Annotated in this window: 44 protein-coding genes and 1 pseudogene; 13 read left to right on the plus strand and 32 right to left on the minus strand. The window is 72.9% G+C overall.

All coding sequences use genetic code 11. From position 1 onward, the window contains the following. Window positions 1–640: fatty acid--CoA ligase family protein (locus MUE36_15250; protein ID MCU0312288.1), on the plus strand; the 640-nt coding region annotated here is incomplete at its 5' end. A 16-nt stretch (window positions 641–656) separates the two neighbouring features. Here MUE36_15250 and MUE36_15255 read toward each other — a convergent pair. Then, a complete protein-coding gene (locus MUE36_15255) occupies window positions 657–1,403 on the minus strand; it encodes an SDR family oxidoreductase (protein ID MCU0312289.1) in 747 nt (248 codons plus the stop codon). Window positions 1,404–1,463: 60 nt separating this feature from the next. Between MUE36_15255 and MUE36_15260 the strand changes: the two genes are divergently transcribed. Both MUE36_15260 and MUE36_15265 read left to right on the plus strand, forming a co-directional pair. Beyond that, window positions 1,464–2,294 carry an enoyl-CoA hydratase-related protein gene (locus tag MUE36_15260; GenBank protein MCU0312290.1) on the plus strand — a complete coding sequence of 277 codons (831 nt, stop codon included), beginning with the start codon at window positions 1,464–1,466 and terminating at the stop codon, window positions 2,292–2,294. A gap of 2 nt (window positions 2,295–2,296) precedes the next feature. Further along, complete coding sequence (locus MUE36_15265) at window positions 2,297–2,914, plus strand: DJ-1/PfpI family protein (protein MCU0312291.1); 618 nt, start codon at window positions 2,297–2,299, stop codon at window positions 2,912–2,914. Here MUE36_15265 and MUE36_15270 read toward each other — a convergent pair. Continuing rightward, the gene (locus MUE36_15270; protein MCU0312292.1) at window positions 2,907–3,737 is read right to left on the minus strand and encodes an aldo/keto reductase; all 831 of its coding nucleotides are present in this window, start codon (window positions 3,735–3,737) and stop codon (window positions 2,907–2,909) included. The two genes, MUE36_15265 and MUE36_15270, sit on opposite strands and share 8 nt — an antisense overlap. Between MUE36_15270 and MUE36_15275 the strand changes: the two genes are divergently transcribed. Together MUE36_15275 and MUE36_15280 are read left to right on the plus strand one after the other, a co-directional pair. Then, entirely contained in the window at window positions 3,727–3,933 is a 207-nt protein-coding gene (locus MUE36_15275) for a hypothetical protein (GenBank protein ID MCU0312293.1), read from the plus strand. The genes MUE36_15270 and MUE36_15275 overlap by 11 nt on opposite strands. A gap of 43 nt (window positions 3,934–3,976) precedes the next feature. Then, window positions 3,977–5,995 (plus strand): thioredoxin domain-containing protein, encoded by a 2,019-nt coding sequence (locus tag MUE36_15280; GenBank protein ID MCU0312294.1) that lies wholly within the window; start codon window positions 3,977–3,979, stop codon window positions 5,993–5,995. 97 nt (window positions 5,996–6,092) lie between these two features. Here the strand turns inward: MUE36_15280 and MUE36_15285 are convergent, their stop codons facing one another. The 5 genes from MUE36_15285 to dnaE form a co-directional block, all read right to left on the minus strand. Next, a complete protein-coding gene (locus tag MUE36_15285; protein MCU0312295.1) occupies window positions 6,093–7,295 on the minus strand; it encodes a thiolase family protein in 1,203 nt (400 codons plus the stop codon). 3 nt (window positions 7,296–7,298) lie between these two features. Further along, window positions 7,299–7,700, minus strand: a complete 402-nt coding sequence (locus MUE36_15290) for a zinc ribbon domain-containing protein (protein MCU0312296.1) — start codon at window positions 7,698–7,700, stop codon at window positions 7,299–7,301. Window positions 7,701–7,740: 40 nt separating this feature from the next. Beyond that, a complete protein-coding gene (locus MUE36_15295; GenBank protein ID MCU0312297.1) occupies window positions 7,741–8,343 on the minus strand; it encodes a nitroreductase family protein in 603 nt (200 codons plus the stop codon). Between the two features lie 35 nt (window positions 8,344–8,378). Beyond that, window positions 8,379–9,047: a hypothetical protein gene (locus tag MUE36_15300; protein MCU0312298.1), complete on the minus strand. Its 669-nt coding sequence runs from the start codon at window positions 9,045–9,047 to the stop codon at window positions 8,379–8,381. A 128-nt stretch (window positions 9,048–9,175) separates the two neighbouring features. Next, entirely contained in the window at window positions 9,176–12,712 is a 3,537-nt protein-coding gene (gene dnaE, locus MUE36_15305) for a DNA polymerase III subunit alpha (protein ID MCU0312299.1), read from the minus strand. Window positions 12,713–12,940: 228 nt separating this feature from the next. Here dnaE and MUE36_15310 point away from each other — a divergent pair, with 228 nt between their 5' ends. Both MUE36_15310 and MUE36_15315 read left to right on the plus strand, forming a co-directional pair. Further along, entirely contained in the window at window positions 12,941–13,504 is a 564-nt protein-coding gene (locus MUE36_15310; protein MCU0312300.1) for a DUF308 domain-containing protein, read from the plus strand. A 121-nt stretch (window positions 13,505–13,625) separates the two neighbouring features. Further along, window positions 13,626–14,045 carry a hypothetical protein gene (locus tag MUE36_15315; GenBank protein ID MCU0312301.1) on the plus strand — a complete coding sequence of 140 codons (420 nt, stop codon included), beginning with the start codon at window positions 13,626–13,628 and terminating at the stop codon, window positions 14,043–14,045. Here MUE36_15315 and MUE36_15320 read toward each other — a convergent pair. From MUE36_15320 to MUE36_15330, 3 genes and pseudogenes are all read right to left on the minus strand, one after another. Further along, window positions 14,036–14,443, minus strand: a pseudogene (locus tag MUE36_15320) (bacterial proteasome activator family protein). The gene MUE36_15315 and the pseudogene MUE36_15320 overlap by 10 nt on opposite strands. 183 nt (window positions 14,444–14,626) lie before the next feature. Next, window positions 14,627–14,974, minus strand: coding sequence for a DUF2203 domain-containing protein (locus MUE36_15325; protein ID MCU0312302.1), 348 nt, complete (start codon window positions 14,972–14,974; stop codon window positions 14,627–14,629). Between the two features lie 19 nt (window positions 14,975–14,993). After that, the gene (locus MUE36_15330; protein MCU0312303.1) at window positions 14,994–16,097 is read right to left on the minus strand and encodes an alkaline phosphatase family protein; all 1,104 of its coding nucleotides are present in this window, start codon (window positions 16,095–16,097) and stop codon (window positions 14,994–14,996) included. 122 nt (window positions 16,098–16,219) lie between these two features. Here MUE36_15330 and MUE36_15335 point away from each other — a divergent pair, with 122 nt between their 5' ends. Then, window positions 16,220–16,708, plus strand: coding sequence for an Rrf2 family transcriptional regulator (locus MUE36_15335; GenBank protein MCU0312304.1), 489 nt, complete (start codon window positions 16,220–16,222; stop codon window positions 16,706–16,708). A gap of 4 nt (window positions 16,709–16,712) precedes the next feature. On the opposite strand, the gene MUE36_15340 is transcribed toward MUE36_15335, so the two are convergent. From MUE36_15340 to MUE36_15350, 3 genes are read right to left on the minus strand one after another with little or no spacing between them, the layout of a single operon-like run. Next, window positions 16,713–17,633, minus strand: coding sequence for an RluA family pseudouridine synthase (locus MUE36_15340; protein ID MCU0312305.1), 921 nt, complete (start codon window positions 17,631–17,633; stop codon window positions 16,713–16,715). Between the two features lie 3 nt (window positions 17,634–17,636). Next, window positions 17,637–18,230, minus strand: a complete 594-nt coding sequence (gene lspA, locus MUE36_15345) for a signal peptidase II (GenBank protein MCU0312306.1) — start codon at window positions 18,228–18,230, stop codon at window positions 17,637–17,639. Between the two features lie 10 nt (window positions 18,231–18,240). Further along, on the minus strand, window positions 18,241–18,663 hold the full coding sequence (locus MUE36_15350) for a TraR/DksA C4-type zinc finger protein (GenBank protein MCU0312307.1): 423 nt from the start codon (window positions 18,661–18,663) through the stop codon (window positions 18,241–18,243). On the opposite strand from MUE36_15350, the gene MUE36_15355 reads away from it, so the two are divergent. Both MUE36_15355 and ileS read left to right on the plus strand, forming a co-directional pair. After that, on the plus strand, window positions 18,650–18,802 hold the full coding sequence (locus tag MUE36_15355; GenBank protein MCU0312308.1) for a hypothetical protein: 153 nt from the start codon (window positions 18,650–18,652) through the stop codon (window positions 18,800–18,802). The two genes, MUE36_15350 and MUE36_15355, sit on opposite strands and share 14 nt — an antisense overlap. Window positions 18,803–19,216: 414 nt before the next feature. After that, window positions 19,217–22,330, plus strand: a complete 3,114-nt coding sequence (gene ileS, locus MUE36_15360; GenBank protein MCU0312309.1) for an isoleucine--tRNA ligase — start codon at window positions 19,217–19,219, stop codon at window positions 22,328–22,330. Between the two features lie 3 nt (window positions 22,331–22,333). Here ileS and MUE36_15365 read toward each other — a convergent pair whose 3' ends face one another. From MUE36_15365 to MUE36_15450, 18 genes are all read right to left on the minus strand, one after another. Further along, the gene (locus MUE36_15365; GenBank protein ID MCU0312310.1) at window positions 22,334–23,344 is read right to left on the minus strand and encodes a DivIVA domain-containing protein; all 1,011 of its coding nucleotides are present in this window, start codon (window positions 23,342–23,344) and stop codon (window positions 22,334–22,336) included. A 61-nt stretch (window positions 23,345–23,405) separates the two neighbouring features. Next, window positions 23,406–23,663 carry a YggT family protein gene (locus tag MUE36_15370; protein MCU0312311.1) on the minus strand — a complete coding sequence of 86 codons (258 nt, stop codon included), beginning with the start codon at window positions 23,661–23,663 and terminating at the stop codon, window positions 23,406–23,408. A gap of 8 nt (window positions 23,664–23,671) precedes the next feature. Then, window positions 23,672–24,253 (minus strand): cell division protein SepF, encoded by a 582-nt coding sequence (locus MUE36_15375; GenBank protein MCU0312312.1) that lies wholly within the window; start codon window positions 24,251–24,253, stop codon window positions 23,672–23,674. 126 nt (window positions 24,254–24,379) lie between these two features. Beyond that, complete coding sequence (locus MUE36_15380) at window positions 24,380–25,045, minus strand: YggS family pyridoxal phosphate enzyme (GenBank protein MCU0312313.1); 666 nt, start codon at window positions 25,043–25,045, stop codon at window positions 24,380–24,382. Further along, complete coding sequence (locus MUE36_15385) at window positions 25,042–25,728, minus strand: polyphenol oxidase family protein (protein MCU0312314.1); 687 nt, start codon at window positions 25,726–25,728, stop codon at window positions 25,042–25,044. The genes MUE36_15380 and MUE36_15385 overlap by 4 nt, the downstream gene beginning before the upstream one ends. Window positions 25,729–25,787: 59 nt before the next feature. Further along, window positions 25,788–26,864 (minus strand): cell division protein FtsZ, encoded by a 1,077-nt coding sequence (ftsZ, locus tag MUE36_15390; protein ID MCU0312315.1) that lies wholly within the window; start codon window positions 26,862–26,864, stop codon window positions 25,788–25,790. 190 nt (window positions 26,865–27,054) lie between these two features. Next, on the minus strand, window positions 27,055–27,855 hold the full coding sequence (locus MUE36_15395; protein MCU0312316.1) for an FtsQ-type POTRA domain-containing protein: 801 nt from the start codon (window positions 27,853–27,855) through the stop codon (window positions 27,055–27,057). Next, window positions 27,852–28,835 (minus strand): UDP-N-acetylmuramate dehydrogenase, encoded by a 984-nt coding sequence (murB, locus tag MUE36_15400; GenBank protein ID MCU0312317.1) that lies wholly within the window; start codon window positions 28,833–28,835, stop codon window positions 27,852–27,854. The genes MUE36_15395 and murB overlap by 4 nt, the downstream gene beginning before the upstream one ends. A 19-nt stretch (window positions 28,836–28,854) precedes the next feature. After that, window positions 28,855–30,336, minus strand: a complete 1,482-nt coding sequence (gene murC / locus MUE36_15405) for a UDP-N-acetylmuramate--L-alanine ligase (protein MCU0312318.1) — start codon at window positions 30,334–30,336, stop codon at window positions 28,855–28,857. Then, complete coding sequence (locus tag MUE36_15410; GenBank protein MCU0312319.1) at window positions 30,326–31,453, minus strand: UDP-N-acetylglucosamine--N-acetylmuramyl-(pentapeptide) pyrophosphoryl-undecaprenol N-acetylglucosamine transferase; 1,128 nt, start codon at window positions 31,451–31,453, stop codon at window positions 30,326–30,328. The genes murC and MUE36_15410 overlap by 11 nt, the downstream gene beginning before the upstream one ends. Beyond that, window positions 31,453–32,622 carry a putative lipid II flippase FtsW gene (ftsW, locus tag MUE36_15415; protein ID MCU0312320.1) on the minus strand — a complete coding sequence of 390 codons (1,170 nt, stop codon included), beginning with the start codon at window positions 32,620–32,622 and terminating at the stop codon, window positions 31,453–31,455. Before ftsW ends, MUE36_15410 begins: the two co-directional genes overlap by 1 nt. Beyond that, entirely contained in the window at window positions 32,619–34,013 is a 1,395-nt protein-coding gene (gene murD / locus MUE36_15420; protein ID MCU0312321.1) for a UDP-N-acetylmuramoyl-L-alanine--D-glutamate ligase, read from the minus strand. The genes ftsW and murD overlap by 4 nt, the downstream gene beginning before the upstream one ends. After that, entirely contained in the window at window positions 34,013–35,047 is a 1,035-nt protein-coding gene (mraY, locus tag MUE36_15425; protein ID MCU0312322.1) for a phospho-N-acetylmuramoyl-pentapeptide-transferase, read from the minus strand. Before mraY ends, murD begins: the two co-directional genes overlap by 1 nt. Next, window positions 35,044–36,474: a UDP-N-acetylmuramoyl-L-alanyl-D-glutamate--2,6-diaminopimelate ligase gene (locus tag MUE36_15430; GenBank protein ID MCU0312323.1), complete on the minus strand. Its 1,431-nt coding sequence runs from the start codon at window positions 36,472–36,474 to the stop codon at window positions 35,044–35,046. Before MUE36_15430 ends, mraY begins: the two co-directional genes overlap by 4 nt. Before the next feature lie 2 nt (window positions 36,475–36,476). Further along, window positions 36,477–38,423, minus strand: coding sequence for a penicillin-binding protein 2 (locus MUE36_15435; GenBank protein MCU0312324.1), 1,947 nt, complete (start codon window positions 38,421–38,423; stop codon window positions 36,477–36,479). 353 nt (window positions 38,424–38,776) lie between these two features. Next, on the minus strand, window positions 38,777–39,352 hold the full coding sequence (locus MUE36_15440; protein ID MCU0312325.1) for a cell division protein FtsL: 576 nt from the start codon (window positions 39,350–39,352) through the stop codon (window positions 38,777–38,779). Then, window positions 39,349–40,302, minus strand: a complete 954-nt coding sequence (gene rsmH, locus MUE36_15445) for a 16S rRNA (cytosine(1402)-N(4))-methyltransferase RsmH (GenBank protein ID MCU0312326.1) — start codon at window positions 40,300–40,302, stop codon at window positions 39,349–39,351. The genes MUE36_15440 and rsmH overlap by 4 nt, the downstream gene beginning before the upstream one ends. Window positions 40,303–40,553: 251 nt before the next feature. Next, a complete protein-coding gene (locus MUE36_15450) occupies window positions 40,554–40,976 on the minus strand; it encodes a hypothetical protein (GenBank protein MCU0312327.1) in 423 nt (140 codons plus the stop codon). A 182-nt stretch (window positions 40,977–41,158) separates the two neighbouring features. Here MUE36_15450 and MUE36_15455 point away from each other — a divergent pair, with 182 nt between their 5' ends. Genes MUE36_15455 through MUE36_15465 form a run of 3 tightly spaced genes read left to right on the plus strand, consistent with a single transcriptional unit; the run spans window position 41,159 to window position 43,658 of the window. Continuing rightward, window positions 41,159–42,496: a TrkH family potassium uptake protein gene (locus MUE36_15455; protein ID MCU0312328.1), complete on the plus strand. Its 1,338-nt coding sequence runs from the start codon at window positions 41,159–41,161 to the stop codon at window positions 42,494–42,496. After that, window positions 42,489–43,196, plus strand: a complete 708-nt coding sequence (locus MUE36_15460; GenBank protein ID MCU0312329.1) for a TrkA family potassium uptake protein — start codon at window positions 42,489–42,491, stop codon at window positions 43,194–43,196. The genes MUE36_15455 and MUE36_15460 overlap by 8 nt, the downstream gene beginning before the upstream one ends. 45 nt (window positions 43,197–43,241) lie before the next feature. After that, on the plus strand, window positions 43,242–43,658 hold the full coding sequence (locus tag MUE36_15465) for a hypothetical protein (protein ID MCU0312330.1): 417 nt from the start codon (window positions 43,242–43,244) through the stop codon (window positions 43,656–43,658). On the opposite strand, the gene MUE36_15470 is transcribed toward MUE36_15465, so the two are convergent. Continuing rightward, window positions 43,655–44,257: hypothetical protein (locus MUE36_15470; protein ID MCU0312331.1), on the minus strand; the 603-nt coding region annotated here is incomplete at its 5' end. The genes MUE36_15465 and MUE36_15470 overlap by 4 nt on opposite strands.

Below are 44,257 nucleotides of genomic sequence, written 5' to 3' on the forward strand. Positions count from 1 at the left end.
AACCCTCACCACCGTCGTCCCCACTGCGCTGGCCCGCTTCGATCCCACCGCGTTCCGGGCCATCGTCGTCGGCGGCTCCGCCCCCCCGGCGGTGATCCCGCCGAACTGCCGCATCAGCTACGGGCTCACCGAGACCGGCAGCGCCGTGGCCTACGACGGCCACGCCCTGCCCGGGGTGGAACTGCGAGCCGTCGACGGGGAGATCCAGGTGCGGGGCCCGATGCTGCTCCGCGGGTACCGCGACGGCACCACGCCCATCGACGCCGAGGGGTGGCTTCACACCGACGACGCCGGCGCGGTGCACCCCGACGGCCGGCTCGAGGTCCACGGCCGACGCGGCGACCTCATCATCACCGGCGGCGAGAACGTCTGGCCCAGCCCGGTCGAGCGGGTGCTGCACGAGCATCCCGGCGTGGCGGAGGTGGCGGTGGTGGGCCGACCCGACGGCGAATGGGGTCAGGTCGTGACCGCCGTGGTGGTGCCCGCCGACCCGGCCTCGCCCCCGACCCTGGACGAGCTGCGCGACCACGTGAAGGCCACCCTGCCCGCCTACTGCGCGCCACGGCGCATCGAGCTCGTCGATGCGCTCCCCCGCACCCTCCTCGGCAAGGTGCAGCGCCGCTCCCTGGGGGGCGGGTGAGCGCAGCCCTCTGATCTCAGGCGCCGCGGAGCAACGCTCCGCCGTCCACGACCAGCGTCTGGCCGGTGATCCACGACGCGGCGTCGCTCACCAGGAACACGATCGTGTCGGCGATGTCGGCCGGCTCACCGAGGCGTCGCAGCGGCAGGCGCGACGCGATGGCCTCCTCGTCGGACTCCCAGATCGCCCGGGCCATGTCCGTCTTGACCAGTCCGGGTGCGACCCCGTTGACCCGCACGCCCGGGGCCAGCTCGGCGGCGAGAGTCCGCGTGAGGTGGATGAGCGCCGCCTTGGTGCCGTTGTAGACCCCGATGGACGGCTCGACCGAGAGCCCGCCCACCGACGAGACGTTCACGATCGAACCACCGCGATCCCGCATCGAGGCCTCCCACGCCAGACGCGACCAGACCAGCGGACCCTTCCAGTTGACCTGCACGGTCTTGTCGAACTGGCTCTCGGAGATGTCGAGGGTGGGCCCGTGGTAGGGGTTGGTGGCGGCGTTGTTGACGAGGACGTCGATCGCCCCGAACCGCTCGATCGTCTCGGCCACGCACGCCTCGGCGGCCTCGGGGTCACCCGCGTTGGCCGCGAACACCGCCGTCTCCCCGTCGATCGTCGCCGCGGTGGCCTCGAGCAGCTCGAGCTTGCGCGACGACAACATGACGCGAGCCCCGCTGGCCGCGAGGGCGGCGGCCGTGGCCGCGCCGATGCCCTTCGATGCGCCGGTCACGAGGGCCACCTTGCCGTCCAGTCGCAGGTCCATGGGCGCAACGTAGCCGTGCCGTGACAACCTGCCCCGAGCCCACACCGTCCGAGGAGGACCATGACCGACGCATCGACGACCCCGCCCGGGCCCACGCTGCTGGTGGAGCGTGACGGGCCCGTGCTCGTCCTCACCATGAACCGACCGGAGCGCCGCAACGCCCTGGTACCCGACATGCTCGTCCGCTTCGCCGACGCCTGGCGCCTGGCCGACGAGGACGACTCGATCCGCTGCGTCATCCTCACCGGGGCCGGCGACGTGGCCTACTGCGCCGGAGGCGACCTGAACGACGGATGGATGTCGGGCGAGGTCACCGAGGAGGCCCGCCGCATCCAGGATCGGCTGAAGGAGGACCCGGGCATCACGGGTCGGGGTCTGCTGCTGACCGACTGGTGCCGCAAGCCGATCATCGCCGCGGTGAACGGCCAGTGCCTGGGCGGGGGCTGCGAGATGCTCCAACAGACCGACATCCGCATCGCCGAGGCCCACGCCACCTTCGGCGTTCCCGAGGCGAAGCGCGGCCTGATCGCCGGTGCCGGGTCGACGATGCGGCTGAAGCGCCAGATCCCCTACGCGGTGGCGATGGACATGTTGCTCACCGGTCGCATCCTCGATGCCGAGGAGGCGCTGCGCTGGGGGCTGGTCACCCACCTCGTCCCGTCCGGCGGGTCGATGGCCAAGGCCCGCGAGGTGGCCGAGGTGATCTGCGCCAACGGGCCCCTGGCGGTCGCCGCCGCCAAGGCGTCGGTGATCGAGACCGGCTGGCTCCCCGAGGCGGAGGCCCAGCCCATCGAGATCTCCCACGTGATCCCGGTCATGCGCTCGGCCGACGCCCGGGAGGGCATGAAGGCCTTCGCCGAGAAGCGCACCCCCCGCTTCGAGGGCCGCTGAGCGTGGATCCGACCCGCGTCGACATCGTGGTCTACGACGGCATCGACGAGCTCGACGCCGTCGGTCCGCTCGAGGTGCTGCGCAGCGCCGTGGCCGACGGAGCCGACCTCGACGTGCGCCTCGTCACCCGGCTCCCCTCCCGTCAGGTCACGGGTACGTTCGGCCTGCGCATCGAGCCCGACGGCATGTTCGAGCCCGGTGCGGCGGGCGTGGTCGTCGTGCCCGGCGGCGGGTGGGCAACCCGCGCCGACCGGGGCACGTGGGGCGAGGTGAGGCGGGGGGACCTCGGCCCGATGCTCGCCAGGTGCGCCGAGGACGGTGCCCTGATGGCCAGCGTCTGCACCGGCGCCATGCTGCTGGCCCACGCCGGCATCATCGGCGAGCGCCCGGCCACCACCCACCACGCCGCCCGAGCGGCGTTGTTCGACACCGGCGCCCAGGTCCTCGACGAACGGGTGGTCGACGACGGGGACCTGATCACCGCGGCCGGGGTGACGAGCGGCATCGACCTCGGGCTGCACCTCGTGGAGCGCCTCGTCGGCCCGGCGGCGGCCGAGAAGGCGGCCGTGCGCCTGGAGCACACACGGGTGCCGACCCACCGGACGTGGACGATCAGCTGAAGGTGTCGGGGTCGGGCCCCATGCGCCCGGCGTCGCCCCGGTCGAGACCGTCCATCACGGCCATCTCCTCGTCCGACAGCTCGAAGTCGAACAGGGCCAGGTTCGAGGCGATGCGCTCCGGGGTGACGGACTTCGGGACCACGGCGATCCCGTGCTGGACCTCCCAGCGCAAGGTCACCTGGGCAGGGGTGCGACCGTGGGCCTCGGCGATCCCCTGGATCACCGGGTCGTCGGCGACGCGTCCTCGCGCGATCGGGCTCCAGGCCTCGGTGACGATGCCGTGCAGGTCGTGGAAGTCGCGCAGGGTCCGCTGCGGGAAATAGGGGTGGAGCTCGACCTGGTTGAGCGCGGGCACCACCCCCGTGGCCTCGATGACACGGTGGATGTGCTCGGGCTGGAAGTTCGACACGCCGATCGACCGCACCCGACCCTGGTCGCGGAGCTCGACGAAGGTCTCCCACGTCTCGACGTACAGGTCGTTGGCCGGGGCGGGCCAGTGGATGAGCAACAGGTCGAGGACGTCGAGCCCGAGCGCCGCCATGCTCGTCTCGAACGACTCGAGGGTCTTGTCCCGCCCCTGGTAGGAGTTCCACACCTTGGTCGTGACGGCGACCTCCTCGCCGGCGTCGCGGCGGACGGCGACGGCCTCGCCCACGCCGGCCTCGTTCATGTACCCCCAGGCGGTGTCGACCCGCGGGTACCCGGCGTCGAGGGCCGTCCCGACGATGCGGGCGGTCTCCTCGGCCGGGACCTGGAACACGCCGAAGCCGACCTGGGCGATCGCGGCGCCGTCGTTGAGGGGCAGGCGGGGGATGTCGGACACGGAGCACTCCGGGGTCGGCGGGACGAGCCGCATCTTGGCCCATGTCCGCCTGCGCCGTCACCCAGGGCGGCGCCACGATGCCCGAGCCGGCCCGTCACCATCGGCGACGGCGGCGGTGTTCCTCGCCGCCGACGCCTCCACGTACCGCACGGGAGGACTGCTGCTCGCCGACGGCGGTCGCGGCCACCTCCGGTGAACAGCCGGGCCGCACCGGACAGGGACGCGGCCACACTGGACCCATGCCGCTGATCCGTGACGTCGAGCCCGCACGGCTCTCGCCCTACCTGGCCCAGCACACCGACAACCCCGTGCGGTGGTGGACCTGGTCCGACGAGGCGTTCGCCGAAGCGGCCCGACGCGACGTCCCGGTCTTCATCTCCGTGGGCTACTCGGCCTGCCACTGGTGCCACGTGATGGCTCACGAGTCCTTCGAGGACCCCGACACCGCCGCCCTCGTCAACGAGCTGTTCGTGAGCATCAAGGTCGATCGGGAGGAGCGACCGGACGTCGACGCCGTCTACATGCAGGCCACCCAGGCCCTCACCGGCCGGGGCGGCTGGCCCATGACGGTCTTCGCGCTCCCCGACGGCCGACCCTTCTTCGCGGGGACGTACTTCCCCAAGGACGGGCGCAGCGGCCAGATGAGCTTCACCGACCTGTGCCGCCGGGTCGGCGAAGCATGGAGAGAGCAGCGCCCGACGCTCGAGGAGCAGGCCGAGGGCCTCACCGAGGCCATCGCCGCCGGCGACCGCCTGACGCCCGCCGAGCAGCCCCCGGGCGCGGCTCTCGTCGACGAGGCGGTGGAGGCGCTGCTGTCCCAGGTCGACCCGCGTCACGGCGGGTTCGGGAGGGCCCCGAAGTTCCCCCAGACGATGTCGATCGACCTGCTGCTCGCCGACCACGTCCGCACCGGCCGACCCGAGCCGCTCGAGGCGGCGGTGCTGTCGCTCGACGCGATGGCCGCCGGTGGCATCTACGACCACCTCGGCGGTGGCTTCGCCCGCTACTCGACCGACGACCGGTGGCTGGTCCCCCACTTCGAGAAGATGCTCTACGACCAGGCGCTGTTGGTCCGGGCCTACCTGCACGCCTGGCAGGTCACCGGCGAGGCCCGGCACCTGCAGGTGGTGCGCGAGACGATCGACTACGTCCGTCGCGACCTCGCCCACCCCGCCGGGGCGTTCTACGCCGCCGAGGACGCCGACAGCGAGGGCGTGGAGGGGCGGTTCTACGTCTGGTCGCTCGCCGAGGTCCGTGCGGTGTGCGGCGACGACGCCGACGACGCGGTGGCCTGGTACGGGGTGACGGAGCACGGCAACTGGGAAGGGACGAACATCCTCGAGCGCCCGGTGCGCGGCGACCTGGCGCGCCCTGCGCCGGTCGAACGGGCCCGGGTGGCGCTGTCGGCGGCCCGCGACCGGCGGGTGCGACCGGGTCTCGATCACAAGGTGCTGCTCGAGTGGAACGCGCTGATGTTGTCCTCGCTGGCCGAGGCCGCCGCCGTGACCGGCGACGCCGACTGGCTGGCGGCCGCGCTGGCCAACGCCGAGTTCCTCCTCGCCCGTCTGCGCCGAGACGACGGGCGCTGGCTGCGGTCCTGGCAGGGCCCTGCCGACGACCCCGACGCGGGCGCGGCGCAGCACCTCGCCTACGCCGCCGACCACGCCGCCCTCCTCGACGCCTTCACCCGCCTCGCCGAGGCCACGGGGGACCCCCGCTGGCTGGACGAGGCGGCGTCGGTGGCCGACGCCCTCGTCGATCTGTTCTGGGACGACACCGAGGGCGGGGTGTTCACCACCGGTGTCGACGGTGACGTGCTCGTCACGCGGCCGAAGGACCTCATGGACAACGCCACCCCGTCGGCCAACAGCATGGCCGCAGTGGGACTGCTGCGCCTCGCCGCCCTCACGGGCGAGGACGCCCACCGCGAACGGGCCGAGCGCATCGTGACCCTCCTCGGCGGGGTCGCCGGACGGCACCCGACCGCGTTCGCCCACCTGCTCCGCGCCGTCGACCTCGCTGCCCGGGGCACGGTCGAGGTGGTGGTCACCGGCGAGCGACCCGACCTGGTCGCCGAGGTCCGCCGTCGGTGGCGCCCCGACACCGTGCTGCTCTGGGGCGAGCGCCGTGACACGCCGCTGTGGGAGGGGCGCACGGAGGAGGGTCCGGCCGGTCGGGCCTACGTGTGCCGCGGCACGGTGTGCGACGCCCCGGCCGGCACCGTCGAGGAGCTGCGCGCCCGCCTCGACGGGTCCTGACCGACACCCACCCCGCAGCATCCGGGACGCGGAACGAGACCCCGAAGGGGCCCCGTTCCGGACGTCGCTGGCGAGCGGAGCCCGAGGGCAGGGCCCGTCAGGCGGCGGCCTTCTCCAGGATGTGCACGCCGCACGCCGAGCCCAGGCCGATCACATGGGCCAGGCCCACCTTCGCGCCCTCGATCTGGCGGTCACCGGCCTCGCCGCGGAGGTGGTGGGCCACCTCCCACACGTTGGCGATGCCGGTGGCAGCGATGGGGTGCCCCTTCGACTCAAGCCCACCTGACACGTTGACCGGCGTCGAGCCGTCGCGCCACGTGGCCCCCGATTGGAAGAAGTCGACTGCCCCGCCCTCGTCGCAGAGCATCAGGTTGTCGTAGTGGACCAGCTCGGCGGTGGCGAAGCAGTCGTGCAGCTCGACGAGGTCGAGATCCTCCGGACCGATGCCGGCCTGCTCGTAGGCGATGGTGGCGGCGTTGCGGGTGAGGGTGTTCACGTTCGGGAGGATCTGGCAGGCCTCCTCCCACGGGTCGGACGTGAGCACGCTGGCCGACACCTTCACGGCCCGACGCTGCTGCTCGAGCGACAGCGTCCTCAGCTTGGAATCGCTGACCAGCACCGCCGCGGCGGCGCCGTCGCAGTTGGCCGAGCACATGGCCCGCGTGTTGGGGTAGGCGATCATCGGCTCGGACATGATCTGCTCGAGCGACATCTTCTTGGTGTAGGCGGCGAGCGGGTTGAGCGTCGAGTGGGCGTGGTTCTTCTCGGCGATACGGGCGAAGAGCTCGAAGCTCGTCCCGCCGTACTTGTGCCCGTACTCCATGCCCACCTGCGCGAAGACGCCCGGCATGATGTCGGTGCCCACGCGACCGTCCATCGCGGTCACGGCGCCGTACCGGCCCGAGGGGGTCCACTCGTCGGCGGCCGGCTTCGGGGCACCCACGCCGAGCATGCCCGCGCCGGAGAGCTTCTCGACGCCCACGGCGAGGCCCATGTCGCACTCGCCGGCCTTGATCGCCATGATGACGGTGCGCAGCGCCGTCGCACCGGTGGCGCAGGCGTTGGCCACGTTGAACACCGGGATGCCGGTCTGGCCGATCTGCTTCTGGAGCTGCTGGCCGATGCCGGCCGCGGCCCCCATCAGATTGCCGGCGGCGAGCACGCCCATGTCCTTCATCGTCACCCCGCCGTCGGCCAGCGCGGCGAGCGCGGCCTCCGAGGCCAGGTCGACAGGGTCGAGGTCGGGGTGCTTGCCGAACTTGGTCATGTTGATCCCGAGGATCCAGACGTCGTCTGCCATTGCTCAGTCCCCTTCGATCGGTTCGAACCCGAAGCCGATGGCCTCGGTGCCGACGCTATCGGTGCCGATCGGGAAGGTGGTCAGGCGCACCTTCATCCCCAGCGTGATGTGCTCGGGGTCGGCCGGCGTGTTGACGATGTTGGCCTTGACGCTCGTGCCGTCGCAGTCGACGACCGAGGCGACGTAGGGCACGGGGATCCCCGGTGCCGCCCACCCCACGATGGTGAAGGCCCGCACCTCGCCCTCCGTGGCCACCGGCGCCTTCACGAACTCGGCGCCGCCGCAGCTCGCGCAGGCGTTGCGCCGGTCGAAGTAGCGGGCCCCGCACGCGGTGCACTCGTTGACGACGAGCCGGGGCTCGTCGCCGAGCTCCAGGTAGTCGACCATCGGGACGCTGGTCCCCATCTGGGTTCTCCCCCTCCGACGCGGACTCGGTGGCGTCGGGTCACCAGCCGTCCCGGTGGACGACCTCGTCGAGGCTACGCCGCGGGCGCCGGGCCGAGAAACTCCGCCGGTGCCCCGTGGCGCTCGGGTAGCCGAGGGCGATGGTGCCGATGCAACGCCGGCCGGGAGGGATGCCGAGCGCCGCCTTCACGGCCCCCTCGTGCTCGAACTGCCCGAAGAAGCACGCCCCGAGACCCTCGTCGACCGCGGCCAGCAGGGCCACCATGGCCGAGAACGCACTGTCGACGTGCCAGTACGGCACCGGCCACGCCTCGACGCCCGCCCCCAGCCCCGAGCGGGCCTTGTCGACCTCGCCGTAGCGGCGGACGTAGGCCGCCGGGTCGGCGACGGGGACGACGAGCACCGGGGCGGCGAGCAGCCCCGGCCAGGCGAAGGCGGAGCGCCGGACCTCGGGGAGCGTGACGTCCCAGTACCGGGCCGTGGCGGGGCCCTCCAGCACGACCAGGTCGAGGCCCTGGGTGTTGCCCGCCCCCGGGACCCTGGTCGCGAGGTCGAGGAGCCGGTCGAGCACGTCGGCGGGCACCGGGCGCGGGTCGAAGGACCGCACCATCCGGCGGGATCTCACGACGTCTGCGAACTGCACCGGAGCCTCGGCGGTCGGCCGGTGGAGAGACGGGTTCAGCGCAGCTTGGCCAGGTCCTCGGCCATCGCCCACCCGAAGGCGATCAGCGAGTCACCACGCTCGGCGTCGACCTCGACGAAGAGCTCCTCGAAGGCGGGATCGAGCTTCTCGGGCTTGAGCGCCTCGTGGTCGAGGGCCAGCGGGAAGGTGCCGTCGCCGCGGGCCACGAAGGTGCGGTCGGCGTAGGTGCTCGAGTCGATGCCGAAGCGCTTCGCCAGACGGCGGCCCCAGGCCCGCTCCTCGCCCGAGGCGCGGTGATCGGGGCGGGGGACGATGTCGTCGAGGGACTTGAACGCCTCGTAGCCGCTCGGCCCGGCGAACCGGGTGCCGACCAGGACGTCCTCGTCGGGGAAGGCGAGCACGGCGCGGCGGAACTGGTCGGTCATGATCGCCCGCAGCACCGAGTCCCGGCGGGACGTGCGCTTGATGGAGGCCAGCCCCACGAGCACGCTCGGGGTCCCGCCGATCCGCTCGAGCGTGCAGAACGAGAAGCCCTTGAGCGCAGCCCCTTCACGAGCCAGCGACACGAGCACCCAGGCCTCCACCTGCTTGGAGAGCAGGCCGACCTCGAATCGGCTCGGTCCGTCGGCGCACATGTCGGCCATCTCGGCGAGCTCGGCGTCGCTGAGCTGCGTGCAGTCCTTGGTCGTGACCTCGATTGCCATGGTTCTGTGACGCCCCCAGGAATGCCGAATCCGGACCCACAGTCCAGCCGCGATCGGACGACGGCGCAAACCGACGAGCCCGCCCCGGGGCCGATGGCATCCCGTCCGGGAGCTCGTGGCGCGGCGGCTCAGCCGGCCAGGGCGCCGGGGCCGAGGAGCACCCGCAGCTCGGCCATGAGGCCGCTGCGCACCTCCACGCAGAACGCGTCGGGGAGGCGCACCACCTGCCGTTCGCCGAGGTGGAGGAAGACCTGGGACTCGCCGGGGTGCTCGGCCAGCAGGGCCTTGAGCGAGGCGAGGAGCGCTTCGCTGAGCGCGCCCGGCGAGAGGTTGACGTGCAGCGGCGGCGCCCCGTCGGTGACGGGCTCGAAGCGCTCGATCTCGGTGGCCATGAGCTTGGGCTGGTCGTCGCGCTTGTCGACCCGGCCCTTGACGAGCACGACGGCGTCGTCGTCGAGGAGGTGGCCGTAGGCGGTCATCGTCTTCGGGAAGACCATGACCTCGACGGACGACTTGAGGTCCTCGAGCACGAGGACGGCCATGAGGTCACCCTTGCGGGTCCATTTGCGCTGGAGGTTGGTCACCAACCCGCCGACGAGGCGGATCGACCCCTCCTCGACCTCCTCGAGCTCGTCGAGCGTGACCTCGGTGCGGCGGCGCAACGACGCCTCGGCGCCCATGAGGGGGTGGTCGCTGACGTAGAGGCCGAGCATCTCGCGCTCGAAGGCCAGCCGTTGGCGCTTGTCGAAGTCCTCGTCGGGGATCACGTAGCGGTTGGCGGCGGGACCGTCGCCCGGTTCGGGGTCGACGGCCGAGAACAGGTCGAACTGGCCCTCGGCCTCCTTGCGCCGTCGGGCCACCGTCTCGTCGATGATCCGCTCGAAGTAGCCGAGCAGCCCCTTGCGGCTGTACCCCATGGAGTCGAAGCCGCCGGCCTTGACGAGCGACTCGATGGTCCGCTTGTTGAGCACCCCGAGGTCGACCCGGTCGACGAAGTCGTAGAAGTCGGCGAACGGGCCGCCGGCGTCGCGCTCGGCGAGGATCTGGGCGACGAGGCCCTCCCCGACGTTGCGGACGGCCGAGAGCCCGAAGGCGATGGCCCGCCCGGCGCCGGGACGATCGACGGCGACGAAGTCGCTCGCCGACACGTTCACGTCGGGCACGAGCACGTCCACGCCCATCTGGCGACACTCGGCGAGGTACACGGCGGCCTTGTCGAGGTTGGTCCGCACGCTGGTCAGCAGCGCCGCGAAGTACTCGACCGGGTAGTGGGCCTTCAGGTAGGCGGTCTGGTAGGCGACGTAGCCGTAGCCGTAGCTGTGGCTCTTGTTGAAGGCGTAGTCGGCGAACGGTTCGATGATGTCGAAGAGCGCCGTGCCGATGTCCGACCCGTAGCCGGTCGTCTCGGTGCCGGCGACGAACTTCTCACGCTCCTTGGCGATGAGCGCGCGGTCCTTCTTGCCGCAGGCCTTGCGGAGGTTGTCGGCGTCGGCAAGTGTGTAGCCGGCGAACTTCTGGGCGACCCGCATGACCGACTCCTGGTAGATCATCAGCCCGTAGGTGTCGGCCAGGATCTCCTCGAGGTCGGGGTGGAGGTACTCGATCGGCTTGCGGCCGTTCTTGTGGTCGGCGTAGTCGTTGTGCATGTTGGCCGACATGGGCCCGGGTCGGTAGAGGGCCACGAGCGCGGCCACGTCCTCGAACGACGTCGGGGCGAGCGATCGCATGAGCGCCCGCATGGGTCCGCCCTCGAGCTGGAACACCCCGATGGAGTCCCCGTCGCGGAGGAGCTGGAGGGTCTTGTCGTCGTCGAGGGGGATGTCGTCGATGTCGAGCGCGACGCCCTGGGTGCGCGACACCATCTCGACGGTGTCGGTGATGACGTCGAGGTTGCGCAACCCGAGGAAGTCCATCTTGAGGAGGCCCAGCTCCTCGACGCCGTGCATCTCGTACTGGGTGACGACCGGGGCGGCCTCCGGGTCGCTGCCCGCCTCCGGCTTGCGCTGGATGGGCAGGTACTCGGTGAGCGGCTCCTTCGTGATCACCACCGCCGCGGCGTGGATCCCGTCCTGGCGGCGGAGGCCCTCGAGGCCGGTGGCCACCTCGACCACCTTTCGGGCGTCGGGATCGGTGGCGCACATCTCGCGCAGCTCGGCGGCCATCTTGTAGCCGTCGGCGTACTTCGGGTGCTCCTCGAGGCAGGCGTGCAGCGGGGTGTCACGCCCCATCACCAGAGGCGGCATGGCCTTGGCGACCTTGTCGCCGAGGGCGTAGGGGTAGCCGAGCACCCGGGCGGCGTCGCGGACCGCGGCCCGGGCCTTGATGGTGGAGAAGGTGACGATCTGGGCGACGTGGTCGCGTCCGTAGCGCTCGGCGGCGTAGCGGATCATCTCGTCCCGGAACCGCGAGTCGAAGTCCATGTCGATGTCGGGCATCGAGATGCGGCTCGGGTTGAGGAAGCGCTCGAACAGCAGGTCGTAGCGGATGGGGTCGAGATCGGTGATGCGCAGGGTGTAGGCCACTGCGCACCCGGCCGCCGAGCCGCGCCCCGGCCCGACGCGGACCCCGAGCTCGCGGGCGTGGCGGATCAGGTCCCACACGATGAGGAAGTACGAGCTGAACCCCATGTCGCCGATGACCTTGAGCTCGTAGGCCAGGCGCTCGACGACGTGGTCCGGCAGCGGGTCGCCCCACCGCTCGACCGCGCCGGCGAAGGTGAGGTGGTGCAGGTAGTCGGCGGTGTCGGTGAAGCCCTCCGGGATGGCGAAGTCCGGGAGCTGGGGCTTGCCGAACTCGATCTCCACCTCGCAGCGCTCGGCGATCCAGAGGGTGTTGTCGCACGCCTCGGGGACCTCGGCGAACAGCGAGCGCATCTCCGCCGCGCTCTTCAGGTAGTGCTGGTCGCCGTGGAACTTGAACCGGTCCGGGTCGCTCATCAGCGATCCGGTCTGCACGCACAGCAGCGCGTCGTGGGCGACCGCGTCGTGCTGGTGGGTGTAGTGGCTGTCGTTGGTGGCGACGAGCGGGGCACCGATCCGCCGGGCGATGGCGAGCAGCTGCGGGTTGGTGGTGCGCTGCTCGGGGATGCCGTGGTCCTGGAGCTCGACGAAGAGGTTGTCCCTGCCGAAGATGTCCTGGAGCCGGGCCGCCTTCTCGACCGCCGCCTGCTCGTCGCCCTGCAGGAGCGACTGGAGCACCTGGCCGCCCAGGCAGCCCGTGGTGGCGATGATGCCCTCGTGGTGGGCCTCGAGGAGCTCCCAGTCCACCTTGGGCTTCATGTAGTAGCCCTCGAGGTACGCCCGGCTCGAGAGCTGGATGAGGTTCTTGTAGCCCACGGCGTTCTCGGCCACCGTCGTCAGGTGGTAGTAGGCCTTGCGCCCGCCCTCGGAGTCGCCCCCGCTGTCGTCCATGCGGCCCCGCCGGGCCGGTCGCTCCGTCCGGTGGTCGTAGGCCTGGTAGAGCTCGGTGCCGATGATCGGCTTCACGCCCTGGGCCTTGGCCGCTTTGTAGAAGTCGAGGACCCCGTACATGTTGCCGTGGTCGGTGATGCCGACCGCCGGCTGGCCGTCGGCCGCCGCCGCCGCCACGACGTCACCGACGCGCGCCGCGCCGTCGAGCATCGAGAACTCGGTGTGCAGATGCAGGTGGGTGAACGACTCCGACACCCGAGACTCCTCGGTCCGACCGCTGGCGTGGGGTGCCGAGGCGCCCCACGAGGCCCGTCACCGCACCGGCGGATCATTCGTCCACAGGCAGCTGTGGACGAATTACACCGGTGTGATGCTCCGGCGGCGACTGTAGCGGAGGTCCCCGGGCGGTGCGCGCGCCGGCATCCCCGCCTGGCCCGCAGGGCGCCCCTACGCTCGTTCCGACACCGCACCGAGGGGGCCAACATGGGCATGGACGACCGTTCCTCGATGGATCTGCTGCGCGGCTCGCGCATCATCGCCTACACGATCGGCGCGTTGGCGCTCATCGCCGGGATCGTGCTGCTGTTCTGGCCCGACCGGACGATCACCGTCGTGGCCCGGGTCGTGGGCATCCTCATCCTCGTGGTCGGCTTCGGCCAGGCCATCGAGGCGGTCACCACCCACCGCAAGGGGTCCTACTGGGGCCTGCTGCTGCTGCGCGGCGTCGTGAACCTCGTGGCCGGCGCCCTCCTGCTCTTCTGGCCGAGCATCACCGTGACGGTCATCGTGTGGCTCCTCGGCATCGAGCTCGTGCTCAGCGGGATCCTCGGTCTGATCGCCTCGACCCAGGTGCCCAAGGACATGGGCAAGAGCGGGATCGTCGTCCAGGCCCTCGTGGCCATCGTGCTCGGGATCATCATCATGGTCTGGCCGAGCGCCACCCTCACCGTGATGGCGGTGCTGGGAGCGATCGTGCTCATCGTGCTGGGAGTGATGTTCCTGGTCTCCGGGTTCCAGCTCTCCAAGACCCGCGTCGAGGTCGTCTGACACCGCAACGACCTCACGCCGGAACGACCTCACCCCCGACTCACCGGGCGACCGGCGGGTCGGCTGTCGCACCCTCGCGTGAGGATGGGTCCATGACCACGCGAACCTCCGGGCCGGCCCGATGAGCTTCGGGCGCCAGTCCGGCCCCCCGGCGTCGGCCAAGCAACTCCGCTACCTCGAGTCCCTGGTCCAGCAGGCCGGGTTCGACGGCTTCCGCGACGCCCGCCACCCGCTCGGCCTCACCCAACGACAGGCCGGCGGGAAGTTCACGAAGCAGGAGGCCTCGGCACTCATCGACCAGCTTCTCGCCGGCGACGACGAGGGTGGGGGGCCGGCTGCGGACGGCGGCGAGCCCGGACGCCACGACGGCGGACCGGCAGGCGGTGACGTGGGGGCGCGTCGTCGGGCCGAGGCCGCGTCGGCCCGGCTGGAGGCCGCGCAGGCCGACGCCGTACGGGGGATGCCCGCGGTCGTGTTGGCCACCGAACTCGAACGACGGGGGTGGGCCGTCAATCCGCCCCCGGAGGCTCCTCAGAGATAGGTGCCGGGCCGGTCGGCGCCCGGGCCCGCGGGACCGGCCCCGGGCGGCAGCTGCTGACGCATGTTCTCGAGCTGTTGACGCGCCTCCATCTGCTGGGCGAACAGCGTGGCCTGGATGCCGTGGAACAAGCCCTCGAGCCAGCCCACCAGCTGGGCCTGGGCGACGCGCAGCTCGATCTCGGTCGGGATCTCGTCGCCCTGGAAGGGGAAGGCCAGCCGGTCGAGCTCGTCCTTCAGGTCGGGAGAGACCGCCGAGCCGAGCTCGGTGATCGTGGTGTCGTAGATCGCCCGCAGGCGCTGACGCGAGGGTTCGTCGAGCGAGGTCGACCGGACCTCGTCGAGGAGCTGCTTGATCATCGACCCGACCCGCATGACCTTGGCCGGCTCGGCGACGAACTCCTTGCCCCTCCCCCCGTCACCCGGGTCCCCGTCCTCACCGGGACCCCGCCCGTCGGGGGTCGGTACGACGAGATCGGGGTGCTCCACCGGGGCGTCAGACATGCCGGCCATCCTTTCCCACGTCGGCGCCGCCCCACAACCACGAGGGCCCGGACCCCTCCCCCGATCCCGTCGCGTGCCCCGTCACGGCTCGAGGTCCGTGAGCGGCCGGCGCCCGGCGAATCCGTGGTCGGGGTCGTGGTACCACGCCAGCGCCCGGTCGCCCTCGAGCCAGCAGTAGAGGACCTCGCGGCCGTCGACCGAGACGGGGACGTCGACGAGGAGCGGCGCCCACCCCTTGAGCTGCACACCGAGGCCGACCACGCGGTCGAGCAGGTCGGCGAAGGCGGCCTCGAGAGCTTTCCGGTCGGCGGGGGCCACGGGCGCGCCGGCCCGCGCCGCGGTCAGCTCGGCCCGAACCTCCACGGCCCGGTCGGTCAACGCCAACAGCTCGGGCACCAACGCGTGGGCCTGAGTCGGGGTGAAGGTCACAGACGGGCCTCGGCCCGCGTCACCGGCCGCTCACCAGGAGGGGCACCAGCATCTCCGCGGTGGTGAGCGAGCCGTGACGGGCGATCAGCTCGAAGGGGCCGCTGTCGGCCGGATCGACGAAGCTCACCGCCTCACGAGCGACGAGAGCCACGTCGCCGAGACGGCGACGAGCCGCATCGGTGACACGGGGGCCGAGCCACCCGGCGTCGACCACCTCGTCCACCCCGACCACCCAGGCGACGTCGTCATGGTGCGCCGCCGCCGCGGCCAGGAGCTGGCCGGCGTGGCCCGGACGGGCGTGCAGCCACCGGAAGCGACCTTCACCGGACTGGCCGCGCACGTGGGCCATCACCTCGGGTGCCGGGCTCACGAGGTTGTCGCCCACGTCGACCTGGCCGTGATCGGCGATCACGACGAGCACGGCACCGTCGGGCAACCCGGACCGGATGTCGGCCACCATGCGGTCGACGGCGTGCAGCTCGGCGTCGTAGTGGGCGCCCAGGCCGTACTCGTGGGCGACCTTGTCGATGCCCTCGTAGTACGCGTAGACGAACGGCTCGTTGGCGGCGAGGAGCCGCTGGACCTCGGTGACGAGGGTCGACGGCATCCGCCACCCCACCAGCCGGGTGCGGTCGAGGTGGGCGGTCGTGAAGCCGGTGGTACGGAACTCCGCCCGGGTGACCACCGGGGGGCGCTGCCCGCCGAAGGCCTCGTGGAACTGGATCTTCTCGGGCGGGACCGAGTCGCGGGCGTCACGACCGCCGATCTGCCAGCGCAGGACGTTGAGCACCTCACCGTCGATGCCCATCCGATAGCCGACGACGCCGTGCTCACCGGGGGCGAGACCGGTGGTGATCGACGTCAGCGCCGTCGCCGTCGTCGACGGCGCGACCGCGGAGATCGCCCCGCCCGACATCGCGCACAGCGCCGGCGCCAGGGACCTCCGGTCCTGGAGCTGCTCCCACCCCAGCCCGTCGAGGACGAGCAGCACGATCTGGTCGGCGTCGGCGGCCTCGACCGGGAACCATGCCGGCCACGCCGAGCGGGGCTCGAGGATGGCGGGAACGACGTTGGAGATGCACGGCCCGGCATAGTCGGGTACGTGGGGGGAGATCTCGGCCACCGGGCGTCCTCCAGAGGATCGACGACACGCTAGCGCCGTGCGATACCGATGATCCCCTCGGGGCCTGCGCCCCTCGGCCCCGTCCGGCCACGGGATCAGGACGGCCGCCCTACGATGCGAACGTGAAGGTCTCCACCCGCGGTGACTACGCCAGTCGTGCCCTGCTGTCGCTGGCGTTGCACGGCGAGGAGGCGGGGCCCACCTCGGTGCGCGACATCGCCGAGCGCACCGGCCTCCCCCAGCCGTACCTCGAGCAGATCCTCCTCGCCCTGAAGGGCGCCGGCCTCGTCCGGTCGAAGCGGGGCGTCGGCGGCGGTTACGTGTTGGCCCGCACCCCCGCCGAGATCAGCCTCTCGGACATCGTGAGCGCCGTCGACGGGCCGATCGTGGCCGGCGACTTCGGCGAGCCCCACACCGACGGCGCGTGCGACCACGAGGGCCAGTGCGTGCTGCTGGCGGTGTGGGCCGACGTGGGCGAGCACATGCGCCGCTACCTCGAGGCCGCCACCCTGGCCGACCTGGTGAAGATGACCCTGGGTGCGGCGCCGTGGCCGGCCGAGGCCGCCGAGACGCCGGCGGTGACGCCGCCCTGGGCGGGCACCCGGTCCTGAGCCGTCAGCTGAGTCGGGCCAGCACCTCGGCGAGGTCCGGTGGGAGCGGTGACGTGACGCTGACGACCTCGTCGGGTCGGGTGGGATGGGCGAGCTCGAGCGACGCCGCGTGGAGGAACATGCGCGGGACGACCAGCCGGCCCCGTCGGCCCCGGTAGCGGTCGTCGCCGACGACCGGGTGGCCGATCGCGGAGAGGTGCACGCGGATCTGGTGGGTCCGCCCGGTCTCCAGTCGACACTCGAGCAGCGCCACCTCGGCCGGGTCCTCGAACACCTGCTGCACCTCGTAGCGCGTCCGCGCCTCCTTGCCCCTCGCGTTCACCGCCATGCGGGTGGGCTCCCGCGGTGACCGACCGATCGGGGCGTCGACGAGACCGGTGGTGGCCTCCGGGCGACCCCAGACCAGCGCCAGGTAGCGACGCTGCACCTCCCGGGCGGCGAGCATGGAGGTGAGGGCTCGGTGGGCCTCGGCCGAGCGGGCCACCAGCAACAGCCCCGACGTGTCCTTGTCGAGGCGGTGGACGATCCCCGGACGGGCCGGGTCCCCCACGTCGGCGATCTCGGGGAACCGGGCGAGGAGGCCCTGGACGAGGGTGCCGGTGGCGTGGCCGGCGCCGGGGTGCACGACCAGGCCCGGAGGCTTGTCGACGACGAGGAGGTCGGGGTCCTCCATGACCACGTCGACCTCGACGGTCGGGTCCGGGAGGATCGGTGCGTCGGGCATTGCGGCATCCCCGGTCACCTCCAGGCGGTCGCCCTCGGCCACCCGGACCGAGCGGGAGGTGGCCACCACGCCGTTGCGGGTGATCCGGCCGTCATCGAGCCAGCCCACCACGTCGGCACGGGAGGCACCGGTGATCATCGCGACGACGCGATCGAGCCGCTCCCCGTCGAGGGCAGCCGGGACGACCTCGGCGGCGAGCACCGGTCAGTCCGTCGGGCGCGCCGCGGCCCGGCCGTCGACGGCGTCGGGGGGAGGTTCGGCCTCGGTGCCGGCGACCTGGTCGTCGGTGGAGCGGAAGCTCACGATCACCAGGAGGATGCCGCCGACGACGATGCCGATGTCGGCGATGTTGAAGATCGGCCACCACTGGAGGTCGAAGAAATCGACCACCGCACCCTGCATGAAGCCGCCCGACGAGCCGGGGGCCGGGGATCGGAACGCCCGGTCGAACACGTTGCCGAGCGCCCCCCCGACGATCATCGCCAGGGCCACGGCGCCGGTGCGGGTCCGGACGCTGCGGCCCTGCCAGACGAGGACGCCGACCACGACGAGGGCCAACAGGGCGATCCACGGGCCGAGACCCCCGCCCAGGCTGAACGCGGTGCCGGTGTTGTAGGCGAGGTTGAGGCGGAAGCTGCCGACCAGGTCGATGTTGCGGGTGGCCAGCTCGTTCTCGGCCCAGGTCTTCGTGAGCTGGTCGACGAGGAACCAGCCGACGGCGACGGCCGCGAAGAGACCCCGGTAGGTGCGAGGCCGGTTGACGGAACCGTCGACGGTGCTGGTGGAGGGCTCGGCCATTGCGTGCACGCTAACGGCGGCCGAAGCCCCCGACCTTGTACTCCACCCGCTCACGGGCCCACGGGATCGCCTTCAGGCGCTCCCGGGGGATCGGTGTGCCGGAGACCTCGCAGATCCCGTAGGTGCCGAGCTCGAGCTTGGCGAGCGCGTGGTCGATCTCCTCGACCTGGCCACGGAACTGCGCCGAGAGGAGCAGGTCGCGCTGGCGCTCGACGGCGAGGGTGTCACCCTCGCCCGACTCCTCGTCGAACTGGACGTCACCGGGCTCGCGCAGCTCGGCGAGGGAGTTGGCCTCGGCGGTGAGGCTCTCCGCGTCGTGGAGGAACCGACCTCGTTCGTAGAGGAGCGACTCCTTCTGCGCAGCCAGGAACTTGGCGTCGAAGGGGTTCTTGCGAGGGGCGGGCTTCGCCGGTGCGGACGTGGCCTTCTTCACGGGCGCCTTGGCGGCCTTCTTCGCCGGCGCCTTCTTCACCGGCGCCTTCTTCGCGGACGCCTTGGCAGGGACGGCCTTCTTCGCCGGCGCCTTCTTCGCGGACGCCTTGGCAGGGACGGCCTTCTTCGCCGGCGCCTGACGGCCTTCTTCGCCGGCGCCTTCTTCGCGGACGCCTTCGCAGGGACGGCCTTCTTCGCCGGCGCCTTCTTCGCGGACGCCTTCGCAGGGACGGCCTTCTTCGCCGGCGCCTTCTTCGCGGGGACCTTGGAGGCGTTGGATGCGCTCATGTGTGGGGACGGACCTCTTCGGACAGCGGCGACGGGGCGCCTCGGGAGACGTGACAGGGGTGGCCTGCGGGAACCAGGGTGGGATCGCCACCGTCGGCGACGGCAGCGCCGACAGCACCGCAGGGGACGGTGGTCGGGCTCCCCGGCTCCCGCCACAAAGGTGCCGGACCCTACGACCTGGCCGCCAGCAGCGTCAAGGTGCGTCGGCCCTCCGACGACCGCCGGCGACGATCGGGGGCCCACGGGCGCACCAGTAGCCTTGCCGGATGCCGTTCGGCCCCGTCGACCCCGATCTCGACCTCCCGACCCTCGAAGAACGCATCCTCACCCGGTGGCGTTCCGAGGGCATCCCCGACGCCGCCCGCACCCTGCGGGCCGGGAACGAGCCGTGGGTCTTCTACGAGGGTCCGCCGACCGCCAACGGTCGCCCCGGCCTGCACCACGTCTGGGCGCGGGCCTTCAAGGACCTGTACCCCCGCTTCCAGACCATGCGAGGGCGCGACGTTCCCCGCAAGGGGGGCTGGGACTGCCACGGCCTCCCCGTCGAGCTCGAGGTCGAGCGCGAGCTGGGCCTGTCGACCAAGCACCAGATCGAGGCGTTCGGGATCGCCGAGTTCAACCGTCGCTGCCGCGAGTCCGTGCAGCGCTACGTCGCCGACTGGGAGGCCCTCACCGAGCGGGCCGGGGTCTGGATCGACACCGCCGACGCCTACTGGACGCTCGACAACACCTACATCGAGTCGGTCTGGTGGCTCGTTCGCCAGCTCTGGGACAAGGGCCTGCTCTACGAGGGCCACAAGGTCTCGCCGTACTGCGGCCGCTGCGGCACGGCCCTGTCGAGCCACGAGCTCGGCCAGCCCGACGTGTACCGCGACGTCGTCGACCCGTCCGTCTACGTCCGGTTCCCCCTCGTCGACGACGACGCCGACCTGCTCGTCTGGACCACGACCCCCTGGACGCTCCTCTCCAACACGGGGGCCGCCGTGGGCGCCACGATCGACTACGTCCGGGTGTCCGACGGCGACGGCGGACGCGACCTGATCATGGCCGCCGCCCGGGCTCCGGAGGACGCCTCCGTGATCGCCCGCCTCAGCGGCGCCGACCTCGTCGGCCGCCGCTACGAGCGCCCGTTCACCACGCTGGACCCGCCCCCCGGGGCCGACGGCTGGCGGGTGGTGGCCGCCGAGTTCGTGTCGACCGAGGACGGGTCGGGCATCGTGCACCTCGCCCCCGCGTTCGGGGAGGACGACGCGGTCGTCGCCCGCCTCGAGGGCCTCCCGGTGCTCAACCCGGTCGACGGCGAGGCGGCGTTCGACGACACCGTGCCGGCCCATGCGCACCGCTTCGTGAAGGACGCCGACGAGGAGATCATCGCCGAGCTCGCCTCGCGGGGCCTGCTGGTCCGGCGCCAGGACTACGAGCACACCTATCCCCACTGCTGGCGGTGCGGCACCCCGCTCATCTACTGGGCCAAGACCTCGTGGTTCGTCCGCACCTCCGAGCAACGCGACACGCTGCTACGGGAGAACGACACGATCGGGTGGCACCCGGAGTTCATCAAGCACGGCCGCTTCGGGAAGTGGCTCGAGGGCAACGTCGACTGGGCGCTCTCCCGCGACCGGTTCTGGGGGACACCGTTGCCGATCTGGCGTTGCGAGGGGTGCGGTGGGGAGCACTGCGTCGGCTCGGTCGACGAGCTGGCCGCGCTCTCGGGGCTGGACCTCGCCGACCTCGACCTCCACCGCCCGTCGATCGACGAGGTCACCTTCCCGTGCACCGCACCGGACTGCGACCGCCCGATGCGGCGGATCCCGCCCGTACTCGACGCCTGGTTCGACTCGGGGTCCATGCCGACCGCCCAACACCACTACCCCTTCGCCGGGGCCGGGGAGCTGGACGGATCGTTCCCCGCGGACTTCATCTGCGAGGCCATCGACCAGACCCGCGGCTGGTTCTACTCGCTGCTCGCCGTGAACTCGCTGGTCTTCGACGCCACCCCGTACCGCAACGTCGTCTGCCTGGCCCTGATCGTCGACGAGCACGGCCAGAAGATGTCGAAGTCGAAGGGCAACGTGATCGCCCCGTTCGACATCTTCGACACCCTCGGCGCCGACGCCCTGCGGTGGTACTTCTTCTCCGCAGGGCAGCCGTGGACCCCGCGTCGCGTCTTCCCCGACGGGATCCGGGAGGCGACCCGCCAGACGCTGCTCACGTTGTGGAACGTCTGGTCGTTCTTCGCGACCTACGCCGACCTCGACGGGTGGACGCCGGATCGCGACGATGCGTCACCGCCGGCGTCGCACGTCCTCGACCGCTGGATCCTCTCCGAGCTCGACGAGACCGTGGAGGTCGTCACCTCCGGCCTCGAGGGGTTCGACGCCTTCGCCGCGGCGACGCGCCTCGCGGCCTTCATCGACGACCTGTCGAACTGGTACGTGCGCCGCTCGCGCCCCCGCTTCTGGAAGGCCAGCGATCCCGTGGCCCACGCCACGCTCCACGAGTGCCTCGTCACCGTGTCCCAGCTGATGGCGCCGTTCACGCCCTTCCTGGCCGACGAGCTGTACACGGCGCTCACCGGGGCCCCGTCGGTGCACCTCTCCGACTGGCCCGCGCCGGGTGGTCGCCACGACGCCGATCTGGCCGACCAGATGGCCGCGGCCCGACGGTTGGTCGCCCTCGGCCGGGCGGCCCGGACCGACGCCAAGGCCAAGGTGCGCCAGCCCCTCCCCCGCGCTCTGCTCCTGCACCCCGGCGCCGAGCTCGACGCCGAGGTCGAGGCCGAGATCCGTTCCGAGCTCAACGTCAAGCTCCTCGAGCGCATCGACACTGTGTCGGGGCTCATGAGCTGGACCGTCGTGCCCAACTTCCGGGCGCTGGGCCCGCGCCTCGGGCCGAGGGTCAACGCAGTGAAAGCGGCCCTGGCCGACGCCGACGGCTCGGCTCTCAAGGCCTCGCTCACCGAGCACGGCTGGGTGGAGGTGGCCGGCGAACGCCTGGACGCCGAGGAGGTCGAGGTGCGCGCCGACCGCCACGAGTCGCTGGCGCTGGTGGAGGACGACGGGTGGGCCGTCGCCCTCGACCTCGAGCTCGACGACGCCCTGCGCGCCGAGGGCGTGGCCCGGGAGCTGGTGCGGGCGCTCAACGACGCCCGCAAGCAGGTGGGCCTGGCGATCGCCGACCGCGTGCGCGTCGAGCTGGTCGCCGACACCGAGATCGGGGAGGTGGTCGAGCGCCACCGCGCCGAGATCGCCGCAGAGGTGCTCGCCGTCGGCCTGGAGCTGGTCGAAGCGCTCACGGCCGGCGACCGGGTCGACCTCGACCTGGGGGGCCACGCCGTCGCCGTGGGCCTCACCCGGGCGGTGGCGACCGCCGACGCCTGAGCGTCAACGACCGGGGCGCCCCGGATCGTCGTCGAACTCGGCCTCGAAGAAGGCCTTCATGGCGGCGTCGGCGTCGTCGTCGGCCGGCCCCAGCGGGGAGTCGTCGGCGAGGCTGTCGTGGGCTCGGGTGGCCTCTCCCTCGTCGGGTCCACCGTCGAACAGGGCCGCCGGCTGGTCCACCTCGACGGACTCGGCCCCGTGCGGGCCCTCCTCGGCGACGGGCGCGTCGGCCGAGTCGGTGACGGCCTCGGCCTCGGCGACCTCGGCAACGGTGCCGTCGTCGTCCTCGACGACGACGGCCTCGGCAACGGCCACGTCGTCGAGCCCGGCGCCGCTGACCCCCGGGGCCGGGTCGACACGGAACGCCGCCGGGTCGTCGAGGAGGGCCTGGAGGCGGGCGATCGACCCCTGCAACGCCGATCGCTGCTCACCGACGTGCGACTCGAGGATCGAGACGTCGGTGGCCACCGAGTCCCGCACGGCCTCGAGATCGCGGATCTCGCCGGCGAGGGTGTCACGTTGACGGGTCACGAGCGCCGAGGCCTCGACGCGGGCGGCGGCCAGCAGGCGTGCCGACTCCTGCTCGGCGTCGCCCACGAGTGCCGCGGCTTTCGAACGGGCCTCGGCCAGCGTGGTGCTGGCGGTGGCGTTGGCGTCCTCGATCGCGGCGTCGGCCGTCCGCTGGGCCAGGACCAGCACCTTCGAGGCGTTCTCGGCGTCGTCCTCCGGGCTCCGCGGCACCGCGCCGGCCCCAGCTCCGCGCGCCGCCTCGAGCTCGCCCTCCACGGCGTCGAGACGGGCCTGGAGCACCGCCTGGGTGCGGGCGGCCTCGGTGGCCCGGCTCTCGGCGTCCTCGGCCTGGGTCGTGGCCTGGCGGAGCTTGTCCTGGAGCTGGGCGACGGCCGCGCTGACCCGCTCGAGGAAGTTGTCCACCTCGTCGGGGTCATAGCCCTTGCGGCTGACCGAGAACCTGACGTCGGTGAGGAGATGCGGAGTACCGGGGGTGCCTTCCATCGCGGTGATGGTACCGGGGGCCGATCGACCGACGAACGATGCCCCCGCCGGGACCGACCGATCAGACGCGGGCGAGGAAGCTGATCAGCAGCTGGAGGGCGATGAACACCACGATCGGTGAGAGGTCGAGCGCCATCGCGCCCAGGCGGACAGGGGGCAGCACCGCCCTGACCGGGGCGAGGACCGGCTCGGTGATCCGGAACAGGAAGCGCTGGACGCCGTCGAGCGCGCCTCCCGTCGCCGGGAACCAGCTGAGGACGATGCGGGCCAGCAGGGCGAGGATGAACAGCTGGAGGACGGCCAGGATGAGGCTGATCACACGGCTCCCTAGGCGCCGGTGAGGGAGGCGTCACCCAGTCGTCGACGCTCCTCCGCCGAGATCTCGACCCCGGCCGGGGTGAGCAGGTAGACGTGGTTGGCGACCTTGCCCATCTGACCGGCCAGGCCGTAGCAGAGGCCGCTCGAGAAGTCGATCAGGCGGCGGGACAGGTCGCGGTCGACGCCGGAGAGGTCGAGCACGACGGGCTGGGAGGCCTTGAAGCGGTCGGCGACCTCCTGGGCCTGGTTGAACGACACCGGGGCCACGAGGTGGGCCTTCACCTGGGGCGTGCGGGGCACGGCCCGCACCCTGGGCTTCGGGGCGTCGTCACCGGGCGTGGGGAGCGTGCGCACCGCCGGCGGCTCGGTCGGCTCGACGGCGGGGCCCGGGAACGCCGCGGCGGGCGGCGCCGGCACACCCTTCGGGGCCGGCGGACGTGAACGGGACGGGGCCGCGGACCGGGCGGGCGGCGGACCGGCCGGGCCGCCCTCACGGGCCGGCGCGGCGTCGTCACGGACGTCGCGGTCGTCGTACTCGTCGTCGGGTCCGAGCCCGAGGTACGTCATGGCCTTGCGCCACGTGTTCGCCATCGAAAGGTCCTCCGTGAACGGCGGATCGCCGTCGTGTGAATCGACGGACAGGGTAGTGGCTGCGGTCGTGCCCACGGGCCTCGGCGCCCGACTCGAGCCTCGCGACGCCGCGGCCCGCCGCCGAGGTCAGGTGCGTGCCGGCCGGGGCCCGAACAGCCCGGTCCCCACCCGCACCTCGGTCGCCCCCTCTTCGAGGGCCACGTCGAGGTCGTTGCTCATGCCGATGGACCGGTCCTCGACGCCGAGCTCGTCGGCCAGGTCGACGAGGGCCCGGAAGCCCGGCCGGGCGGCCTCGGGCGGACCCGCCGGGGCGACGCCCATCAACCCGTCGACGGCGAGACCCGCCGACCGGGCGCGGGCCACCAGCCCGGCGACGTCACCCATCTCGGCGCCGCCCTTCTGAGCCTCGCCCGAGAGGTTGGCCTGGACGTACACCGAGGCTCCGGGGGCACGGCGGGCGATCTCGTCGACGAGCTCGGGACGGTCGACGCTCTCCCAGACGGCCACCACCGGCGCCAACCCGCGGACCTTGTTGCGCTGGAGCCGACCGAGGAACCGCCAGCGGATTCGGGCGTCGCCGCCCAGCCCGGCGGCTTTGGCCAGGAGCTCCTGGGCGTAGTTCTCGCCCAGGTCGTGGAGCCCGAGGTCGAGGGCGGCCCGGACCGCGTCCTCGCCGAAGCCCTTCGTCACCGCGACCAACCGGACCGATCGGCCGGGCGCGCCGGTGGCGATGCGGGCGAGCAGCCGCCGATGGTTGGCCGCGATCGCTTCCCGGTCGAGGGGCACCGTCACGGACCGTCGCCGGTGCGATCGAGCCAGACCACGAGGGCCTGTCGCCCGGTGTCGGCCCGCGCCCGGTGGGACCAGTGGCCGGGAGGACCCGAGGGCGGGCCGCCCGCCGGCTCGCCGCACGCCGTGCACGTGGGGTCGGCGGCCACGACCGCCACCCCGGCCGCGGCGAGAGCCACCTCGACGCCCCGACGCAGGTCGAGGGCCGGCTCACCCTCCCGGGTCAGGCCGCGCACGGTCGGTCCGAGGAGGTCGACCATCGCCGCCAGGCCGTCGTCGCCGAACCGGTAGCACTCGACGCCGATGCAGGGACCGAGGACCGCAGCGATGTCGGTCGCCCCCTGGTGGCGCATCTCGGTGACCGCGGCCACGAGCACCCCGTCACGCAGACCCCGCCACCCCGCGTGGACGGCCCCGATCAGCCCGTCGCCGGAGACGAGGCCGACCGGTGCGCAGTCGGCGGTGTGCACGGCGAGTGCGACGTCGGCGCGCGCCGTCACCACCGCGTCGGCGGCACTCCCCGCGACGGCGGCCACGTCGTCGTCGGGACCGAGCGTGACCACGGCGGCGCCGTGCACCTGGTCGAGCCACATCCACGGCCGATCGACGACCGCCCGTCGCCGGCCGTCGAGGTCGGCACCGACTTGCCGGACGGAGAGGTCGCCGTCGGCGACACCGGTGGCCACGATGCGGGCGACGGTCGACGGCCCGGCAGGACCCGACCACTGCCACATCGCCGGCGGGACTACTGGAGGAACGACGGCACGTCGAAGTCGTCGTCGCCCTCGCCGTCGACGAGATCGTCGTCGTCCGACGCGAAGACGTCACGGACGGGCGCCTCACCGGCCCGCCCGGCGGGCCGCTTGTCGCCGTCCCAACGGTCGAATCCGGCGGCGATGACGGTGACCCGGACCTCGTCGCCCATCTCGTCGTCGATGACCGTGCCGAAGATGATGTTGGCGTCGGGGTGGGCGACGCCGTGGATCACCTCGGCAGCCTCGTTGACCTCGAAGAGCCCGAGATCGCTGCCACCGGCGATCGTGAGCAGGATGCCCCGCGCCCCCTCGATGGACGCCTCGAGCAGGGGCGAGGAGATGGCGGAACGGGCCGCGGCGAGCGCCCGGCCCTCCCCCGACCCGTAGCCGATCCCCATGAGGGCCGATCCGGCGTCGCTCATGATCATCTTCACGTCGGCGAAGTCGGTGTTGATGAGGCCCGGAGTCGTGATCAGGTCGGTGATGCCCTGCACGCCCTGGAGGAGGACCTCGTCGGCCATCTTGAAGGCGTTGAGGACCGAGGTCTTGTCGTTGGAGACGGTGAGCAGCCGGTCGTTCGGGATGACGATGAGGGTGTCGACCTTCTCCTTGAGCTGCTTGATGCCGGTCTCGGCCTGCACGGCGCGCCGCTTGCCCTCGAAGCCGAACGGACGGGTGACGACGCCGATCGTGAGCGCCCCCACGGACTTGGCGATCTCGGCGATGACCGGGGCCGCGCCGGTGCCCGTGCCGCCGCCCTTGCCGGCGGTGATGAAGACCATGTCGGCCCCCTTCAGGGCCTCCTCGAGCTCCTCGGTGTGGGCCTGGGCGGCGGCCTTGCCGACCTCGGGGTCGCTGCCGGCTCCCAGGCCGCGGGTGAGCTCCCGTCCGATGTCGAGCTTCACGTCGGCGTCACTCATGAGCAGGGCCTGCGCATCGGTGTTGACGGCGATGAACTCGACGCCCTTCAGCCCCGCGTCGATCATCCGGTTGACGGCGTTGACACCACCGCCGCCGACACCGACGACCTTGATGACCGCAAGGTAGTTCTGCGGGTTGGCGGCCATGGGCCTCTCCTCTACGGGGTGGTTGGACATGCGATCGTTCTCGACGGCGCTGCGAGGTCGGACCCGTGGGGCCGGCCGGGGCCGGTCGTCGTGTCGACCTCACGTGGATGGTGAGAGTGGCCAGAGGTTACCTGACCCCCCTGGTCGGCCCGGGTATCTCGGCAGCGGCACCGGACCGCGCTCGGCGAGCTCACTGGCGGGTCACCGTGGGGAGGTCGGGGACGCGCAGACCGACGGTGAGCAGCCCGGTGGGATCGACCTGGGAGAGCACGGTGACGAGCGACGCCAGCTTGGCGGGGAGCTCGGTGGGCGGACCGAGGTCGGCGCCGCCCTGCGGGAGGAGCGTGAGGCTCAGCTGCCCGCCCGACCAGACCGCGATGTTGGCCAGCCGGGCCCGCAGGCCGGGAGAGGCGATCGTGGCCACCTCCAGGGCCCCGGCGGCGTCGGGGCCGAGGGTGGCGCCCGGTTCGGGGGCGACGACCCCCACGATCGGGAGCAGCGGCGCCTCCACCGGCAGCGGCTCCTCCGCCGGCACCACCGCGAGCACCCGGCCCGTGGTGTCGACGAGCGCCTGGGCCCCGGTCTCGGTGGCCACGGTGGCCACCGGCGTCCGCTCGACGACGGTCATCACCACCTCGCCGCCCCAGCGCCGCTCCACGTCGACGGACTCGACCCACGGGAGGGCCTCGACGGCCCGGGTCGCGCTCGCCTGGTCGAGACCGGCGAGCGGGGCACCGGGACGTAGGCCCGAGGCGAGGACCACCTGGTCGGCCCCGGTGCGATCGGCGCCCCGGACCTCGATGGAATCAACATCGAGGAGGGGCGTCCTCGTGGCGTACCAACCTGCGGCGACGAGGGCCAGCACGCCGAGGACCAAGGCCAGGCGACGCCACCGGCGGCGGCGGCCGTGGGCCACCACGGCGTCACGACGGGCTGCGATGCGGGGGTCGACCCCGGGATCGGCGACCGGTTCGGCGACGGCGGCGCTCATGAGCCGGTCCCTGCGCCGCCGTCGACCGAGCCGTCGTCGACCGAGCCGCCGGCGCTCCGCACCGTCTCGGCGGGGAAGCCGACCATGCGCGTCTCGGCATGGAGCTCGACCCCGGTCCCGGCCGCGACGGCGGCCCGGACCTCGGCCATCAGCGCGACGACGTCGTCGGCCGAGCCGCCGTCGTCGACCTGGATGAAGTTGGCGTGCTTGGTGGACACCTGGGCGCTGCCCACCCGGCGGCCCTTCGCCCCGACGGCGTCGATGAGCCGCCCTGCGGAGTCGCCGGGCGGGTTGGTGAACACCGAGCCGGCGTTCGCGCCCCCGGGCTGGTTCGCCCGTCGCCACCGCACGATGTCGGCCAGCTCGGCCTCGCCGGTCGCCGTCGTGCCGGGGGCCAGCTCGAGCTCGGCGGCCAGCACGACCTGGTCGCGGCGCAGCCGGGAACGGCGGTAGCCGAGTTCGAGGGCGTCGGCGGGCACCCACCCATCCTCGCCGTCGTGCAGGTCGAGCACGTGGACCCTCCGCAGCGACGCCGCCATGTCCGATCCGTGACCACCGGCGTTCATCCGGACCGCCCCGCCGATCGAGCCCGGGACGCCCACGGCCCACTCGAAGCCGGTCAGACCCGCAGCGACGGTCCGGCGCGCCACCACGGGGAGGCTCGCCGCTCCGCCGGCGGTCACGGTGGTCCCGTCGATCCGAACCTGCGCGAGGTCGTCACCGAGGGTGACGGCGATCCCCGGGAACCCGGCGTCGGCCACGAGCAGGTTCGACCCGCGACCGACGACCAGCACCGGCACGCCGGCCCGGACCGCCTCTGCGACGACCCGCAGCTCCGCGACCGTGACCCCCTCGACGAGCAGGGCGGCCCGACCCCCCACCCGGTAGGTGGTGAGGGGACCGACGGCGGCGGCGCGCCGTGCCCTCGAGCCGAGGCGCTCGGCCACCGCGACGACGACGGCGTCGGTGGCCGCGTTCACCGGGCCACCCCGCACCGGGTCACGATGACGGAGGGCCGGCGTCGGCGAGCAGGTCGATCACGTCGTCGGGCACGACCGTGAGGTCACCGGCGCCCAGCGTCAGGCACAGGTCACCGGGGCGGAGCCGCCCGGCGAGGTACTCCACGAGCTCCGCTCGACGGGGGAGGTAGGCCACCGCCCGGAAGGGGTGAGTGTCGAGCACGGCGTCCACGATCAGTTTGCCGCTGATCCCGGGCCGGGGTGTCTCGCCCGAGGGGTAGACGTCGGTGACGACCACTGCGTCGGCATCGGCGAAGGCGTCCCCGAAGTCCTGCCACAGCGCGGCGGTGCGGCTGTAGCGATGCGGTTGGAAGACGGCGACGACCCGCCCCCACCCCCCGTCCCGGCCGGCCTCCACCGCCGCGGTGACCTCGGTGGGGAGGTGGGCGTAGTCGTCGACGAAGGTCACGCCTCCCGCCTCACCCCGGAACTGGAAGCGGCGCGCCACGCCCGCGAACCGCCCGAGGGCGGCGGTGACCGCGGCGAAGTCCACGCCGAGCTCGGTGGCCATCGCCACCGCTGCGCAGGCGTTGCGGGCGTTGTGGGCGCCCGGCACCGGGAGGTGCACCTCCCCGAGGTCGACATCGCGGTGCACGACGGAGAACCGGACGCCGCCCCGCCCGCTGCGCAGCCGCTCGAGGCGGTAGTCGGCGTCCGGCGCCGTGCCGTAGCTGACGGCCCCTGCGACCCGCCCGAGGTCGGCGGCGACGGGATCGTCGGCGCAGACCACACGCGGACCGGGCGTCCCCTCGAGGAAGTCGGCGAAGGCCCGATGGAGAGCCTCCACCGACCCGTGGAACTCGAGGTGATCGGGCTCGACGTTGGTCACGATCGCCCCGTGGCGGGGCAGCGCGAACCCGGAGCCGTCGCTCTCGTCCGCCTCGATGACGAACCAGTCGCCACGATCCCAGGCCGCACCGGACCCGATCTCGTTGACGTCGCCGCCGATGATGAACGAGGGGTGGGCCCCGGCCTCGACGAGCACGAGGGCCAGCATCGAGGACGTGGTGGTCTTGCCGTGGGTGCCGGCGACCGCGAGCGCCCGCCGGGTCGCGGCGATCGCGGCGAGCAGCTCGGCCCGGCGAACGACGGGGATGCCGGACGCCTCCGCAGCGCGGACCTCGAGGTTGTGGGGCGGGATGGCCGTCGAGATCGCCACGAAGTCGACGCCCTCGGGGAGGTTGGCGGCGGCGTGGCCGACGGTGACATCGACGCCGAGGGCCCGGAGTCGCTCCAGCCCTGTGGACGCCTTGAGGTCGCTCCCCGAGACGGTGTGGCCCATCGCCACGAGGACCTCGGCGATGGCGCTCATCCCTGCGCCGCCGACGCCGATGACGTGCACGACCTGCGGTCGGGAGAGGTCGAGGCGCGACGCCGCCTCGGCGATGGCGGCGGCGGCGATCGTCGCCGGCGCCTCGGGTCGGTCGACGCCCCCGACGGGGCGAGGGGGATCAGCGGGCACGGACGGCGTGCTCCTCCACGAGGTCGGCCACCCGTTCGGCGGCGTCGGGTCGGGCCAGGCTACGGGCGGCGGCCCCCATGTCGGCCAGGCGTGACGGCTCGTCGATCAGGGGGGTCACCTCGGCGAGGAGGCGTGGCCCGTCGAGCTCGGCGTCGGGCACGAGCACGGCCCCCCCCGCCCGGACGAGCGGGCGGGCGTTGGCGGTCTGGTGGTCCCGGGGCGCGGCGGGGAAGGGGACGAGCACGGAGGCGAGACCCACGTCGGCCAGCTCGGCGACCGTCGTGCCCCCTGACCGACCGATGAGCAGGTCGCTGGCGGTGAGCACGAGGTCCATCCGGTCCTCGTAGCGGATCCGTTGATAGGTCAGGCCGGCGAGCTCGGGCGGAGGGCCCATCGCATCGAAGTCCCGGGTGCCCACGACGTGGCGGAGGGCGAGGTCGCCCCGGCCGGCCCAGGCGGGCAGGGCCTCGAGCACGGCGGCGTTGACCCGGGTCGAGCCGAGCGAGCCGGTCACGACCGAGACGACGGTGGCGTCGAGGGGCAGGCCGAGCGCGCGGCGGGCGTCGTCGCGACCGCCGACGCGATCGACGGCCAGCACTTCGGGCCGGACGGGGTTCCCGGTGACGACCTTGCGGGGGAGGTCGGTCTCGGGGAAGGGCACCGCACAGGCCCGGGCGAAGCGGCCGGCCAGACGGTTCGCGGCGCCGGCGCGGGCGTTCTGCTCGGTGACCACGACCGGGACCCGCCAGAGCCAGGCTCCGACGACACAGGCCACGCTGGCGTACCCGCCGAGGGTGAGCACGACCGCCGGCCGCAGGCGGCGCACGAGGAACACGGCCTGCCAGACCGCCCGCAGGAGGCCCCACGCCGCGCCGACGTTGGCAAGGGTGACCTGCCGTCGGATCCCCCGCCCGGGCAGCAGCGTCGCCCCGAACCCGGCTTCGGGGACGAGGCGCGCCTCGAGGCCCCGGGCGCTCCCCACGAAGTGGATGCTCCCTGTGTCGTGGCCCCGTGCCACCAGCGCCCGGGCCACTGCCAACCCGGGCAGCACGTGACCGGCCGTGCCGCCACCGGCGATGACGGCCCAACAGCCCGAGGCCGGCGACCGGCCTCCCATCACCGGCCCTGTCGGGCGATGTTCAAGAGGAGCCCTGCGGCGATCATGGTGAACAACAACGACGATCCGCCCGCCGACACGTAGGGCAGCGGCACACCGGTGATCGGGAGCACCCCGACCACCGCGCCGATGTTCACGAAGGCCTGCACGAGGATCCAGGCGGTGACGCCGGTGGCGACGAGCATCCCGAAACGGTCGGGGGCCCGCAGCGCGGTGCGCACCCCGAGCAGCCCGAACGCGACCAGGAGCCCGACCACTGCGAGCGCGCCGATGAGGCCGAGCTCTTCGCCGATGATGGCGTAGATGAAGTCCGTGTGGGCCTCGGGGAGGAACCCCCACTTGGCCCGGCCCTCGCCGAGCCCCGTGCCGAAGAGGCCGCCGTTGGCGAGGCCGGTCTGGCTCTGGACGGTCTGGAAGCCGGTGTTCAACGGGTCGGCCCACGGGTCCACGAAGGCCATCAACCGGCGGAAGCGGTACGGCTCCACCAACGCCAGCCCCACTGCTCCCGCGCTCAGGATCCCCACCGTCACACCGAGCGGGCGCAGCGGCGTGCCGGCCACGAAGAGCATGGCGAGCACGATGGCGCCGAGGATGATGGTCGTGCCGAGGTTCGGCTGCAGGAGGAACAGCACGGCGACGACGGCGAAGACCACCATCACCGGCTGGAGGCCGAGACGCCAGTCCCGGACCCGGTCGCCACGGCGGGCGAGGAGGTCGGCCACGAAGAGCACGACGGTGAGCTTGGCCATCTCCGAGGGCTGGATCCGCAGCTGCCCGAAGCCCAACCAGCGGGACGCGCCGTTGACGCTCACCCCCAGCCCGGGGACGAGGACGAGGACCAGCAGGCCGAGGGACACGAGCAGGAGCGGCGTGGTGATCCGCCGCCAACGGCGGTAGTCGACCCGCAGGGTGACGAGGAGGGCCACCGAGCCGAGCGCCAGCCAGATGAACTGGCGTTGGAACTGGTACCAGGGGCTGCCGTACTCGTAGAGCGCGGTGACCGCCGAGGCCGACAGCACCATGACCAGGCCGATGAGGTTCAGTACGACGACGATCGCGAAGAGCCAGGCGAAGGTGCCCCGGGTCTTCGGGGTCGCCTCGGGGGCGGCGGCCCGCGCGGTTCCGGTGCGGGACCGGGTCCGGCGAGGCGCTCGCAACGGGACCGTCACGACCCCTCGATCCCCGCACGGAGGCGCTGCACCTCGAGGGCGAACGCGTCGCCCCGTTCGGCGTAGGACCCGAACCAGTCGAACGACGTGCAGCCCGGCGACAGCACGACGACGTCGCCGGGGGCGACGAGCCGGGCGGCGGACGCGACGGCGTCGGCCATGTCGGTCCGCACCGTCACGACGGGGACCTTCCCGGCGAAGGCCACGGCGACCTCGTCGGCGCTCTCGCCGATGGCGACCACGGCCCGCACCGGTGGCACGGCGGACCCCAGCGGGGTGAGGTCGAGCCCCTTGTTGCGACCCCCGGCGAGGAGGACCACCGAGTCGAACCCGGCCAGCGCGGCCAGCGCGGCGTGGGGTGTCGTGGCCTTCGAGTCGTCGTACCACCGGACGCCGGTCGCCTCGCCGACGAGCTCGACGCGGTGGGGCAGGCCCGGGAAGGTGCGCAGCACGTGGCGCACCGCCTCGACGTCGGCGCCGGCGGCCATCGCGGTGACCGACGCGGCGAGGGCGTTGGCCAGGTCGTGCGGCGCGGCGCGTGGCAGGTCGGCGACCGGGACCAGTGCCTCGCCATCCGGTGCGACGAGCACGCCGTCCACGACCGTGGCGTCGGGCGAGCCGGTGCCGGGCCCGGGGGCCCCGGGTCCGGCGCCGAGGCCGAAGGTGACGACGCGGCCCGATCCGGGTCGGTGGCGGGCGACGGTGCGGTCGTCGGCGTTCACGACGGCGACCGCCTCCGGCCCGAGGTCGGCCCAGATGCGGGCCTTGGCGGCCTCGTAGGCCTCGAGGGACGCGTGGACGTCGAGGTGGTCCGGCGCGAAGTTGAGCCAGGTCGCGACCGCCGGACGGAACCGGTGGGTGTGGCCGAGGCGGAACGAGGAGGCCTCCACCACGAAGACCTGCGTCGCCGGGTCGTCGAGCGCCTCGACGAGCGGGACGTCGGTGTTGCCGCACGCCGCGGTGGCGATGCCCGAGCCGTCGAGCATCGCCGCCACCATGGTGGTGACCGTGGTCTTGCCGTCGGTACCGGTGATGGCGACGATCGGCCGGTCGTCCCAGCGGGCGGCGAGGTCGAACTCGGAGCGGACGGGCACGCCCCGACGGGCGGCGAGCGCGAAGACGGGATGGCGGTCGGGCACGCCGGGGCTCGGCACGACGACGTCGACCGATGCCAGTGCCGCGTCGAGCTCGGCGTCGGCCGGTTCCACCAACAGGTCCACGGCGAGGGATCGTGCCGCAGCCGACGTGGCCTCGGTGGGATGGTCGTCGACGATCACCACGTCGACCCCCCGGCGGAGCAGGGCGCTGGTGACCGCCCGTCCCGTGACCCCCAGGCCGAGAACGAGGACCCTCCGCAGCTCGGCAGGGTCGGGGGGCGGGTCCGGGGCCATCAGTCGATCGTCCCGGGCAGGCGGACGAAGTCGGCGTAGTAGAGGCCCAGGGCGAGGGCGGTGAAGAGCCCGGCGACGATCCACAGCCGGATGATCACCGTGGTCTCCGGCCAACCCCCGAGCTCGAAGTGGTGGTGCAACGGGGCCATCCGGAACACGCGCCGACCGAGGAGGCGGAAGCTGCCGACCTGGAGGATGACCGACACCGTCTCCATCACGAAGAGGCCCCCGATGATCGGGAGCAGCAGCGCCGTGTTGGTCGACAGGGCGAGAGCGGCCAGACCCGCCCCTATGGCGAGCGAACCGGTGTCACCCATGAAGATCTTCGCCGGCGCAGCGTTCCACCACAGGAACCCGGCGCAGGCGCCGAGCATCGACGCCGCCACCACTGCCGTGTCGAGGAAGCTCTCGTCGCTGTAGACCTCGATGTGGCGGAAGCCCCAGAAGGCGATGACGGTGTAGGCGGCGAAGGCGAAGATGGCCGACCCGGCAGCCAGCCCGTCGAGGCCGTCGGTGAGGTTGACGGCGTTGGTGGTGGCGAGGATCAACAACACCGCGAAGACGGCCCACCCGACGGAGCCGATCTCGATGCCGGGGAAGTCGAACCGGGAGAACGAGATCGTCGTCTTGACGTTCGTGAAGACCAGCATCGACACCGCGAACCCGACGGCCACGGTGAGCAGGCCGATCATCTTGGCCCGCTTGTTGAGGCCCAGGTTGCGCTCGCGGAAGACCTTGAGGCCGTCGTCGACGAGCCCGACCACCCCGGCGAGCACGATCGCCGCCATGCACAGCAGCCCGCGACGCGTGTAGACGGCTCCCGAGAGATCGCTGATGAACCACGCCGACGCCGCCGCGACGACGATGGCCACCCCGCCCATCGTCGGGGTGCCGGCCTTGGTGATGTGACCCTCCGGGCCGTCCTCGCGGATGGGCTGACCGATGTGCCGACGTTCGAGGGCGCCGATGAGCAGCCAGGTGCCGAGCAGCGACACCGCCAGCGAGACCCCGGCGGCGACGAGGAGCCGGATCATGCGCCCCACCCCGCGTCGGCCAGCACCTCGAGGGCCACCGCCCGGTCGTCGAACGGCTGCACGACCCCGCCCAGGTCCTGGGTGCGCTCGTGGCCCTTGCCGGCCACGAGGACGACGTCCCCCGCCGCTGCACCCCGGATGGCGGCGGCGATCGCGAGGCGCCGATCCGGCTCCACGACGAGCTCCGCGGAGCGTCGGGGATGTGCGCGCTCGTAGCCGTCGACGATGGCGTCGATGATCGCCCCGGTGGGCTCGCCCCGGGAGTTGTCGGAGGTGACGACCACGCGGTCCGCACCCCGGGCGGCCACCTCGCCCATCGAGGGGCGCTTGTCGGGATCGCGTTCGCCGCCGCACCCGAACACGACCGTCACCGCCCCACGAGCGGTGCCGTCGCCCCCGAGCGACGACGCCGCCTCGAGGAGGCCCGCCAGCCCGTCCGGGGTGTGCGCGAAGTCGACCACGACGGCGAACGGCTGTCCGGCTTCGACCGGCTCGAACCGCCCCGGGAGGGACACCGGGCGCGACAGACCGGTCGCCACCACGTCGTCCGCGACGCCGAGCACGGATGCCGTCGCGGCGGCCGCGAGGGCGTTGGCGACGTTGAACGCACCCCCGAGGGGGAGCACGACGCGCCGACCCCGCCAGCGCAGGTCCGAGCTCGACGCCCCGAGACGATCGATCTCGACGTCGGTGACGGTGAAGCCCTCGGTGGGGACCAGTGCGGCGTCGAGGAGGAGCCGACCGTACGGGCTGTCGAGGTTGACCACGGCGCGATCCACGAACTCCGGAGTGAACAGGCGAGCCTTCGCCTGGAAGTAGGCCTCCATCGTGCCGTGGAAGTCGAGATGGTCGTGACCGAGGTTGGTGAACACCCCGACACGGAAGCGGGTGCCGTCCACCCGGTGGAGGCTCAACGCGTGCGACGAGACCTCCATCGCCACCGCCTCGACCCCCTCGTCGCGCCATCCGGCCATGCGCCGCTGGAGATCGGGCGCCTCGGGGGTGGTCCGCGCGCCCGAGAGGGTCCCGAGCACCTCGCTGCGCATCCCGGCCTCGGTGAGGACGTTGGACAGGAGGTGGGTGGTGGTGGTCTTGCCGTTCGTGCCGGTGACCCCCACCACCAGGAGGTCGGCCGACGGGTGGCCGTGGACGGCGGCGGCCACTGCCGCGGTGGCGATGCGCGTGTCCTCCACGACGACCTGGGCGACGTCGAACGGGAGAGGCCGTTCGACCAGGAGTGCGCTGGCGCCGGCCGCGACCGCCTCACCGGCGAAGTCGTGCCCGTCGCGCTCCGCGCCGACGACGCAGCAGAAGAGCCAGCCCGGCCGGACCTGCCGGGAGTCGAGCGTCAGGTCCTCGACGCCGACGGCCTGGTCGCCACGAGTGCCGCGGGCCGGGACCTCGGCCACGGCCTCGGCCAGCCGCACCGTCAGTGCCCTGCGTCGTCGGTCGCCGAACCGTGGGGCACCACGGCCGGGGGCGGCGGCGGGGTACCGGTCGGGAGCGCCCGGACACGACCGTCGTCGCCGATGAAGGTGACGCCGCCCGGCGATGCGCCCGAGACGTCCCTCCCGTCGACCGTCGTGCCGCCGTTGGCGGCGTCGGTGGCGGCCGGCGCGACACCGAGACGGCGCAGCGCGAAGCTCCCCAGCCGCGAGAACACCGGGGCCGCGGTGGCCCCACCGGTGTAGCGCCCGCCCCTGGGCTCGTCGATCATCACGTAGACGGAGAGGGCGGGCTGCTCGGCGGGCACGAAGCCGACGAAGGTCGACTGGTACTGGCGGACCCCGTTCTCGTCGAGGTACCCGCCGCCCGGCTGGCGCTTCCACGCCGTGCCGGTCTTGCCCGCCGTGTCGTAGCCGGGGATGGCGGCGAGCTGGCCGGTGCCGGTGCTGACGACGTTGCGGAGCATCAGGTTGGTGGCCGACGCCGACGTCTCGCTGAGGACGGTCCGGCCGGTGGAGGGCAGGGTGGGGTGCACGACGCCGTCGGGGTCGGTCGTGGAGGCCACGAGGCGGGGGGCGACGTACTGCCCGCCGTTGGCGACGACGTTGTAGGCGAGCAGCATCTGCAGCGGCGACACGGCGACGCCCTGGCCGATGGCGATCGTGGCCAGCGACGTGCCCGACCACTCCGAGGTCGGAAGGAGTGCCCCTGACGACTCGTTGGGGAAGTCGAGACCGGTGGGGGCGGCGAACCCGAAGGAGGTCAGGGCGTCGTGGAGCCGTTCCTTGCCGATCTGCTGGCCGATCTTGATGGTGCCGACGTTCGAGGAGTTGGTCAGGATCTCGTTGACGTCCCAGCGCAGCGCCGGCCGGGGCTCGGCCTCCTGGAACTCGGCGTCGGCCACCTTCAGCGTCGGGGGCAGGTCGAACTCGGTTGATGGGCTCACGAGCCCGTCCTCGAGCGCGGTGCTGATCGTGACCATCTTCATGACCGAGCCGGGCTCGTACTGTGTGGTGAGGGCGGCGTTGTTGGTGCCGACGACGATCTCGTCGGTCTCCTGGTCACGCACCACGTTGGCCATGGCGAGGATCTCCCCGGTCCCCGGCACGGTGACGACGGCGATGCCGCCCTGGGCCTCGGTCTCGCCGACCTGCTCGGCGAGGAGGCGCTCCGCCTCGAACTGGATCGCCCGGTCGATGGTGAGGGTCAGGTCGGATCCGGCGACGGCGGGGACGAGGTTGTGGTCCCCGACGGCGATGGTCCGCCCCGAGGGGCTGCGTTCGAGGCTCAGCTCGCCGGGCGTGCCGGTGAGCACGTCGCCGTACTGCTCCTCGAGCCCGGAGATCCCGGTGTTGTCGGCGTCGACCGTGCCGAGCAGCGAGCGGCCGGACTCGCCGGCGGGCAGGAACCGCCGGCTCTCGTCGAGGAGCGCGACGCCGGGCAGGCCGAGGGCGGCCACCCGGTCGGCCACCTCGAGGGGGACCTTCCGGGCGAGGTAGGCGAACCGCCCCTCCCCCGCCATCGCGGCGGTCACCTCGGCCACGTCGAGACCGAGGAGGGGTGCGACCTGGGCGGCTTCGGCGGCGGGCTCGGTGACGAGGGCCGGGTCGACGAAGACCGACTTGACCGGTTCGGAGATGGCCAGCTCGTCGCCGTTGCGGTCGAGGATGGAGCCCCGCTCGGCGGCGAGGGTGGTGGTGCCGACGCGTTGGGCCTCCCCCCACGCCCGGTGACGATCAGGGTTCAGGACCTGGAGGTCGACCACCTTCGAGGCCACCACTGCGAACAGGACCCCCATCACCACGAGCACCGCGATGAGGCGCTTGCGGTGGTCGGCGGGGGGCCCGACAGGGACGTCACGGGGGCGGCCCGGCCCGCCCGGCGGAGGAACCGGGCGGAGGCTGCGGACGAGACGGCCGCCGAGGGCCACGCCCTGGCGTCCCGCCTCGACGGTCCCGGCACCGAGGCGTCGGGCGGTCGACTCCTCGGTCGGGGTCGGAGCCTCGCTCCTCCGGCGGGTCGGGGTCGGAGCCTCGCTCCTCCGGCGGGTCGGGGTCGGAGCCTCGCTCCTCCGGCGGGTCGGGGTCGGTCGGTCGCTCCGGGTCGAGGGCGGCGCGGACCGGGCCGCTCGACGCGGTGCTCGTGCGGGCGGCTCCCGTCGGCTCTCCCGGGTCGGGGCCCGTCCGCTGGAGGGACGCCGGCGGGTGCCGACGACGGCCGGGTCGTTCCAGGGGGCGTGCCTCGTCGGCGACTCGGGCGGCGCGGCGGTCAGCGGGGGCGGCGTCACCGGTCCGTCCCGGCGGCGTCCCGGTCCTCTTCGGCGGTGGCCGCGACGTCCCCGGGGTCCGACTCGACGCCGTTCGCCTCGGCGCCACCGGCGGGATCCTCACCGTCGCCGGCGTCCTCCCCGGCGTCCGCGGCGACCTCGGGCGCGATGGAGGAGGGCTCGGGGACCACGGCGGCGCGAGCGTCGTCGTCGGGGGCGGGGATGAGGTAGCCCACACCGGGGGGCGACAGCATCCCGAGGCGCTCGGTCGCCTCGGCGGTGATGCGCTGCGGGCTCTGCAGGAGCGCCAGGCGGTTCTCGAGCTGCTGGGCCTCCTCCGTGGCGGCGACGATGCTGCGGTCGAGCTCGTCGATGCGCTTCTGGGACGAGACGATGAGGGTCTGGAACCCGGCGACCGCGAAGAGGGCCACGAAGAGCACGACACCGGCGACCGATCCGACCTGCCAGCTCCTCCGGCGGCGCCGCTGGGCGACGACGGCGAGAGCCGGACCGGCGTCGCCGCGGCGACCGGTCGCCGGCGCCTCCGCCGGTGACGCGGGGCGCAGGGCGCGAGCGGTCGACGCCGGGCTCACCGCTCCTCCGGATCGAGCTTCTCCGCCGCCCGCAGACGGGCGCTCTCCGCTCGTGGGTTCGCCGAGACCTCGGCGTCGGTGGGTGTCCACGCGCCACGCTTGAGGAGCCGGACCGACGGCGTGGCGCCGCACGCGCACGGGAGACCGGGGGGGCAGGTGCAGTCGCCGGTGGCCGCCGACCGGAGCCGGGCCTTGACGATCCGGTCCTCACCGGAGTGGTAGGCGAGGACCACGATCCGACCCCCGGGAGCCAGGAGCCCGATCGCCGTGTCCAGGGTGTCGGCGAGGATGGCGAGCTCGTCGTTCACCTCGATGCGGATGGCCTGGAAGGTCCGCTTGGCGGGATGGCCCCCCGTGCGCCGGGCGGGGGCGGGGATGGCGTCGCGCACCAGGTCGGCGAGCTCGGTGGTCGTGGCCACCGGTCGGGCGGCCACGACGGCCCGGGCGATGCGGCGGGCGTAGCGCTCATCGCCGAGGTCGCGCAACACGGCGGCGAGCCGGTCCTCTGGGTAGTCGTTCACCACCTCGGACGCGGTCCGGCGCGACGTCGGGTCCATGCGCATGTCGAGTGGGCCGTCGTGGCGATAGCTGAAGCCCCGTTCCGGTCGGTCGAGCTGGGGCGAGCTCACCCCCAGGTCGAACAGCACACCCACCACCGGTCGGTCGAGCCCGCCGGCCGGCTCGGCGAGGGCGTCGAAGCGAGCCCGGGCGGTGCGGACCCGCCCCCCGAAACGGGCGAGGCGGTCGGTGGCCGCCTCGAGCGCGGAGGGGTCGCGGTCGATGCCCAGCACCCGCAGGTGGGCGTGGGCGTCGAGCAGAGCCTCGGCGTGCCCGCCGCCGCCGAGGGTGGCGTCGATCACCCAGCCGGACGGCACCGGGGCGAGCAGCTCGACGATCTCCTCGGCCATCACCGGGAGGTGGGCGAAGGGGCGCTCGGGGCTGGCGTCCATGGCGGTCCGGGCCGCCGGGCGGCGCCGGCACCGGGTCCGCTCATCGGCAGCCCCTCGGATCACGGTCGCCCGCCGGGATGTCTCCCCGACTGGGCTCGATGGGAAGCGGGCGGAGTAGGGGCCTTCCATCGTGTGATCCGAGAGGCTGCGGGTGAGCGGACCGCGGCATCGACGTGCTCGGGTGTCTCGGCGGGGGGTGTCCTCTCTGGTGGGGGTGGGAGTGGGTCGGGCGGACATGGGTGGGTCGGGGATCAGAGCCCGAGCGAGGTGACCGCCTTGACGAGGCTGTCGTCGGCGGCGGAGGCCTGGTCGTTCCAGCGGTCGACGTTCCACACCTCGATGCGGTCGATGGCCCCGATGAGCACGACGTCGCGTTCGAGGCGGGCGAACTCCCGGAGTCGTTGGGGGATGGTGATCCGGCCCTGGCTGTCGGGCCCGACCTCCGAGGCGTTGGCGGAGAAGGCGCGCATGGCGTCCTGCGGCGCCCGGCCCTCTCGGATGTTGTCGGTGAGTCGTCGCGCCACGTCGGCGAACCCCTCTTCGGTCCAGAGACCGAGGCAGCGATCGAGTTGGGAGAGGAACCCCTTGCTGGCCGTGAGCTGGCTGCGGAAGACCACCGGGAGGACCACGCGGCCCTTGTCATCGAGCGTGTGCTCGAACGTCCCGACGAACATGTCCCAACCCTCTCCACCGGCCCCCACGGAGCCCCACTGCGCCCCACTCTATGCCACTTCACCCCACTGGGCAACCACCCGGACCTTCGGGTCCCCGTCGACGGACGCGGGCGGACGCCGTCGACGGTCCAGGACGACGCCGCATGGCCGATCGCCGTGCCCGCCGCGACTACAAAGGTTCGGTGGCGATACGACGAAAGGCGCTGTCGCCGTCCCGGGTGGTCGTGCTCGCCTTCGCCGCCGCCGTCGCCGTCGGCACACTGTTGTTGATGCTGCCCGTCTCCACCACGTCGGGCCAGATCACGAACCCCGGCGAGGCGCTCTTCACCGCCACCTCCGCGGTCTGCGTGACCGGGCTCATCGTGGTCGACACCGCCACCCACTGGAGCACCTTCGGCCAGGTGGTGATCATGGCGCTCATCCAGGTCGGCGGCTTCGGGATCATGACCCTCTCGTCACTCGTCGCCGTCGCGCTGTCTCGCCGTCTCGGCCTCCGGCAGCGTCTCTTCGCCCAGGCGGAGACGGGCACGATGGACTCCGGGCAGATCCGACGCGTGCTGATCGGCGTCGCCACCTTCAGCCTGCTGTTCGAGGTCCTGGCCACCGTCGTGCTCACCTGGCGGTTCTGGGTGGACGGGGAGGTGAGTCTGGGCCGCGCCGCCTACCTCGGACTGTTCCACGCCGTGTCCAGCTTCAACAACGCCGGCTTCGCCCTCTTCAGCGACAACCTGATCGGCTTCGTGACCGACGGATGGGTGCTCGTCACGATCGGCGCCGCGGTGATCGCCGGCGGGATCGGCTTCCCGGTGTGGCTCGAGCTGCGCGACGCCCTGCTGCGCCCCCGCAGCTGGTCGCTGCACACCAAGCTGACGGTGGGGACGACGGTGCTGCTGCTGGGCGCGGGGACGGTCCTGCTCCTGGCCTGCGAGTGGGGCAACCCTGCCACGATCGGCAACCTGGACACCGGCGACAAGGTGCTCGTCTCCTGGTTCCAGTCCGTGCAGCCGCGCACCGCCGGGTTCAACGCCGTCGACTACGGCCTGATGCGTGAGAGCTCGTGGCTGGTCACCGATGCCCTCATGCTCGTCGGCGGCGGCTCGGCGTCCACCGCGGGCGGCATCAAGGTGACCACGTTCGCCCTCCTCGGCTTCGTCATCTGGGCGGAGGTCCGTGGCGACCCCGACGTCACCGCCTTCGGCCGGCGCATCCCCGGGGCCGCCCAGCGACAGGCCGTGACGCTCGTCCTGCTCGCCGTCGGGGCGGTCATCACCGCCACCTTCGCCCTCGTCCTGCTGGCCGACGTCGCGATCGGCCCCGCTTTGTTCGAGGCGTTGTCGGCCTTCAGCACCGTCGGGCTCAGCACCGGCATCACGCCGGCGCTGGGCACGCCGGCCCAGCTCGTCCTCGTCGCGCTGATGTTCCTGGGGCGGGTGGGGCCCATCACGCTGTTCGCGGCGCTGGTGCTGCGCGAGCATGGCCGCCTCTACCGCTTCCCCCAGGAAAGGCCGATCATTGGCTGAAGGCGCTCCCGGCCGGTGGGGCCGGCGACGGTCGCACCCCGGGCTCGACACCGGCGACCAGGTCCTCGTCATCGGCCTCGGCCGCTTCGGCTCGGCGCTGGCCACGAGCCTCATGGAGCTCGGCCACGAGGTCCTCGGCGTCGACACCGACCCGGTCCTGGTGCAGCGCTACAGCCCGCTGCTCACCCAGGCGATCGAAGCGGACTGCACCGATCCGAACGTGCTGCGCCAGATCGGCGCCGCCGAGTTCCCGTGCGCGGTCGTGGGGATCGGCTCGGGCATCGAATCGAGCGTGCTCACCGTCGCCGCGCTGTCCGACCTCGAGATCCCGAACATCTGGGCGAAGGCCATCACCGAGGCCCACGCCCGGATCCTCGAACGGGTGGGCGCCGACCACGTCATCTCCCCCGAGCGCGAGATGGGCGAGCGCGTCGCCCACCTCGTCACCGGCCGGATGATCGAGTACCTCGAGCTCGATCCCGGCTTCGCGCTGGTCGAGACGACCGCACCGAGCGAGATCGTCGACAAGTCGCTCACCGAGGTCCTCTTCCGGAGCACCTACGGGGTCACCGTGGTGTGCATCAAGCCGGCCGGCGGGGTCTTCACCTACGCCACGCCCGACACCAAGATCGGCGAGGGCGACATCCTCCTCGTGGCCGGGGAGACGGCACGGGCCGAGGCCTTCGCAGCGCGGAGCTGACGGCCGCGCTGCCTCGCACCGGTCCCGGTCGGCAAGGATCGCCCCATGTCGACCCCCACCGAGGACCGACCGCCGATCGACCACGACGTGCACACCGCCGAGCTCCCCCCGCTCCCCCAGCGCGCATCGATGATCCCCGCGAACCGGTGGGTGGAGGCCCCCGACGCCATCCGCCGGCTGGGCGCCGGGATCGGCGTCGACCTGGTCTGCTACATCCGGGGCATCCACGGCTACCTGCTGTGGCGGGCCGGTCGGGCCGCCGGCGAGCCCGCCCGCTACTGCGCGGTCCGGGCCGACGACCTCGACGAGCGGTGGTTCTTCGCCCTCGACGCCGACGGCACAGGACGCGGCGTGGGTCCCGACGGGGTCGAGCACACGCGCTTTCGCAGCTGGAAGGAGTCGCTCCGCGACGCCGGTGTGGATCGGGCGGGCCCGGGCGGCAGCTCCGGGGAGTCGCACTAACCGCCGGGAAGGTGCGCCACGAGCGCGTCGGCGACGACTGCCGCGTCGAGCCCCGCCACCGACGCCGGGACCCGAACCGAACCGGCGACGGAGACGGGATCGGCGCCCGGTGCCACCCTGCGCAGGCCCGGCCCGAGGACGGCGGCGTGGACGACCGGGTCCCAGGCGAGCGGCAGCGACGCCTGCAGGCGGATCGTGGAGCGGGTCCGGCGCTGGGAGAGCCCGACGACCTTGGCCCCGTCGACGGTGACCTCGCCGGGGCCGAGGCCGGCGAAGCACAGCACGGAGGACGCCGCCGTGGTGACCAACGGCCCGTCGTGGACGGCGATGCCGGCGGCCGGCACGCCCACGGCGGCCAACGTCCGCGCCCACGCCCGCCCGAACCACCCGAACGCCTTCCCGACGTCGTCGTCCCAGAGCGGATCGCCCCGGGGGACGAGGGCGTCGACCCACACCACCACCTGCGGGTCGAGCAGCACGGCGCCCCCACCGCTGCGGCGCCGGACGACCGCCACGCCGAGGTCGGCCGCCGCCCGACGGTCGACGTCGTCGTCGGGCTGCACCGAGCCGAGGACGATCGCCGGTCCCGTCACCGTGCA

The sequence above is a fragment of the Acidimicrobiales bacterium genome, from assembly GCA_025455885.1.
Taxonomy (GTDB): domain Bacteria; phylum Actinomycetota; class Acidimicrobiia; order Acidimicrobiales; family Acidimicrobilacustridaceae; genus Rhabdothermincola_A.

Coding starts and splice junctions, on each gene's coding strand:
- lspA (MCU0312306.1), bottom strand. CDS start 18,230: ATGGCCGAGCCCTCCACCAGCACCGTCGACGGTTCCGTCAACCGGCCT.
- MUE36_15395 (MCU0312316.1), bottom strand. CDS start 27,855: ATGAGCGCCGCCGTCGCCGAACCGGTCGCCGATCCCGGGGTCGACCCC.
- rsmH (MCU0312326.1), bottom strand. CDS start 40,302: ATGGACGCCAGCCCCGAGCGCCCCTTCGCCCACCTCCCGGTGATGGCC.
- MUE36_15450 (MCU0312327.1), bottom strand. CDS start 40,976: ATGTTCGTCGGGACGTTCGAGCACACGCTCGATGACAAGGGCCGCGTG.
- MUE36_15280 (MCU0312294.1), top strand. CDS start 3,977: ATGCCGCTGATCCGTGACGTCGAGCCCGCACGGCTCTCGCCCTACCTG.
- MUE36_15375 (MCU0312312.1), bottom strand. CDS start 24,253: ATGGCGAACACGTGGCGCAAGGCCATGACGTACCTCGGGCTCGGACCC.
- MUE36_15255 (MCU0312289.1), bottom strand. CDS start 1,403: ATGGACCTGCGACTGGACGGCAAGGTGGCCCTCGTGACCGGCGCATCG.
- MUE36_15310 (MCU0312300.1), top strand. CDS start 12,941: ATGGGCATGGACGACCGTTCCTCGATGGATCTGCTGCGCGGCTCGCGC.
- ftsZ (MCU0312315.1), bottom strand. CDS start 26,864: ATGGCCGCCAACCCGCAGAACTACCTTGCGGTCATCAAGGTCGTCGGT.
- MUE36_15275 (MCU0312293.1), top strand. CDS start 3,727: ATGTCGGACACGGAGCACTCCGGGGTCGGCGGGACGAGCCGCATCTTG.
- mraY (MCU0312322.1), bottom strand. CDS start 35,047: ATGATCCGGCTCCTCGTCGCCGCCGGGGTCTCGCTGGCGGTGTCGCTG.
- MUE36_15465 (MCU0312330.1), top strand. CDS start 43,242: ATGTCGACCCCCACCGAGGACCGACCGCCGATCGACCACGACGTGCAC.
- MUE36_15260 (MCU0312290.1), top strand. CDS start 1,464: ATGACCGACGCATCGACGACCCCGCCCGGGCCCACGCTGCTGGTGGAG.
- MUE36_15285 (MCU0312295.1), bottom strand. CDS start 7,295: ATGGCAGACGACGTCTGGATCCTCGGGATCAACATGACCAAGTTCGGC.
- murD (MCU0312321.1), bottom strand. CDS start 34,013: ATGGCCCCGGACCCGCCCCCCGACCCTGCCGAGCTGCGGAGGGTCCTC.
- MUE36_15365 (MCU0312310.1), bottom strand. CDS start 23,344: ATGGAAGGCACCCCCGGTACTCCGCATCTCCTCACCGACGTCAGGTTC.
- MUE36_15300 (MCU0312298.1), bottom strand. CDS start 9,047: ATGGCAATCGAGGTCACGACCAAGGACTGCACGCAGCTCAGCGACGCC.
- MUE36_15410 (MCU0312319.1), bottom strand. CDS start 31,453: ATGGGAGGCCGGTCGCCGGCCTCGGGCTGTTGGGCCGTCATCGCCGGT.
- MUE36_15315 (MCU0312301.1), top strand. CDS start 13,626: ATGAGCTTCGGGCGCCAGTCCGGCCCCCCGGCGTCGGCCAAGCAACTC.
- ileS (MCU0312309.1), top strand. CDS start 19,217: ATGCCGTTCGGCCCCGTCGACCCCGATCTCGACCTCCCGACCCTCGAA.
- MUE36_15290 (MCU0312296.1), bottom strand. CDS start 7,700: ATGGGGACCAGCGTCCCGATGGTCGACTACCTGGAGCTCGGCGACGAG.